This window comes from Bacillus testis (genome assembly GCF_001243895.1).
Taxonomy (GTDB): Bacteria; Bacillota; Bacilli; order Bacillales; family DSM-1321; genus Bacillus_AD; species Bacillus_AD testis.
This window is the reverse complement of record NZ_LN851186.1, coordinates 663,719-721,389: the sequence shown is the minus strand read 5'-3', so window position 1 is coordinate 721,389 and position 57,671 is coordinate 663,719. Positions and strand designations below refer to the sequence as shown.

Annotated in this window: 49 protein-coding genes, 2 pseudogenes and 2 riboswitches (1 of these 53 cut by a window edge); of the genes and pseudogenes, 24 read left to right on the top strand and 27 right to left on the bottom strand. The window is 42.6% G+C overall.

Going from position 1 to position 57,671, the window contains the following annotated elements; genetic code table 11:
- Positions 1 to 38: 38 nt before the first annotated feature.
- From BN1765_RS04065 to BN1765_RS04050, 4 genes and pseudogenes are all read right to left on the bottom strand, one after another.
- A pseudogene (locus BN1765_RS04065) lies at positions 39 to 1,089 on the bottom strand (S66 family peptidase).
- A 148-nt stretch (positions 1,090 to 1,237) separates the two neighbouring features.
- Positions 1,238 to 1,657, bottom strand: coding sequence for a GNAT family N-acetyltransferase (locus tag BN1765_RS04060; RefSeq protein ID WP_050613960.1), 420 nt, complete (start codon positions 1,655 to 1,657; stop codon positions 1,238 to 1,240).
- A 263-nt stretch (positions 1,658 to 1,920) separates the two neighbouring features.
- The gene (locus BN1765_RS04055) at positions 1,921 to 2,283 is read right to left on the bottom strand and encodes a YccF domain-containing protein (RefSeq protein ID WP_050613959.1); all 363 of its coding nucleotides are present in this window, start codon (positions 2,281 to 2,283) and stop codon (positions 1,921 to 1,923) included.
- A gap of 151 nt (positions 2,284 to 2,434) precedes the next feature.
- A complete protein-coding gene (locus BN1765_RS04050; protein ID WP_050613958.1) occupies positions 2,435 to 3,418 on the bottom strand; it encodes a DUF2804 domain-containing protein in 984 nt (327 codons plus the stop codon).
- Between the two features lie 277 nt (positions 3,419 to 3,695).
- Between BN1765_RS04050 and gdhA the strand changes: the two genes are divergently transcribed.
- A complete protein-coding gene (gene gdhA / locus BN1765_RS04045) occupies positions 3,696 to 5,081 on the top strand; it encodes an NADP-specific glutamate dehydrogenase (protein ID WP_050613957.1) in 1,386 nt (461 codons plus the stop codon).
- 64 nt (positions 5,082 to 5,145) lie between these two features.
- Here gdhA and BN1765_RS04040 read toward each other — a convergent pair whose 3' ends face one another.
- The gene (locus BN1765_RS04040) at positions 5,146 to 5,538 is read right to left on the bottom strand and encodes a YbaN family protein (protein ID WP_050613956.1); all 393 of its coding nucleotides are present in this window, start codon (positions 5,536 to 5,538) and stop codon (positions 5,146 to 5,148) included.
- A 280-nt stretch (positions 5,539 to 5,818) separates the two neighbouring features.
- Here BN1765_RS04040 and BN1765_RS04035 point away from each other — a divergent pair, with 280 nt between their 5' ends.
- Complete coding sequence (locus tag BN1765_RS04035) at positions 5,819 to 6,820, top strand: LLM class flavin-dependent oxidoreductase (protein WP_050613955.1); 1,002 nt, start codon at positions 5,819 to 5,821, stop codon at positions 6,818 to 6,820.
- Between the two features lie 210 nt (positions 6,821 to 7,030).
- Positions 7,031 to 7,771: a TraR/DksA C4-type zinc finger protein gene (locus BN1765_RS04030; RefSeq protein ID WP_050613954.1), complete on the top strand. Its 741-nt coding sequence runs from the start codon at positions 7,031 to 7,033 to the stop codon at positions 7,769 to 7,771.
- Positions 7,772 to 8,021: 250 nt separating this feature from the next.
- On the opposite strand, the gene BN1765_RS04025 is transcribed toward BN1765_RS04030, so the two are convergent.
- Positions 8,022 to 9,104, bottom strand: a complete 1,083-nt coding sequence (locus BN1765_RS04025) for a YecA family protein (RefSeq protein WP_050613953.1) — start codon at positions 9,102 to 9,104, stop codon at positions 8,022 to 8,024.
- Between the two features lie 785 nt (positions 9,105 to 9,889).
- Between BN1765_RS04025 and codB the strand changes: the two genes are divergently transcribed.
- The 6 genes from codB to BN1765_RS19750 all read left to right on the top strand — a co-directional run bounded on the left by codB (position 9,890) and on the right by BN1765_RS19750 (position 15,982).
- Positions 9,890 to 11,167: a cytosine permease gene (gene codB, locus BN1765_RS04020; protein ID WP_050613952.1), complete on the top strand. Its 1,278-nt coding sequence runs from the start codon at positions 9,890 to 9,892 to the stop codon at positions 11,165 to 11,167.
- Positions 11,145 to 12,416, top strand: a complete 1,272-nt coding sequence (gene codA, locus BN1765_RS04015; protein WP_187119419.1) for a cytosine deaminase — start codon at positions 11,145 to 11,147, stop codon at positions 12,414 to 12,416. Before codB ends, codA begins: the two co-directional genes overlap by 23 nt.
- A 31-nt stretch (positions 12,417 to 12,447) precedes the next feature.
- Positions 12,448 to 12,717, top strand: a complete 270-nt coding sequence (locus BN1765_RS04010; protein ID WP_050613951.1) for a substrate-binding domain-containing protein — start codon at positions 12,448 to 12,450, stop codon at positions 12,715 to 12,717.
- 112 nt (positions 12,718 to 12,829) lie between these two features.
- Positions 12,830 to 13,294: a CBS domain-containing protein gene (locus BN1765_RS04005; protein WP_050613405.1), complete on the top strand. Its 465-nt coding sequence runs from the start codon at positions 12,830 to 12,832 to the stop codon at positions 13,292 to 13,294.
- 203 nt (positions 13,295 to 13,497) lie between these two features.
- Entirely contained in the window at positions 13,498 to 13,884 is a 387-nt protein-coding gene (locus BN1765_RS04000; protein ID WP_050616637.1) for a MarR family winged helix-turn-helix transcriptional regulator, read from the top strand.
- 527 nt (positions 13,885 to 14,411) lie between these two features.
- A protein-coding gene (locus tag BN1765_RS19750; protein WP_147554145.1) for an IS3 family transposase occupies positions 14,412 to 15,982 on the top strand; the annotation gives its coding sequence in 2 pieces (ribosomal slippage) (positions 14,412 to 15,054 and positions 15,054 to 15,982; 1,572 coding nt in all).
- A gap of 225 nt (positions 15,983 to 16,207) precedes the next feature.
- Here BN1765_RS19750 and BN1765_RS20705 read toward each other — a convergent pair.
- A pseudogene (locus tag BN1765_RS20705) lies at positions 16,208 to 16,330 on the bottom strand (hypothetical protein); the annotation flags it as partial.
- Between the two features lie 73 nt (positions 16,331 to 16,403).
- Between BN1765_RS20705 and BN1765_RS19945 the strand changes: the two are divergent.
- Positions 16,404 to 17,390 (top strand): IS3 family transposase, encoded by a 987-nt coding sequence (locus BN1765_RS19945; RefSeq protein WP_147554144.1) that lies wholly within the window; start codon positions 16,404 to 16,406, stop codon positions 17,388 to 17,390.
- 328 nt (positions 17,391 to 17,718) lie between these two features.
- Here the strand turns inward: BN1765_RS19945 and BN1765_RS03980 are convergent, their stop codons facing one another.
- Entirely contained in the window at positions 17,719 to 17,970 is a 252-nt protein-coding gene (locus tag BN1765_RS03980) for a hypothetical protein (RefSeq protein WP_050613949.1), read from the bottom strand.
- Positions 17,971 to 18,172: 202 nt separating this feature from the next.
- Here BN1765_RS03980 and BN1765_RS03975 point away from each other — a divergent pair, with 202 nt between their 5' ends.
- From BN1765_RS03975 to BN1765_RS03955, 5 genes are all read left to right on the top strand, one after another.
- Complete coding sequence (locus BN1765_RS03975; RefSeq protein ID WP_050613948.1) at positions 18,173 to 18,862, top strand: ABC transporter ATP-binding protein; 690 nt, start codon at positions 18,173 to 18,175, stop codon at positions 18,860 to 18,862.
- Positions 18,863 to 18,874: 12 nt separating this feature from the next.
- Positions 18,875 to 19,687 (top strand): hypothetical protein, encoded by an 813-nt coding sequence (locus BN1765_RS03970; RefSeq protein ID WP_050613947.1) that lies wholly within the window; start codon positions 18,875 to 18,877, stop codon positions 19,685 to 19,687.
- An 11-nt stretch (positions 19,688 to 19,698) separates the two neighbouring features.
- A complete protein-coding gene (locus BN1765_RS03965; RefSeq protein WP_050613946.1) occupies positions 19,699 to 20,826 on the top strand; it encodes a hypothetical protein in 1,128 nt (375 codons plus the stop codon).
- A 128-nt stretch (positions 20,827 to 20,954) separates the two neighbouring features.
- On the top strand, positions 20,955 to 21,599 hold the full coding sequence (locus BN1765_RS03960; RefSeq protein WP_050613945.1) for a LytTR family DNA-binding domain-containing protein: 645 nt from the start codon (positions 20,955 to 20,957) through the stop codon (positions 21,597 to 21,599).
- Between the two features lie 127 nt (positions 21,600 to 21,726).
- Positions 21,727 to 23,247 carry an acetyl-CoA hydrolase/transferase family protein gene (locus BN1765_RS03955; RefSeq protein ID WP_050613944.1) on the top strand — a complete coding sequence of 507 codons (1,521 nt, stop codon included), beginning with the start codon at positions 21,727 to 21,729 and terminating at the stop codon, positions 23,245 to 23,247.
- 709 nt (positions 23,248 to 23,956) lie between these two features.
- On the opposite strand, the gene BN1765_RS03950 is transcribed toward BN1765_RS03955, so the two are convergent.
- Positions 23,957 to 24,439 carry a hypothetical protein gene (locus tag BN1765_RS03950; RefSeq protein WP_050613943.1) on the bottom strand — a complete coding sequence of 161 codons (483 nt, stop codon included), beginning with the start codon at positions 24,437 to 24,439 and terminating at the stop codon, positions 23,957 to 23,959.
- 287 nt (positions 24,440 to 24,726) lie between these two features.
- Here BN1765_RS03950 and BN1765_RS03945 point away from each other — a divergent pair, with 287 nt between their 5' ends.
- Complete coding sequence (locus BN1765_RS03945) at positions 24,727 to 25,704, top strand: HD domain-containing protein (protein WP_050613942.1); 978 nt, start codon at positions 24,727 to 24,729, stop codon at positions 25,702 to 25,704.
- 39 nt (positions 25,705 to 25,743) lie between these two features.
- Here BN1765_RS03945 and proC read toward each other — a convergent pair whose 3' ends face one another.
- The 5 genes from proC to BN1765_RS03920 all read right to left on the bottom strand — a co-directional run bounded on the left by proC (position 25,744) and on the right by BN1765_RS03920 (position 31,675).
- Complete coding sequence (gene proC / locus BN1765_RS03940; RefSeq protein WP_050613941.1) at positions 25,744 to 26,547, bottom strand: pyrroline-5-carboxylate reductase; 804 nt, start codon at positions 26,545 to 26,547, stop codon at positions 25,744 to 25,746.
- Between the two features lie 118 nt (positions 26,548 to 26,665).
- A complete protein-coding gene (locus BN1765_RS03935; RefSeq protein WP_050613940.1) occupies positions 26,666 to 27,265 on the bottom strand; it encodes a response regulator transcription factor in 600 nt (199 codons plus the stop codon).
- A complete protein-coding gene (locus BN1765_RS03930) occupies positions 27,262 to 28,398 on the bottom strand; it encodes a sensor histidine kinase (RefSeq protein ID WP_050613939.1) in 1,137 nt (378 codons plus the stop codon). Before BN1765_RS03930 ends, BN1765_RS03935 begins: the two co-directional genes overlap by 4 nt.
- Positions 28,399 to 28,569: 171 nt before the next feature.
- Positions 28,570 to 29,586, bottom strand: a complete 1,017-nt coding sequence (locus BN1765_RS03925) for a Delta(5) desaturase DesA (RefSeq protein ID WP_050613938.1) — start codon at positions 29,584 to 29,586, stop codon at positions 28,570 to 28,572.
- An 886-nt stretch (positions 29,587 to 30,472) separates the two neighbouring features.
- Complete coding sequence (locus BN1765_RS03920; RefSeq protein ID WP_050613937.1) at positions 30,473 to 31,675, bottom strand: MFS transporter; 1,203 nt, start codon at positions 31,673 to 31,675, stop codon at positions 30,473 to 30,475.
- A gap of 241 nt (positions 31,676 to 31,916) precedes the next feature.
- Between BN1765_RS03920 and BN1765_RS03915 the strand changes: the two genes are divergently transcribed.
- Both BN1765_RS03915 and BN1765_RS03910 read left to right on the top strand, forming a co-directional pair.
- The gene (locus BN1765_RS03915) at positions 31,917 to 32,951 is read left to right on the top strand and encodes a zinc-binding dehydrogenase (protein ID WP_050613936.1); all 1,035 of its coding nucleotides are present in this window, start codon (positions 31,917 to 31,919) and stop codon (positions 32,949 to 32,951) included.
- A gap of 76 nt (positions 32,952 to 33,027) precedes the next feature.
- Positions 33,028 to 33,480, top strand: a complete 453-nt coding sequence (locus BN1765_RS03910) for an OsmC family protein (RefSeq protein ID WP_050613935.1) — start codon at positions 33,028 to 33,030, stop codon at positions 33,478 to 33,480.
- Positions 33,481 to 33,535: 55 nt separating this feature from the next.
- Here BN1765_RS03910 and thiT read toward each other — a convergent pair whose 3' ends face one another.
- Complete coding sequence (gene thiT / locus BN1765_RS03905) at positions 33,536 to 34,135, bottom strand: energy-coupled thiamine transporter ThiT (RefSeq protein ID WP_050613934.1); 600 nt, start codon at positions 34,133 to 34,135, stop codon at positions 33,536 to 33,538.
- A 73-nt stretch (positions 34,136 to 34,208) separates the two neighbouring features.
- A riboswitch (TPP riboswitch) is annotated at positions 34,209 to 34,313 on the bottom strand.
- Positions 34,314 to 34,324: 11 nt separating this feature from the next.
- Positions 34,325 to 34,489 carry a hypothetical protein gene (locus BN1765_RS19940; RefSeq protein WP_154666074.1) on the bottom strand — a complete coding sequence of 55 codons (165 nt, stop codon included), beginning with the start codon at positions 34,487 to 34,489 and terminating at the stop codon, positions 34,325 to 34,327.
- 194 nt (positions 34,490 to 34,683) lie between these two features.
- Here BN1765_RS19940 and BN1765_RS03900 point away from each other — a divergent pair, with 194 nt between their 5' ends.
- Entirely contained in the window at positions 34,684 to 36,099 is a 1,416-nt protein-coding gene (locus BN1765_RS03900; protein ID WP_147554241.1) for a methyl-accepting chemotaxis protein, read from the top strand.
- Positions 36,100 to 36,218: 119 nt separating this feature from the next.
- On the opposite strand, the gene rbsK is transcribed toward BN1765_RS03900, so the two are convergent.
- From rbsK to fucP, 3 genes are read right to left on the bottom strand one after another with little or no spacing between them, the layout of a single operon-like run.
- Positions 36,219 to 37,139 (bottom strand): ribokinase, encoded by a 921-nt coding sequence (gene rbsK / locus BN1765_RS03895; RefSeq protein WP_050613932.1) that lies wholly within the window; start codon positions 37,137 to 37,139, stop codon positions 36,219 to 36,221.
- 15 nt (positions 37,140 to 37,154) lie between these two features.
- Positions 37,155 to 38,168 carry an aldose 1-epimerase family protein gene (locus BN1765_RS03890; protein ID WP_050613931.1) on the bottom strand — a complete coding sequence of 338 codons (1,014 nt, stop codon included), beginning with the start codon at positions 38,166 to 38,168 and terminating at the stop codon, positions 37,155 to 37,157.
- A gap of 42 nt (positions 38,169 to 38,210) precedes the next feature.
- Positions 38,211 to 39,566 (bottom strand): L-fucose:H+ symporter permease, encoded by a 1,356-nt coding sequence (gene fucP / locus BN1765_RS03885; protein ID WP_050613930.1) that lies wholly within the window; start codon positions 39,564 to 39,566, stop codon positions 38,211 to 38,213.
- Between the two features lie 562 nt (positions 39,567 to 40,128).
- Between fucP and BN1765_RS03880 the strand changes: the two genes are divergently transcribed.
- Positions 40,129 to 40,839 carry a hypothetical protein gene (locus tag BN1765_RS03880; RefSeq protein ID WP_050613929.1) on the top strand — a complete coding sequence of 237 codons (711 nt, stop codon included), beginning with the start codon at positions 40,129 to 40,131 and terminating at the stop codon, positions 40,837 to 40,839.
- Between the two features lie 300 nt (positions 40,840 to 41,139).
- A riboswitch (glycine riboswitch) is annotated at positions 41,140 to 41,218 on the top strand.
- A 237-nt stretch (positions 41,219 to 41,455) separates the two neighbouring features.
- Complete coding sequence (locus BN1765_RS03870; protein ID WP_050613927.1) at positions 41,456 to 42,796, top strand: amino acid permease; 1,341 nt, start codon at positions 41,456 to 41,458, stop codon at positions 42,794 to 42,796.
- A gap of 55 nt (positions 42,797 to 42,851) precedes the next feature.
- Here BN1765_RS03870 and pdxR read toward each other — a convergent pair whose 3' ends face one another.
- Positions 42,852 to 44,243: a MocR-like pyridoxine biosynthesis transcription factor PdxR gene (pdxR, locus tag BN1765_RS03865; RefSeq protein WP_050613926.1), complete on the bottom strand. Its 1,392-nt coding sequence runs from the start codon at positions 44,241 to 44,243 to the stop codon at positions 42,852 to 42,854.
- A gap of 352 nt (positions 44,244 to 44,595) precedes the next feature.
- On the opposite strand from pdxR, the gene BN1765_RS03860 reads away from it, so the two are divergent.
- On the top strand, positions 44,596 to 45,504 hold the full coding sequence (locus BN1765_RS03860; protein WP_050613925.1) for an EamA family transporter: 909 nt from the start codon (positions 44,596 to 44,598) through the stop codon (positions 45,502 to 45,504).
- Between the two features lie 174 nt (positions 45,505 to 45,678).
- A complete protein-coding gene (locus BN1765_RS20545; protein ID WP_261797549.1) occupies positions 45,679 to 45,807 on the top strand; it encodes a hypothetical protein in 129 nt (42 codons plus the stop codon).
- Positions 45,808 to 45,987: 180 nt separating this feature from the next.
- Here BN1765_RS20545 and adhP read toward each other — a convergent pair whose 3' ends face one another.
- From adhP to BN1765_RS03840, 4 genes are all read right to left on the bottom strand, one after another.
- On the bottom strand, positions 45,988 to 47,013 hold the full coding sequence (adhP, locus tag BN1765_RS03855) for an alcohol dehydrogenase AdhP (protein ID WP_050613924.1): 1,026 nt from the start codon (positions 47,011 to 47,013) through the stop codon (positions 45,988 to 45,990).
- A 187-nt stretch (positions 47,014 to 47,200) separates the two neighbouring features.
- A complete protein-coding gene (locus BN1765_RS03850) occupies positions 47,201 to 48,589 on the bottom strand; it encodes an amino acid permease (protein ID WP_050613923.1) in 1,389 nt (462 codons plus the stop codon).
- 454 nt (positions 48,590 to 49,043) lie between these two features.
- Positions 49,044 to 49,829: an SDR family oxidoreductase gene (locus BN1765_RS03845; protein WP_050613922.1), complete on the bottom strand. Its 786-nt coding sequence runs from the start codon at positions 49,827 to 49,829 to the stop codon at positions 49,044 to 49,046.
- Positions 49,830 to 50,024: 195 nt separating this feature from the next.
- On the bottom strand, positions 50,025 to 50,798 hold the full coding sequence (locus BN1765_RS03840; protein WP_050613921.1) for a Cof-type HAD-IIB family hydrolase: 774 nt from the start codon (positions 50,796 to 50,798) through the stop codon (positions 50,025 to 50,027).
- A 608-nt stretch (positions 50,799 to 51,406) separates the two neighbouring features.
- Between BN1765_RS03840 and BN1765_RS03835 the strand changes: the two genes are divergently transcribed.
- Positions 51,407 to 52,639 carry a cytochrome P450 gene (locus BN1765_RS03835; protein ID WP_050613920.1) on the top strand — a complete coding sequence of 411 codons (1,233 nt, stop codon included), beginning with the start codon at positions 51,407 to 51,409 and terminating at the stop codon, positions 52,637 to 52,639.
- Positions 52,640 to 52,827: 188 nt separating this feature from the next.
- Here BN1765_RS03835 and BN1765_RS03830 read toward each other — a convergent pair whose 3' ends face one another.
- From BN1765_RS03830 to BN1765_RS03820, 3 genes are all read right to left on the bottom strand, one after another.
- On the bottom strand, positions 52,828 to 55,182 hold the full coding sequence (locus BN1765_RS03830; RefSeq protein WP_050613919.1) for an S-layer homology domain-containing protein: 2,355 nt from the start codon (positions 55,180 to 55,182) through the stop codon (positions 52,828 to 52,830).
- 419 nt (positions 55,183 to 55,601) lie between these two features.
- On the bottom strand, positions 55,602 to 56,807 hold the full coding sequence (locus BN1765_RS03825) for a M20 family metallopeptidase (protein WP_050613918.1): 1,206 nt from the start codon (positions 56,805 to 56,807) through the stop codon (positions 55,602 to 55,604).
- A gap of 206 nt (positions 56,808 to 57,013) precedes the next feature.
- Positions 57,014 to 57,671, bottom strand: partial view of a MetQ/NlpA family ABC transporter substrate-binding protein gene (locus tag BN1765_RS03820; RefSeq protein WP_050613917.1) — the 3' portion only. It continues 176 nt past the right edge of the window; the window shows 658 of its 834 coding nt (coding positions 177-834); the start codon falls outside the window, past its right edge; it ends in the stop codon at positions 57,014 to 57,016.

Genomic DNA, 57,671 nt, shown 5'->3' with positions numbered 1-57,671 from the left:
ACATATAATCGTCAACAGCATCAATTACTGCAAAGGAGTCACAGGACGCCTGCCTCATCGATCCGGAAGGCTTTGGAGTCACAGTCGATTGTGGCCAGAGCACCGTATGGCAAAACGCACATAGGTGATGTATGCCCAAAATTCATATTAAAAAAGACAGGCAAATTGACCAATTTCAGCTCATCCCGAACTATACGCATAATCGCTTCCTTATACTCAGCGCAATACTGGTTATCATACGGTTTGCCGAAAAGCAATCCGTTGATATTGTCCGTTGATATTCTGCAGAATCCCTTGGGAACCATAATTGCGGAGCCATCGTTCCACCAAATCGGGCTCCGGTTTCTCCTCGCTCGTTTCCAAAAATAGCAGCGTATTTTTCCATTCTTGTGGTTCTGGCCAAACATCCGTCCCTTTCAGGCATTCGAGGACCTCTATACAGCCGCCGATCAGACGTCCGCTATGGATTCCAGTGCCCTGCAGTACTTCATAGCCTCCATGCTTTTCTAGCTTGCGGGCCTTCATCGCATTGCCATCTTCCCATGGAATGCATTCACTTGTCCAATAAGGGGACGCTGGGATATCGCCGATGATCCTATTGCTGAATAACGTCTTTTGCACCCATTCTGCTGTATAATCGAACAGCTTCACATTTTCGGCGAACTCAGCCAAAATGGAAGGACCGTAAAAGCTTGATATGCCTGCTTTTCGGCAAATCATATGGGTGACAGTCGTATCCGAATACCCGATAAATACCTTAGGATTTTCAGCGATGACCTGATAGTCGATATATGGAAGCAATCGCACACTCTCATCACCGCCAATACAGGAGAAGATGCCCTTGACCGTTGGATCGGCAAAAGCTGCCATCAAATCTTTAGCTCTTTCCTCAGGATGTTGGTATACATATTTCTCTCCCTTCAATGTATGGGGCATCTCGATCACCTGCAGTCCAAATTGCTCTTCAAGCACCTTTTTTCCCCGTTCATACCGCCATAACAGATCTGGCTCTCCGGCTCCGCCCCATGAGAGACTGACAGCCGCCACCTTGTCGCCCTTGTTCAACTTGTTTGGTTTCAGTAGCTTCATCATCGATCCACCCCTAAAAAAGAATCTCATAAACTACATTACCTCTTTTTACCATATTTTCAAGCGGTAAACGGACGTACTTCTTGTCTCTATATAAAAAAGAATAGGAAACACTCCTGCTTCCCCGCAGGGTTGTTTCCTATTCTTTTTAGAAAGCGGGATAATGCATGCCTGATTGGCCGTCCTGATCTAATAGCGTCGCGCCTTGCGATGGGGATAAACCTAATTCTTCACAATAAAGCTGGCTAGGGGATCCGCATAAAACATCGATCCGATAGATCCCTTTCAATTCATCCAGCATCATAGTTAGCAGCTCCTTGCCTATGCCTTGGTCCCGATATTCAGGCAACACCTCAAGAAAAGGAATAGAGGCTGACAGAACACCATCAGAAACAGCTGTAACAAAACCGGCTACATGCTTCCAATCGTCATCAATCGCCAGGATGATCTTATTGCTGTTTTGCAACAGCTTCAAATGAGTATAGGGACTTGGCGGATTAGGCCAATCCCCAAAAAAGCCTTCGAGCATATTCGAGGAAATCCCCTTTAACGTCTTCTGATAAATCATTGGTTCCAACTCCTCAGTCGTCCAAAGAAAAATTGCTTACTCTTTTATTATAAACCTAGCAGGCACCCATAACGCCAACATAAAGCCACGTTGGCCGATTGGGGTTCTCTTCCACCTTCCAACGATCACCGTTTCACTACAGGCAGTACTCATCGGCCTAACATTTCCTCTTCAAAGGATACATGAAAATTGTGGCAAAATGAAAAGGAAAACGGAATATCCGTTTCCCTTTCCATCATACAGACAACTTGAATACTAAGCGATTAACGCACTTCCTTGCCGAATGGCATTAAAGAAAGCTGCGCCATTTTCAATGACTGCAACGCGAACGGAATGCCGATAATCGTAATCGCTAATATCAAGGTGCTCATAAGATTGGCTATCGCCAGTGGGATTCCGCCGAAAATAAGCCATAAAATATTCAACAACAGACTTCCCAAGCCGTTATCGACTGTCACAATTTCCTTTCCGAACGGCGCCAACTGAAGCTTGGCCATCTTAAAGCATTGAAGGCCTACTGGAATGCCGATGATGGTTATGCACCAAAGCAAACCGATTAAAAACCATCCGATGGCATTTACAAATCCACCAAAAATAAACCAAAGAATATTGCCGAGACAACCCATTTTCTTCTCCACCTTCATGTTTCTCTGATGATATACTACGTATTTGCTGCTGGAAGGTTTCGTCCTTTCACCATTAGGCACCATTTTCCTCTAGTTGATTGAATCACCATCTATTTTGGACTCGCTCAGCAAACCCCAGCAAGTTCTCTACTTAAATTTTCCTGCCATCATCCAAGACTGCCTCACCATTGAACCGGCCGAATACTTGATGCTGGTCGCTTGATATAATACCTGCAGTTGTATAGTCACAGCGGTCAATGATTGGCTGGAATGCCATCTCAAAACGCTGGTCATTGGAAGTGAATGTCCAAGGAGCCATATAGTCAAAACGTTTGCCTTTCATCGGTATATGAAAGGCTACCTCATCCAGCTTATGTGCTTTCCCCTCGTAAAATAACATATTTTCAGTGGCAGCTGATGTATCCCCAAAACCATAGCCAATATTGAATCCAAACGGTTTTCCCCCTGCCATTCCGGAGGCCGAACCCCAATACCAGGTGTTCTTGTAAGGCCAAACGCCTCTTCCCCAATCCAATACCGCAAAGCTATCATCCCTGTCAAAGCTATATTTTTGATGGCCATAAACCACATGGCCGTTCGCCCTCATGCAATTGATTTTTTGATTATAGTAGAAAGCTTTGCGGTTCTCTTTGAAAGGAGTGGCAATCACCATGGAGTCCTCCGGTTCATCCTCAAGGGTAAAAGAACAATAGAAGTTCTTTCGCTTCACAAAGTTTTTCATCGAACACGTTAGTTCTCTTCCTCCGTCGCGATGGAGGAACGACAGCTTTATGCGCTTATCATCGTAGACCACATTTCCATGTTCCGATGTGTTCGGCAAACCGAGCTTGCCTAGCGGAAAAGCCTTAAGGATAGAAGCTGTCCGGAACCATGGCTGTGTAAAATCAATGAACGATACCGATATGAGCCCCATATAAGAGTTGTCAGCAACCGTAAGGGCCACAGCGTGCTGTTGGTTATGGATCAAATAATAATCCCACTCCTTGATCCTCAGCTTGGAAGCTTTGATATCCGAACGATCATAATGGAGCAAAAGCGTTTTGGCGTAACCGGCCTCCCTTAACTCTCCCTTCCCATCAAGCAGGCTTCCTTGATTTTCAATCTCCTTTTGCATGGCCTTCCTCCATCCTATCTATAATGTTCATAAAAATTTTTTTATTCTCCTCATTCCGTTGATATAAAAGCAATGTAAGCACTTCCTATTATAATATACAACATTCGTAAGAACAGGCAGTTTAATTTTTATATTGTTTTGATTGTTCTAAAAATATAAAATAGATAGCAATTCATCTTCTAAGTATTTTAATGATTTATTCTATTTTGTAATATTATATTACACACTATAAAATCTACTGGTTGATAAACTAGGAAAAAGGGAGAATAAAAGAATTATGACCATTACTCAACAGGAAGTTCAACATGTTTCATTGCAAAAGGCACAAAATTATGTAAATGAAGTCTTTGAAGCAGTTAAAAAGAGAAACCCTAATGAGAAAGAATTTCACCAAGCCGTCAAAGAAATCTTTGATTCCCTAGTACCTGTATTTGCGAAGCACCCCCATTATATGGACAATAATGTGCTGGAGCGCATTTCTGAACCGGAACGTTTCCTTACCTTCCGTGTGCCATGGGTTGATGACGAAGGCAAAGTCCGTGTCAACCGTGGATTCCGTGTACAATTCAATAGCAATATTGGCCCGTATAAAGGCGGCCTCCGTTTCCATCCCTCTGTGAACGCGAGCATCATTAAATTCCTAGGGTTTGAACAAATATTCAAGAATTCGCTCACAGGACAGCCGATCGGCGGCGGCAAAGGCGGTTCTGACTTTGATCCGAAAGGCAAATCAGATGGCGAAATCATGCGTTTTTGCCAAAGTTTCATGACTGAACTGTGTAAATATATCGGACCTGATATAGATGTCCCTGCCGGTGATATTGGGGTTGGGGCACGTGAAATCGGCTATCTGTTCGGGCAATACAAACGCATCCGTGGCGGGTTTGAAGCCGGAGTTCTTACTGGTAAAGGGCTTGGTTATGGCGGCAGCTTAACAAGAACAGAGGCAACAGGTTACGGCACTGTCTATTTTGTAGAAGAAATGTTGAAAGACAAGGGCCTCAGCTTCAACGGCAGCACGGTTATTGTATCCGGATCGGGCAACGTCTCCATCTACGCGATCGAGAAAGCCGCACAATTAGGGGCAAAAGTCGTGGCCTGCAGCGATTCAGACGGCTATATCTACGATGCCAAGGGGATTAATATCGATACATTGAAACGAATAAAAGAAGTGGAGAGGGATCGGATCCAGGCATATGTCAAGGAACATCCCGATGCCATCTATCATGATAATTGTTCACATATCTGGTCCATTCCGTGCGACATTGCTCTTCCATGCGCTACCCAGAATGAGATTGATGAAAAATCAGCTAAAATGTTGGTGGCGAACGGCGTTAAAGCAATCGGTGAAGGAGCAAATATGCCTTCTACCCTGGAGGCAATCGATGTCTTTTTAAGCCATTCCATTCTTTTCGGACCAGCAAAAGCTGCCAACGCAGGCGGCGTAGCGGTCTCTGCTCTCGAAATGGCCCAAAATAGCATGAGAATGCCTTGGTCATTCGAAGAAGTGGATGAGAAACTCTACCACATTATGAAGAATATCTACCAAACAAGCATCACCGCGGCAAAAGAATACGGCCATCCAGGTAATCTGGTGGTCGGAGCGAATATTGCCGGTTTCATCAAAGTAGCGGATGCGATGATTGCCCAAGGCGTGATTTAACGGAAAATATGCGAAAAACCGGTCTCCTGCAGGGGACCGGTTTTCAATATAAGATGAAGACTTATTAAGCTTTCTCTCTTTTGGTTATAGCTTTATCCTTAGAAACACTGGGAAGTTTGATAACTACAAGCAGTTCCATAACAGCTATGCCTATCAACATCAACCGAATATAAGGGTTTGAAACAAACAGCCAGGAAATGAGCATCAATGCATACGTAATCAGGAGCATTTCCGCCTTCGCCCTCACTGTTACTCCTCCCTGTTCCTGAAAAGCTACTACATATCGTTTATAAACCTTGGTTGATTTCAGCCAGACATTCCACTTATCAGAACTCTGGGAAAAAAGCCAAGCAGCAAGCAATAAGAAAGGCGTAGTCGGCAAAATCGGCATTGGTATACCGATTAATCCAAGACCAAAACTGATCCAGCCACAAACAAAAAGAATTTTTTTCTTCAATTCACTTCCCCTTTCATGATCGATGGGGATGAATAGACCCTTTCTATCGATCAAATTTTCACTTTATTTACACGGCAACCGCCGATTTTATTATTCTTTTACCTTTCTGAATATACGAACAAACATTTTTATTGTATGGATAACAGGAGCGAGGGTCAATGGAAAGAGCTAACAGGCCTCATAAGCGGATTGTTATATTCCTTGGACATTCGTTGGTAAAATAGAACTATCTCTCCTAACATAGGAATGATTATTCTTTTACAGAAAGAAGTTGAAATAAATGAGTAGGAAATATTCCATATTGGATTTATCGCCGATTGTCAAAGGCGGCGATGCAACCCAATCGCTTAAACATACACTCGACCTTGCCCGTCATGCAGAAAAATGGGGATACAACCGATTTTGGTTGGCAGAACACCATAACATGCCCGGCATTGCTTCTTCAGCGACATCTGTCCTGATTGGCCATGTAGCTGCCGGTACCCATTCAATCCGCGTCGGATCAGGCGGCATCATGCTGCCCAATCATGCTCCGTTAGTTATTGCTGAGCAATTTGGAACACTCGAAGCGCTTCATCCCGGCCGGATTGATTTAGGCTTGGGCCGTGCGCCAGGCACAGATCAATTGACCGCCTTTGCCTTGCGGAGAGGCAGCCGGAGCGATGGCCACGATTTCCCTGAACAAGTGGCTGAGCTTCGCGGTTATTTCGATCCTTCTCTGCAAACAGAGCCAAAACGTGTTCATGCCTATCCGGGGGAAGGATTGAAGATCCCTGTATGGCTTCTTGGCTCCAGTGGCTTTAGTGCCCAGCTTGCCGGCCAGCTAGGGTTGCCGTTCTCATTCGCAAGCCACTTTGCCCCTGAGAACACACTGCCTGCCCTCGACTTGTACCGTCGAAGCTTTAAGCCTTCGAATGTTTTGGATAAACCTTACGCCATGGTTGGAATGAATGTTGTGGCTGCGGATACGGACCAACAGGCTGCATATCTCGCCACGTCCATGCAACAGCAATTCCTGAAGCTGTTGCGCAATCAACCAGGGCCTTTGGATCCTCCTGTCGAAAATATGGACGCCATCTGGAATCCCTATGAGAAAGAAGCCCTTCAACAGCGGATCGGGTCATCGATTGTTGGCAGTCCGTCTACAATCAAAGAGAAAATACACCGCTTCATGGAAGAAACCGAAGCGGACGAAATGATTATCACTACTTCTGTCTATGACCATGACGCACGACTACATTCATATGAAATTGTTGCAAGGGAAATGGGCATGATTGAATAAAGATGAAACGAATACTCGGTGGGGAGGTTTTCATCCATCCCCCACTGATTATTCGTTAACACTCGGATTCTTACTGGCGCTTGATCTTCCCTTCCTGCTTCTTTGTGAGTCCTACGTTAGAATGGGATAAAAACGCTTTTTTGTACATATTTTTTCTTGTATTGGCTGACACTATTCCTAGCTAGAACCTAGGAAAGGATTTGTTTTGATATGCTCTCATCACAGCAACTGCAGTCCCTGGCACTTCAATTGGCAGAACAAAAAAAATCGCTCGAGCAGACCTTGCACATAAATGACCATTTTGGCCTAAGTGAAAGTCTTCGCGACTCCGTTGGGGAAATATCCACTTACGACAATCATCCAGCCGATACAGCCACCGAATTGTACGAACGCGGAAAGGATATCGCTTTAAATGAAAACACGGAAAACCTGCTGCAGGAAACAAATGAAGCACTAAAAGCCCTTCAGGATGGGGCCTATGGCAGATGCAAAGTATGCGGTGCAGATATACCGTTTGAAAGATTAGAGGCCATCCCGCATACCTTAACTTGTACCGAGCATAGCCTGCATCAGCAAGTGAGCGAGGACCGTCCGATTGAAGAAGAAGTTCTGCCGCCCTTCGGCAAGCGCCATACGGAAGAAACAGTCGGGTTTGATGCCGAGGATTCTTGGCAGTCAGTGGCTAAATGGGGCAACTCTGACACTCCTTCCGATTTCTTCGATCCGAAGGAACATTATGATCAAATGTATATCAACTCCGATGAACATATCGGCTATGTGGAAGATATCGAAAACTGTATAGGCAACGATATCAACGGGAAAAACATTGCCGTCTATCCAACAAGTGAACTAGAACAGCTAGAAGACCTGCTTGATGAAGAAGGAATCATGACTTCATTCGGTGATCTGAAAGGGTATGAACAAGAACCTTATGTAGAAGACGATGAATAAGGATGCATAAAAAAACAGCGATTCGCTAGAAATAGGCTTCGCTGTTTTTTCTTTGAAATGAGTTGTTTTATCGTCTCTTTCAGTGTTATGTCCTTTTTTTCATCATAGATGGCATAGGGGAATTCGCAATACGCTAATCTCCTTTGCTTTTATTTTCTGCAAACCAAAACATAGATATTCCGGTAAAAAAAATAGACCAAGCCGCTTGGACTTGGTCTATCCTAAAAAACAATTTAGATAACAGGCTTTTTTATTTGCCACAGCATTTCTTATATTTTTTGCCGCTGCCACAAGGGCATGGTTCGTTTCTTCCAATTTTTTTGCCGCTGCTTTTCACATGCGGTTTATTGGCTGGTTTAGCTGGGGACAATTCGATTGGAGCATGTCCTTTTAATACCCATAGACGGGTATGATTCATGACATTAATCAAATAGGCAGCAAATGTCTGAACATCATCGCTTGAAGGGAATTCCATATATTGGCCAAAAATGCCAACAACCTCACTAAGAGGTTCGTCGTTCTGGATTCTCACCAACGCATCTTGCATTAGTTCTTCCACTAAACCAGGCTCTAGCTCATAATGGCTGCGGATATAAGATTGTAGCTCCTGAACCTGGGCTGTATGCTCAATCATTTCATGGCGATTCATCTTGAACATATCATCCTGTGTCATTGCATAGTAAGGCAGTTCTGCCCTTTGCTCAAGCTGGCTCCATAATTTATCTTTATCCTGCACCTGGTCGCTGATGAAGAAACCATCTTCCAGCTTGAATGCATTATAATACTCAGATAGATGTTCGATATACAATGTCAGCCAGGCAACATCGATTTCTTCCCCTGTGCAGCGCTCGATCATTGCTTTCAGGGTATCCATTTCGACCATACCGTAGCTTCTTGCCATAGCGAACAGCAAATTAGTCACTTTTTGGTTTGCATTCACTTTCTCTTTCAACTTGGCAGGATCTAGTTTATAAAACTGCTCTGTCACTTCTTTTGGCATAACAAGCATTTGTTTGCCATCCTTCGTGATTGGGTGAACATACCCTAAGCTGCTTAAGTAAAAGACATCTTCCAAAGCTAATTGGCTGATTTCAATCAGTCCGCTTTTGGTCATAATTTGAAGGATTGCTGAATATTGATCGACATCCATTAACTGCGATCTTCCTTCGACGGTTAACGGGATATTTTCCGCCAAAGCGACGACCAATTCCTTCTTTCTCAAAGAACTCATATTTTTCAGCGCAAGATTGCGACGGATTGTCTTCAGTTGCTCCATGTTAAGGGAACTTAGCATTGATTCTAATGTGTATTCATCCATTGCATCCAAATTCATTATCCTTTTTTCCTCCTGTACCTTTGTTTCCTTTATCTATTAAATATAGTGGACCCCAACATTCTCATTTCCTTTCGAAAGGAAATCTTCCGGCCTTTAAGCGGGGCATACCTGCTTTGACGTTTCGATCATTTTAACAGACGCACTTCTCGTATTATATTTCTTATGGAACATAAATGAAACAGTTACGCTTAAAGACTGACTATTCCCACGTATTCGAAGCCAGCGCAAGTTTCAATCCAATCTGCCGCACTTCTCTTAAAGCAAGTGAAGCTCTTCCTATTTTCCTTAGAAATGAAGCCTCTCTTTTGGTTCGATTCAGGCGTGAGAGAGCTTTTTAACGAACATCTTAATAGATTACCTACATTATAACATGGAAAACAGGTAAATAAGCATGTCGGTACGGGAAAGCCCGGCAAACAGGTTTTCTTAGCTTCAACATTGCCAATAACAATTCAACTTTCCATCTGCAAAAAGCGGAGTTCCACTATTCATACTCGGCCACTAAACCATTTTACATCAATTACCATTAGATTCTTCAAAAGTAGTTTGCTAATATAACTTTAGTTTTAAAAATAACCTTTAAGTACAGTCCCGTGAGGCTGACAAGGTGGGCGATATTCTGTTTGGAATAAGCAAACGTTCATTAAGGGCGGCTGCATTCCGGCATATACACCACTTGTCACTGCGATAAGTGTTTTTTTATGTCTGAAAGCCAAAATGCAGATGCAGCAATGAACGTTAGGCAGGCTCACCAAGCTTAAAAAACTTGGGAGGAATTATTCATGCAACTACAAGATAAAGATTACTCATTTTCACCCGTTCCACCAGGAAAGCGCAATAGTTTCCTGAAAATGATGGCCGTTATGCTGGGCTTTACGTTCTTCTCAGCAAGCATGTGGGCAGGCGGATCTCTAGGAGAGGGAATGACTTTTGCCCAACTGATTGGGATTATTCTCATCGGTAATGTCATCTTGGGCGCATTCACCGGATCTTTAAGTTATATTGCAGCAAAAACAGGATTATCCACTCATCTACTGGCACAATATTCTTTTGGTAAAAAAGGTTCATATATCAGTTCCTTTATGGTTTGTGCAACACAGGTAGGCTGGTTCGGCGTAGGCGTCGGCATGTTTGCTTACCCTGTAAATAAAATGACCGGCATCCCTACATTCGCATTGATTATCGTCTTCGGTATCATCATGACAATGACAGCGTATTTAGGAATGAAAGCTTTGACCATACTAAGTATGGTTGCTGTGCCAGCTATTGCCGTATTGGGCAGCACGAGCGCGACAATGGCGGTACAAGACATGGGCGGTTTGGATGCATTGCTTGCTTACACACCTGACTCTACCTTGACAATCGCTGCCGCTTTAACCATTACGGTAGGATCATTCATCAGCGGCGGTACGGTAACACCAGACTTCGCTCGCTTTGCTAAATCCGGCAAACATGCCGTGATTACCACAGTCATTGCCTTTTTCCTTGGCAACACGCTGATGTTCCTTTTTGGTGCCATTGGTACAATTGCCACAGGGCATAACGATATTTCCGATGTCATGTTCTCGCAAGGCTTGATGATCCCTGCGATCCTGGTTTTAGGTTTAAACATCTGGACAACAAACGACAATGCTTTATACGCCTCTGGATTAGGCTTCGCAACCATTTTCAAGAAGCCAAAAGTAGTGATGGTTATGATCAATGGGGCACTCGGAACATTGCTAGCTTCTTGGCTATACAACAACTTCGTCAGCTGGCTTACATTCCTTGGTTCTACATTGCCGGCAGTCGGTGCCATCATTATCGTCGATTTCTTCTTTGTCAAAAAGAGAAAGTACATCAAGTATGAACAAGCAGATATTAAAAACATGCATATGCCCGCCATCATCGCATGGGGTGCAGGTATTATCGCCGGCTTGAGCCTTCCTGGCATTGCACCGGTCAATACACTGCTTGTAACGGGAATCAGTTACTTCATTGCCGTGAAAGCCATGAAAACAAACGCAGTAACAACGAAAATCGAGGAGGAAGAATGCTATGAACTTGAAAATGTTGGCTAATGCCTCCATTTTTGGTCGCGAAGGCCTTTGGGATCTGTTGATCGAAAATGGCACTTTCTCGCAAATCAAAAAAGCGGGCACTATGACAGCTGAGCATGCTGAAAAAATAGACCTGCAAGGAAAGCTGGTATGCGCCCCTTTCGTAGAACCGCATATCCACCTGGACACAACCTTGACTGCTGGACAGCCGCGCTGGAATGAAAGCGGCACTTTATTCGAAGGCATCCAGCGCTGGTCAGAAAGAAAAGAATCACTGACGAAGCAGGATGTGAAAGACCGTGCAAAAAAAGCTCTTTCCTGGCAGATTGCCAATGGAATCGGGCATGTACGGACTCATGTTGATACAACAGATCCGACATTGATTGCACTAGAAGCGATGCTTGAAGTGAAAGAAGAAATGAAAGACTTTATCGACCTGCAAATTGTGGCATTTCCTCAAGAAGGCATCCTTTCCTACCCGAACGGATTGGAATTGCTTGATGAAGCCATGAAAATGGGGGCTGATATCGTGGGCGGCATTCCTCATTTCGAGTTCACGCGTGATGACGGTGCTGAATCCATTCGCCAGCTCTTCAAGATTGCCATGAAATATGACAAATCAATCGATATCCACTGCGATGAAATTGATGATGAGCAATCACGCCACCTTGAAGTGGTTGCCCGTGAAACCATTCATAACGACTATCAGGGCCGTGTAACAGCAAGCCATACGACAGCAATGGGATCTTATAACGATGCCTATACGTACAAATTGATGCGGGTCCTGGGCTTGGCCAAAATGAATTTCGTAGCTAATCCATTGGTGAATATTCACCTTCAAGGCCGCTTCGATACCTATCCGAAACGCCGCGGATTAACACGCGTTAAAGAGTTGGACCAAAATGGCCTGAATGTCTGCTTCGGCCATGACGACATTATGGACCCATGGTACCCAATCGGAAATGGAAATATGCTTCAAGTCCTGCATATGGGACTGCACGCTTCTCAATTGATGGGTTACAGCGACATCAAAAACTCCCTTCGCTTCGTAACCGAAAACAGTGCCAAAGCACTTGAGCTGAAGCAATACGGAATCCAAGAAAACAATCCAGCCAACTTCATCGTCCTAAACGCGACAGACGGCTACCACGCCCTGCGCCTACAGGCAGAAGTACTCTACTCCGTCAAAAACGGCCGCATCATCAGCCAAACAAAACCAAAGCAAACAGAAGTAAGACTAGAACAAACAAAAAACATTGACTTTATGTAGAAAAGCGGAAGTGACCGTTTAGGGACGTANTTTGACAGCCTATGAAATGATTTCCCTTCTTGAAGCAAGTGGCATCCAAGTGCCAGACGATGTATCCATCATATCATTCAATAACCATAGCTTATCCGAGCATTCCCGGCCAGCTTTGACTTCCGTCGATATCCATATCTTCCAGCTTGGTTATGAGGCAACCGGTTGCTTAATCGATCAGATTAAAAACCCGGCTACTCCAGTCAAGCGTATTATTATTCCGGCTGATTTGATCATTAGAGATTCATGTACTCCTTTTTGCCGGGAATAATCAGGGAAGTTTAGGTGGAGGAGCCCGAGGGAATAAGAAATTGAATGTTTTGTTACTAGGGCGCCTCTGCATCATAATTAAGGGTATACTATAGGTAAGGAGGGTGATTAGGATGTTTGTCAAAGATTTTATGATCAAGGATGTTGTTTGCGCTCATCTCGATATGACGCTAAAGGACCTGCTGAAAAAAATGATTGATTGCAAAATAGGCGGCATGCCGGTCGTAGATGCCAACGGGACATTGGTCGGAATGGTCAGTGATGGCGATATCCTTCGCCACTTAGCGCCTCAGAAGCAATCTGTTTATGATTTCTTTACAATGATTACATATATTCCGGAAAAGAAATTAGATACAACGGTATCCGAACGCATGAATGAAACAGTAGAGACAATCCTCGCGAACCGAAAAATCATAACACTTTCTCCGGACGATGATTTAAATGAGGTGGTAGCAACCATTTCTAAGCATCACTTTAAGAAAATTCCGGTAATCGATGAGAACGAAAAGGTGATTGGAGTGATCTCCCGCGGGGATGTGTTGCGCATGATTTACCAAGGCATTATCGAAAATCTTTAATAGTATAGCGATACATATGTGAAGAGAGCGGAATATCACCGCTCTCTTTTAGATTATAGGCGATTTGCGGCCAAAACGATTGACATGCAAAATTATTTAGAATAATATCATCTCATATTCGAGATAATTAAAGTGGATGCATATGAAAAAAGGAGTGTACCATCGTGAAACGTACAGAATTATCGTTGAAAGCATTAATTGTCATGATGCGTTCATCTCAGACAGTCCAGGATAAAATAAAAAATGATATGAACCAGTATGGATTAAACCCCACAGAATTTTCCGTATTGGAGCTTTTATACCATAAGGGTGACCAGCCTATACAGCATATAGGAAAGAAAATTCTGCTTGCGAGCAGCTCCATTACCTACGTGGTCGACAAGCTGGAGAAAAAGGAATATGTTGTCCGTAAAGCATGCCCTACAGACCGTCGAGTGATCTTCGCCAGCATCACAGAAAAAGGGCGGGCATTCATGGAAGATGTATTCCCGAAACACACGGAAGTGATCGAGGACATATTTGGCGATCTGAGCGAAGAACAAGTGGAAGAACTCATCATTTTGCTTAAAAAAATAGGCTTAAAGAAGTAAAAATTTTTTGTGTATATCTCAGTATGGAGATTTATTGATTAAACATAAATGCAGGTTTTAATCACAAGAACCCCCTTCCGGTTTCCCGGAAGGGGGTTCTATATGTGCTATGAAGAAAAGTGTGGAGGGGGTATGGTATTTATTTTTGTACGTACCTCACCGTGTTTCCTTTATCCCGTTTTAAGGGACAGTAAGGAAAGATAGGTCAAGAAGATTAACTGTCCCTTAAAACCCGAATGGTTCAACTAATGCTCAGAAGAACCACTGAGCAAAGTTTCACTTTTTCTCAAAGAGAAACGCTCCAGTTTGTACGGAGCTAAACGACCGTTTCCGCTTTTCTTGATCTAGCTGCAGTGACCAGGGACTAGCAAACTTCGCACCTTTCTTCTACGATAAGTCAACATCGGCTCGTAACCTCGCCGTGTTTCCTTTATCTCAAAGAAATGTACTCCAGTTTGTACTGATATGCTCCCCATTAGGTAGACAGATAAAAAAACTAAATCTGTTTAGCTAAGGGGAGTATTTTTATGGCACGAAGTAAGCACCCATATGAATTGAAATTAACGGTTCTTGATCTATTAAGCCAAGGCCATACTTCTTTACGTGAACTGAGTAGGCAATTCCAAGTATCACACAAAACCATTAAACGGTGGAAGATTAGATATGAAACGTTTGGAGAGGAAGCTCTTAGAGAAGCGACTACATGGACCCAGTATCCAAAAGAATTAAAAATGGCAGCCGTACAGACCTATTTAGATGGTGGCTATTCGTTGACCCAGGTGATCGCTAAATATGGAATTACCAGTGAGTCTGTTTTAAGGAGATGGATTAACCAGTATACTAGTCATAGTGAATTAAAAGATTCGGGTAAAGGAATGAGCCAATCTATGACTAAGGGAAGAAAAACAACCTTACAGGAACGACTTGATATCGTTTCTTATTGTCTAAGCCACCAGAAAGACTATCAGTTAACAGCTGAAATCCATCAGGTGTCTTATTACCAAGTGTATAGCTGGACAAAGAAGTTTGAAGAAGAGGGCGAAGAAGGATTAAGAGATAAACGCGGTCGGACAAAGAGCGAAGCTGAATTAACACCTGATGAAAAAATGAGATTACAGATGAGACGATTAGAAAAGGAAAACGAACGCTTGCGGGCAGAAAATCTATTCTTAAAAAAGTTAGAGGAAATCGAAAGGAGGCGTCGTTAGCGAAGGTTCGCCACCAAAGCCACTATCAAGCGATTCAAGAATTACACGAGAAAGACCATCTCCCTATTCTTTTATTATGTGAGATTGCGGGCGTTTCGCGCGCAGCTTATTACAAATGGCTTCAGCGTTCCCCTTCCAAACGAGAGACAGAAAACCGTTCAATCCTGGAAGAAATCCAAGCGATCTATACACAGGTAAATGGCATTTATGGATACCGTCGAGTAGCCTTAAACATCAATCGGAAACGCCAAGCTGAAAACAAACCAAAGGTGAATGTGAAACGCATATACCGCCTTATGAATATAAGGGGGTTAAAGTCGGTCATCCGCCGAAAACGAAAACGGTATGTGTCTTCGCCTGCCCAGCACTTAGCTGAAAATAGGCTGAATCGGGAATTTACAGCTGACAAACCGAATGAAAAATGGGTAACGGACGTGACAGAACTCAAGTATGGCCAGTCACAAAAGGCTTATTTAAGTGCCATTTTGGACCTTTATGACGGCTCCATTGTCAGCTATGTATTAAGCCATTCGAATAATAACCCATTAGTATTTGATACACTTAATCAAGCAATCTCATCGTTAAAAGAAGAAAAGCCTTTGATTCATAGTGATCGTGGCTATCAATACACATCGCATGGGTTCAAGGAAATCATCACTAAAGCCAAATTAACACATAGTATGTCACGGGTAGGGAAATGCATCGACAACGGACCCATGGAATCGTTCTGGGGCACATTAAAATGTGAAAAATATTATCTACATACATATAAGACGTATGAAGCGTTACAAAAAGCGATTGATGAATACATAGATTTTTATAATAATGACCGTTTTCAAAAACGATTAAACGGCTTAAGCCCATTAGAATTTAGGGCTCAAGCCGCTTAAAGCATTTTTGTTATTTCGGCTGTCTACTTGACAGGGAGCAGTTCATACGTCCCTAAACGGTCACTTCCGCTTTTCTCGATCCAGCTGCAGACCTCCAGCTCCTAGCAAACTTCGCGTTTCTCTCTTCAATAAGTCAACATCGGTTCGTTCCTCACCGTGTTTCCTTTATTTCGAAGAGAAACACTCCAGTTTGTACGGAGCTAAACGGAGGTCTTCCGCTTTTCTTTATTCATTCGCCCATTGTTCTACGTTCCAGGTTTTTGTTACCCAGTCTTGGTAGAAGTCTGGTTCGTGGGAGACGAGTAGGACGGTGCCTTTGTAGGCGGCTAGTGCGCGTTTTAGTTCTTCTTNAAGAAGGATTAAGAGATAAACGCGGTCGGACAAAGAGCGAAGCTGAATTAACACCTGATGAAAAAATGAGATTACAGATGAGACGATTAGAAAAGGAAAACGAACGCTTGCGGGCAGAAAATCTATTCTTAAAAAAGTTAGAGGAAATCGAAAGGAGGCGTCGTTAGCGAAGGTTCGCCACCAAAGCCACTATCAAGCGATTCAAGAATTACACGAGAAAGACCATCTCCCTATTCTTTTATTATGTGATATTGCGGGCGTTTCGCGCGCAGCTTATTACAAATGGCTTCAGCGTTCCCCTTCCAAACGAGAGACAGAAAACCGTTCAATCCTGGAAGAAATCCAAGCGATCTATACACAGGTAAATGGCATTTATGGATACCGTCGAGTAGCCTTAAACATCAATCGGAAACGCCAAGCTGAAAACAAACCAAAGGTGAATGTGAAACGCATATACCGCCTTATGAATATAAGGGGGTTAAAGTCGGTCATCCGCCGAAAACGAAAACGGTATGTGTCTTCGCCTGCCCAGCACTTAGCTGAAAATAGGCTGAATCGGGAATTTACAGCTGACAAACCGAATGAAAAATGGGTAACGGACGTGACAGAACTCAAGTATGGCCAGTCACAAAAGGCTTATTTAAGTGCCATTTTGGACCTTTATGACGGCTCCATTGTCAGCTATGTATTAAGCCATTCGAATAATAACCCATTAGTATTTGATACACTTAATCAAGCAATCTCATCGTTAAAAGAAGAAAAGCCTTTGATTCATAGTGATCGTGGCTATCAATACACATCGCATGGGTTCAAGGAAATCATCACTAAAGCCAAATTAACACATAGTATGTCACGGGTAGGGAAATGCATCGACAACGGACCCATGGAATCGTTCTGGGGCACATTAAAATGTGAAAAATATTATCTACATACATATAAGACGTATGAAGCGTTACAAAAAGCGATTGATGAATACATAGATTTTTATAATAATGACCGTTTTCAAAAACGATTAAACGGCTTAAGCCCATTAGAATTTAGGGCTCAAGCCGCTTAAAGCATTTTTGTTATTTCGGCTGTCTACTTGACAGGGAGCAGTTCAGTACAAACTGGAGCCCTTTTCCTGAGATAAAGGAAACACGGTGAGGAACGAACCGATGTTGACTTATCGTAGGGAAAAGAGCGAAGTTTGCTAGTCCCTGGTCACTGCAGCTGGATCAAAGAAAAGCGGAAGACCTCCGTTGAGCTCCGTACAAACTGGAGCACCCTTTCTTAAAAGAATAAACTTAGCCGTCCAACATCTGAACTGGACGGCTTTTTGGATTAATGCCAAGAAAAAGAAGCAAAGCACCACACCTACTCCTTGTCCTGCTTTGGAAAATTCCTCACTGTTTCCATTTAAAATTGCTTTTGATATCCGTTATATGGACCTCTATCGGACTGCCCCGATACCAACCCTTCCTCGGACCGCTTTTCCAGAATTTATTTTCACTATAGCTCTTATAAATCGTATCGAGCTGCCAATCACCATACATGACCACATAATCGCAATAAGGATCTTCGCAATAAACCCAAACCGGACTTGTTTCCGTCATCTTCAATCGGTTTCCACATTTACACATTCTCTTTTTATCCATCGCCGCTCCTTGCTCTACCCTATTCACTCGGTTGTTACAGCCAGTTTATCATGAATATCTCTGCGTCCCCTTTTCCAAAAGTAAAACATAAACATCTTAAGAAAAAATTAAGACTTCTCGACTGCAGATATTAAGATTTACCAATCATACTGAACCATATTAACCAATTGCTTACAAAACACGAATTGGAGGTTCTATAAAGATGATTGAGCTGCGAAATGTCACTAAAAAATATGGAAAGAAAACAATCCTGGATGATGTCAACATTACATTTGAAAAAGGAAAAATCAGCTGTCTGCTTGGTTTAAATGGTGTTGGTAAAAGCACCACCATGAAATCAATCATGAAGCTTATCCCCATTACGAAAGGGCAGATTTTACTGGAGGGACAGCCGGTGAATGAGAGAAACATCGATAAAATTGCTTTTCTCGCTGATGTACCGACCCATGACTTGAATTGGACAGTCGAAGAAAACTTACAAATGGCCAACATTTACTATGATTCATTCAATATGGACAAAGCGCGGGAAATGGTGGCGTTTTTCAACCTTCCGCAAGATCGCCGGTTGAAAGAATTGTCCAAAGGAAATCTAGCCCGCTTCACGATTATTGTCGGACTTAGCCAAAATGCGCCCTATGTCCTGATGGATGAGCCGTTCAGCGGCATCGACATTTTTTCCCGTGAAGAGTTCATCGCATCCTTGAAGAGCAGATTCATGATTGAAGGCCAGACAATCATCATCACTACGCATGAAATCGATGAGATTGAAACGATTGCCGATCATGTCTTTCTTTTAGAAGAAGGAAAAGTGCTGTGCAGTTTCTCCAAAGAAGAAGCTGAAAAAGAAGGATATAGCATCGTTGAAAAGATGCGCAAAATTTACAGAGGGTAAGGAGAATGAATCATGAAATTCTTAACATTTGTCGAAACAGATTTACGTAAAGTCATTCCTTTTTTAATCGGAATATTCATTATTGCCACTGCCGGCTTCCAGGCCCTTTTCTTTAAAGTGGTATCGCGTGTCAATCAAGAGCTTGTCCGCCAAGCCTCTGAAAGCGGAACAACGCTTCGTGATTTTGTGAATGGTATCGAGCCCTACTCTTTGACGGCCATCTTGGATAATGACCCGCTTCCTATTCTATTTTTACTCATAATCGCCCTGATTCTTATCCTGTCCGGTTTTTATCTGTGGTATAAGGAATGGTTCGGTGCTACAAAGCGAATTTATCTCTTACTCAGCATTAAAGGCAGCCGTCTTCGCATTTTCTTTTCAAAACTACTTGTCTTCCTGCTTATCTTTTTCACTTTTTATGGAGTAGTGCTGGTTAATCTATATATTGGCACGTTTATGATGAAAGCCATTCTGCCATCAGGTACTGTGGCGGATCACTTGATTAAATCGTTTCTTGTCTACTCTGAAACTATACCATTCCTATTGCCGGTGAGTGTCAGCACACTCCTATTCAAGACGGCGTTTCTTATGATGATGTTCTGTATGCTGTCCGTCCTTGTCCTATGGGATCGTAGCAAACGGATTGTCGGTTTCATCGGCGGACTGGTTTTCATCGGAGGCAGTATTGCCGCTTTCATTTATATGAATACACGTTACCTGTATACGACCGAAAGCCTGCAGCTTAACTGGGCATTTGTCATTGTCTTCATGGCAGCAAGCTTTTTAGCCAGTTTCTACCTATTAAAAAAGAAAGTATCAATTTAAGGAGGCCCATTATGAAATTCAAACGAATCATTGCTGTTTCCCTCATCAGCGCCCTGTCGCTCGGTATACTAGTTGCGGTCGCTTCCGGCAAACAGCAGCCGACAAACCGTACATTTCATATAAAAACAGTATCCGGCAACCCGGATCAGCTTTCAGATGCCAAGCTCACTACCATCATGAAAACAGATTCCAACCAGTTCGAAAAAGTAACTATTTCTCACGGAAAAACCATGTTCTCCAAAATAGAATTCGATGAAAAATACAGAGTGGGACCCGATGTCTTAAACCATAAGGCTCTCTACAGAAAAAATGCTCACGCCAACTCCTTTGAGTCAGAAAAAGAATGGATTACTGCTTATTTCGACCCACTATTTTCGTACAGGTCACAAGATCCGATCCTTTATTTGGCCAGAGAAGACAAAAAGACCGGTAAAGTGACCAAAAATGAAATGACGCTGCCTGATATAGCATCCAACGATCAAATCATGAATGAAGCACTGCAGGAATTGAACGGACAGCTGTATTATATAGTAACGAGCACTATCAACGAGAAATCCTTTGTGAAGCTGTATTCTATCGATGCCCATTCACTTGCGCTTAAACATGTCATGAGTGAGGAAGCCGCACTTAGTGAGGGCACCTATGTGAACCTATCCAATATCGTTCATGATCAAAATGCATTCTACATGACAGCTTCCAATGATAAAGAAGCAACATTGGCTTTGCTAGATCCGGCCAAAAAGACTCTGGCTTATAAGCCTCTTCCTAAAAACATAGAAGCAGGCCAATTGCAAAACAGTATCTTCCTTAAAGACGGCAGGCTTTATCTACAGTCGGAAGATGGTAAGCTACATGTGGCAGACCTGGCAGCAACCCAAAAAGATGCGCAGGAACTGAAAGTCGCCTTGCCGAGTGAAGTAACTTATTTTTACGCAATAGATCTATTCACAAAAAACAATCAACTATTCGTGCTTTATTCGGCGTCTGGGGATAACCCTACTGCCGAGAGCAGCGCGTATATCGCTGTGTATGACCAAGTAAACGGAAAAAATCTGTTTACAGGTAAAATGCCCGGCATAAAAGATCATGGTCTGCAAGTAGGCTATTCATTTGTACAATCATACAGACAGAAGCTGTGACAGCAGCTTCTTTTTTTATCATGTAACTAATCCGATCAATCTATGGTCAATTCATTAGAATTTTCGCTCAAAAACCCCTACACTTAAAAGGGAAAGCACCATCATGACAATCTGGAGGAAGTAAAACAATGGAATCTTTAGACTTTGAATCTTTTTTAGAAGTATTGAGCGAATTATTCTCCCACGAAGTTTCCTTGGCCATCTCCGATACAGAACACTACCTGTATTTCCGGCCAAGCCGACGAATTGACCTTAAACTGAAAGCGGGCGATCCTGTGAAAGCCGGCACTATTACCCATCAGGCACTCAACAGCGGAAAAAAAGTCTCTGATGTGATAAACCGCGATGTATTGGGCGTTCCATACAAAGGACAAGCGATCCCTTTTTATAAAAATGAGATGCTCCAAGGATGCGTCACAGCCATCTATCCAGCTGCCATTCTTGGGAAATCGGTTATTACGATCAAAAAAAATGATGGCTGGATACCGGTTCCCTTTCCGCAAGTAATCTATATGGAAGCCAAAAATCGGAGAACCTATGTCTTTTCGGAGAGAGGAAATGGCACACATAAAGATTCACTGCAGGAATTTGAATTCTCTTTGCCGATTGATACATTCATCCGTTGCCACCGTTCTTTTATAGTGAATGTCCATCAGATCCAGGAAATTTATCCCGATTCGCATTCAACCTTTATCCTTTCAATGAGCAACGGCGACAAAATTCCAGTCAGCCAATCCTATTCCAGCTACTTCAGAAAACTGTTATCTTTTTAAAAAAATGCTGCTTTATGCTTGAAGCAAACTGTTTGATCGCTTTTTTCTGTATAATAGCCGATTTCAGCCAGCGTTGTAATATAACAGGGTAAAATAACAATATATTTATACTAAAGAGGGATGTCTGATGAAAAACAAAGAAGATCGAATACAATATAAACAATTAATTGATCGCATTGTTACATCTGAAGAAGCGGCCTCATGGATTACAGATGGGATGACATTGGGGTTAAGCGGCTTTACCCGGGCCGGGGATGCAAAAGCAATTCCTCATGCGCTTGTAAAGCGAGCGGAACATGAACCATTTAAAGTGAATATATTTACAGGTGCTTCGCTGGGCGCCGATGTGGATAAGCTGTTCGCACAAGCGGGCATCGTGCAAAAACGAGTGCCGTTCCAAGCAGATCCAGTTATGCGAAAAAGCATCAATAAAGGCGAAATGCAATTCGTCGATATCCACTTATCACAATTAAGCGAAATGATTCGCCAACACACATTGAGCCATTCTATGGATTATGCAATTTTGGAAGCGGTTTCAATCACAAAAGAGGGATTGATTATCCCTACCACTTCCGTCGGCAATAATGCTATTTTTGCTCAATATGCTGATCATATCATTCTGGAAATCAATCTATCTCATTCTGAACAATTAGAAGGTCTCCACGATGTCTATGTACCTGAGAAATATGGAGAACGCTCCCCTATTCCTCTGCAGCATGTATCCGACCGTATCGGCGAAATTGGAATTTCTGTCGATCCAAAGAAAATCAAAGGGATTGTATTCACCGACTGGCCTGATTCAGCTTCCACTGTTATTCCTCCCGATGAGGAAACACAGCAAATGGCTGATCATCTAATCGACTTTCTGAGAAAAGAAGTAAAAGAAGGCCGAATGACCGAGTCACTGGCTCCGCTGCAATCGGGAATAGGCACAGTAGCTAACGCCGTCCTACATGGTTTACTTACATCGGAGTTCAAGGATTTAGAAATATATTCTGAAGTCCTGCAAGACGCCGTGTTCGATTTGATGGATGCCGGCAAGGTCTCTTTCGCATCAGGCTGTTCCATCACACTGTCCGAAGAAAAGATGAAGAAAGTGTATTCTTCCTTTGATACATACAGGGATAAACTAGTGCTCCGCCCGCAAGAGATATCCAATTCGCCAGAGCTGATCAAACGATTGGGACTAATTTCCATCAACACAGCACTTGAAGCGGATATATATGGAAACGTCAACTCGACACATGTATGCGGGGTCAATATGATGAATGGCATCGGCGGATCAGGCGACTTTGCACGCAATGCCAGACTGGGGATTTTTGTTACAAAATCGACTGCCAAAAACGGTGACATTTCTTCAATTGTACCGTTCGCATCCCACATCGACCATACAGAGCACGACGTGGATGTCCTCGTTACAGAACAAGGATATGCTGACTTGCGTGGGCTCGCACCTCGGGAACGCGTTCCGCTCATCATCGAAAACTGCGCCCATCCGATGTACCGGGAACAATTATGGGACTATTACAACGATGCCCTTGCATCCGGCGGACAAACGCCACATAACCTAGCAAAAGCATTCAACATGCACATCCAATACACAAAAACCGGCAGCATGCTCAAAGAAAAGCGGAAGACCTCCGTTTAGCTCCGTACAAACTGGAGCACCTTTCTTTGAGATATAGGAAACACGGTGAGGGACGAACCGATGTTGACTTATCGTAGAAGAAATGGGCGAAGTTTGCTAGGAGCTGGAGGTCTGCAGCTGGATCAAGAAAAGCGGAAGGGCACGTTTAGCGACGTACAAACTGGAGTGTTTCTCTCAAAATAAAGGAAACACGGTGAGGAACGAACCGATGTTGACTTATTGAAGAGAGAAACGCGAAGTTTGCTAGTCGCTGTGCCCTGCAGCTGGATCAGGAAAAGCGGAAGTGACCGTTTAGGAACGTACAAACTGGAGGCCTTTTCTCGAGATAAAGGATACACAGCGAACGTAGAGAGCTGATGTTGACTTATCGTAGAGAAAAGGGCGAAGTTTGCTAGTCCCTGGTCACTGCAGCTAGACAAAGAAAAGCGGAAGACCTCCGTTTAGCTCCGTACAAACTGGAGTGTTTCTCTCAAAATAAAGGATACACGGCGAGGAACGAACCGATGTTGACTTATTGAAGAGAGAAACGCGAAGTTTGCTAGTCGCTGTGCGCTGCAGCTGGATCAAGAAAAGCGGAAGTGACCGTTTAGGGACGTACAAACTGGAGTGTTTCTCTCAAGATATAGGAAACACGGCGAAGAACGAACTAAGCCCCCTCTATTTCGGAACAATGTTTTCGAAATAGAGGGGGCTTATGCTTTTTCTTTCTTCAATAAGGAGAATTAAAATTTTCAACGTACAGGCCAGTACCGTGAACCTTTTTACGAGAGTTAGGACAATCTTCCATTGCTCCAATGTACATGTAATAATCATATCCGAAATGAACAAAAAACTCTTTTTTGTAACTTAATTTACACCAAATAACATTGCGTAATGTTAACTTTGCCAGCTCTCTCATTTCTTGTACAGTAACTGCTTTACCCACCCACATCTTTTGCAAAAAACTAGAAGCATTTTGGCTGATAGCCTCCTCAGACCATATCTCTAATTTGTTTAAATAAAGTCTATTTAAACTCGTCTCAGCCATAAAAGCAGCGATTGCATTTATGTATTTAGATTCTGTTCTGAAATAATCTTCTTCACTTACATTAGTCCCCACCTCAGAAAAACAAGTCCATTCTTTGTCATCAAGATAGCAACCTCTTTCATCTCTGTTTTTAGGGTTATATTTGGTTATCCTCCAAGAAAACAATTGATTACACACCTACTTTTTTATTTATATTGTACGAATCTTAGATATCTAATGGTACAATCTCTCTGACCTGCCTGTTTGTAGCATTACAAAAGGAGCTGGGATTAAAGCCCAGATCGTTTAAGTACAATTCATCGTAATATAAAAGTAGCAATAGTATACAAAATATCTTTTCCATTTAAAATTATTTCATTTTCTAATCACATACCAGAACATTTGCTATAAAGTGTTTATTTTGAATGGAATGATTAAAATGCTTACAGCAATCAAGAAAAGGTGGAAAATCTATGAATATATACGATGAGCTTTACGGGGAATATACAATCGAGCCGGTGCTGCAGCGCTTGATAGAAAGCAAGGCAGTCCAACGCTTAAAGGGCATCCATCAAGGCGGAGCCAGCTATTTGGTGAATCCTGAATGGAATGTCACCCGCTATGAGCATTCCATTGGCGTTATGCTTCTGATCCGGAAGCTCGGGGGATCATTGGAGGAACAAATCGCTGGATTGCTCCATGACGTCTCGCATACCGCTTTTTCCCACGTGGTGGACCTGGCACTGGATCATCCGCTGGAAGACTACCATGAACGCATTTTTTCTTCATTTATTAACCAATGGGGGATTGTTGACCTGTTGAAGGACTTTGGCTACGACGCAGAGGCTATTTTGCTGGATGACAGCCAATGGCCCCTTCTTGAGCAGCCTTTGCCATTGCTTTGCGCAGACCGCATCGACTATACACTGCGGGATATGTACCGATATGGAGTCATTACACGTGAAGAAGCTATAGCTTTTCTGGAGAATGTGATGGTCAACGATGGGCAAATCTGTCTGAAATCCATTGCGGCAGCTGAGTGGTTCGTCGAAACCTATTATAAAGAAGTCATCGATTTCTTTATGGCTCCCCTGAATGTCTACGGATACGAAATCTTAGCAGGGACATTAAGAGCTGCCCTTAGAAAAGGCATTCTAGCCATAACAGATTTTGAAAAAGAGGATGAAGATATTCTCGCCATATTGAAAGAAAGCAGGGATCTTGATATTCAGAACAAACTACAGCTATTGGAAAGAACGGATATCATAGAGGATGACCAAGACTATCAGTTTCACCAAAAGAAAAAAATACGCTTGATTGATCCGCCCGTCCGGTGCGGCCAGCACTTATATCCAGCTTCTCGATTATCAGCGAAGGTCGCTCAAATGAATAAAGAAGCATATGAAAAGTCACAAAAAGGCGTTTATATTCGGACCGGCCCGGCTAACTAAGAGATCCAAAAAAGCGGAACTGTTTCGTTCCGTTTTTTTTCAATCCATATTGATCGATTTTTTGGCACATACGTCCATGGCACTCATCACCGCATGGCGGAAGCCCAATCGTTCCAATTCCACCACAGCGTCAATGGTCGCGCCTCCTGGCGAACATACAGCATCCTTCAGGGAACCCGGATGCTCTTCTGTCTCCATAGCCAGTTTAGCAGAACCAAGCATGCTTTGTTCTGCAACCCGATAGGCCAGTTTACGCGGCATTCCCAATTTGACGGCTGCATCTGCCATCGCTTCAATCATCATGAAGAAATAGGCTGGAGATGAACCTGCTACTGCAATGAAAGCAGGAAACAATTCTTCCCCGATCACTTCAAATTGGCCGAACATGCGGAACAAGGAGCAAACCTCCGACAATTCTGCATCCGTAACCTGATCATTGGGACAGATGGCGCTCATGCCTTCATTGGCCATGACAGGTGTATTGGGCATGCTTTGCATAATTTTCACTTTTTTACTGAACCATTTTTCCATCTGTTCAATGCTGATGCCCGCTGCAATGCTGACAATTACATGATCTTCCGTCACAAAGGGAGCAATCTCGCTGATCACCGTTTCATAGAGATTTGGAGTAACCGCAAGAAAAAGGATGCTCGCAGACTTTACCACTTCTTCATTATCAAGCGTAACAAGGATCTTGAATTTCTCTTCCAGCTCTTTTTTCGATTTCTCGCTTTTTACAGAAACAATCAATTCCGGCCGATCTGCTGGATCACCATTTAACAATGCGCCCACCATGGCTCTTCCCATATTGCCGCATCCTATAAATCCAATTTTGCTATTCATATCTATCTTCCCTCATTTAGCTGCAGTATATTATGCTGTATCTCTTTCCATTATAAATCCTGCCTCTGCCATAACCCCATCTTCTTGCTTAAGTAAAAAAAGGAAAAGGAGACACTTCTTATTTAAACCAACCTTTTTCCTTTGACCGCGTGATTGCTTCTATCCGATTCTTTACTTCGAGTTTATCAAAAATAGCCGATATATAATTACGTACAGTCCCAGTCTTAATGCTTAGTTGATTGGCGATTTCTTTTGTATTTTTACCGCGGGAAACTAATTCCAATACCGCTTTTTCCCGATCGGTGAGCGGATTTTCCTCCCCATAGAAATCATCCATAAGTTCAGGGGCATACATTTTCCTTCCGGCCATGATGCTTCTGATACTGCTTGCCAATTCTTCACTGGGGCTATCCTTCAGCAAATAACCACTGACTCCTGCTTTTAATGCCCGCTGAAAATAGCCTCGACGGGCAAACGTTGTCAATATGATGATCTTGCAAGCCGAACCTTTTAATTCTTCGGCTGCATCAAGCCCGCTTTTGCCGGGCATCTCAATATCCATTATGCACACATCCGGCTTCAGCTGTTCGACTAGCTTTAATGCCTCTTCCCCGTTTGATGCTTTTCCTACCACTTCCATATCGGCTTCCAAATTTAGCAGGGACCCGAATGCGCCCAGAAGCATCTGCTGATCTTCAGCTATGACTATAGATATCATTGTGCATCCTCCTTCTCGGCCATTTTGGCATCTGTCGGAATCGTTATAATCAATGTCGTTCCATTGTCTGTTAATAATTGCAGCGAACCATTTACGAACTCCAGCCTTTCTTTCATGCCAAGCATTCCATGTCCCCGTAGTTTCGATTCCGCTGCTCGTTTATAGATGCCGTTATCTGATACAGTAAGCACCGTGTCCTTCCAATCTTGCTCCAGCTTCACTATGCAGGTGCTTGCTCCACTATGCTTGACGACATTATTAATGGCTTCCTTCAAGCACATGCTGAGGATATTTTCTTTAAGCGGCGATAGTTTCACATGCTTAAAACCACTTATATCCTCACAAGAGATCTCAGCTGCATCCAAAAGCTGCTTAATGCGTACAAGTTCATCCTTCAAACGGATTCCCCTCATCGAGGCTACTATTTTTCTTACTTCATTCAGCGCTGTCCGCGCCGTCTGCTGCACATCCTTGAGTTCATTCGATGCCTGCACTGGATTCGTAGCAATCAAACGTCTGGCCAAGTCGCTTTTTAAGCCAATCAAAGATAATTTTTGCCCAAGCGTGTCATGAAGATCACGGGCAATTCTCTCCCTTTCTTCAATTTTAATCAGTTCAGCGATTCGTTTATTGGCATCTTCAAGCTTCTCTTCCAGCTGTCCTCTCTCCTTACGATTATGAATGTTAAAGGGAAGCAGGATAACGGAGATCGCAACGATAATGACAAAGGGAAGCTGATGAAGAAAGACCTCATCATGCTGAAAAATGCTGATATTAATGGAAGCGGCGGTAGAAAGGAGCAACATGAAATAAAGGATGATAAATGCCACCCGTTCTTTAATATTACCCACATAATATGCTAAAAAGAATGCGAAATACATATAGCTGAATAAACTTGTCGCTGTGACCGAGATCCCGATAAGAAAAAATGCCCAGACATATACGATCCATCCTTTCGCGGCCAAAGCAATCCGAAAAGATACCAAAAAGACAACGGTAAGAATGATGCCGACAATAATGTGGATTGTAGAGGAAGACTGGAAGATAAAATAAAATGGCAATATACAAAGAATTGTCCATATATAAGGGGTAATGCCGTTATTCTTCTGGAAAGCCAAGTGCCTTTTAATCATAGTTTACCCCCACTGTTTTGTTGGATGTCTATCTATTTCCATGGTGCAGTATTTTTTGATGTTTACTCCCTCCATCATACCATGGAAGCCGATTCCATTAACCGTTAAACGTTTCAACATAATAGAAAGCCCTCCTTAAACAGAAAGGCTTCCCGTACATGAACATATTCTTTAAGCAATTGATTTGTTGGATTTCGATGGTTTCTTCATTTCTTTAAAGGTAACGAATTGTTTATTCTCCTCATCCCATAATCGGAATTTAAGAGATTGCAAGGATGTTGCCAATGTAATGGTAGGTACATGCTGAAGAGGAACAGTATGATTATGGACATCCTCCAATTTGTAGTTAGGGACCCTTGGGCTCAAATGGTGCACATGGTGATAGCCGATATTGCCGGTCAGCCATTGAAGCACTTTTGGCAGCTTATAGTAGGAGCTTCCCTCAACAGCCGCTTTTACGTATTCCCAGTCACCTGTTTCCTCGAAATAGGAATCTTCAAATGTATGCTGTACATAAAAAAGCCATATTCCGGCTACTCCTGACACATAAAAAATAGTGCCCTGAACCAGCAAAAAAGACTGCCATCCAAGTGCATAACATAGAAAGGCCACTATCAAAACGATGCATATGTTTATCAGATACGTATTCCATCTTTCCTTCATCTTGGCTCCTTTGCGGTTGAACCGATTTTGGATTAAGAATGCGTAAATCGGCCCTAAACCAAACATAATCAATGGATTACGATATAGGCGGTATTGCAGTTTCGTCCAAATATTCGCCTCTTGATATTCCTTGATTGTCATCATCCAGATATCACCGATCCCCCGCTTATCAAGGTTGCCGCTGCCTGCATGATGCACATTATGGCTATGTTGCCATTTCTTAAATGGGAACAAAGTCATAATCCCCGTGATTGTTCCGAGTATACGGTTTGCTTTACGGTTTTTAAAGAACGAATTGTGGCAGCAATCATGAAAGATAATAAATATCCTTGTCAAAAAACCTGCCGCAAGGACCGCAAAAATAAAGGTTAAAGCGTATGATACCTGCAGGCTCATATACGCGAATGCCCATAGGCACAGAAATGGCAGGAATGTATTGAATAGTTGCTTTATGCTTTTCGACGTTTCTGAATATTCATAAGGAAGCACCTGCTTGCGCAGTAAAGTCTGTTTTTGTTTGTTCATTTAGGATGTCCGATCCTTTCCTCTTGGAATACCAAAAGTATAAGGAATAACAGCGCCATTGTGTAGACACAGATGTCATAGAGCATCCATGACAGTTGTCATGTATATTCGATCTTCTTCTCTCAAACTGACAGATACAATGTGGAACCTTCATTTACTTTCCGCTTTTTTATTCTTCGTTTCTCCGATGCCAAAAACCTTCTCTTTCCTCCAAAGACTCATTCCTTTGCCCCTTTTACTTAACCGAATAACCGCAACGCCTTTTTACAACATATCAAAATTGTTTTTTAATCGATTTTTTATAGTATCGTCCATTTATTTTCATATTTTCCCCCTATAATACAAGATAAGAAAAAAAGATGATTATGAAAGGAAGAGATTTTAATGCACAATACGCTTTTATATGCTCTCGTTCTGATTATTTTATCAGGATCGATTATGCTCCTATCTTTTCCAGCCGGTCTGCTATTGTTTGGCCTATCCACTTTGAGTATTACTTCAAAAAAAATAATAGACCGAAAGTATGGCCATTTGTTGAATACAAAAAAATGCATCCATTAATAAAGGCGCCTTTTTTCAGCCCACAAGATTGGTTGCTGTATCTGTATAGAATCCTGTCCAATCCGAAAATGAACAAATCATCATCCCAAGTCGAAGACCCTAAGCATATAGACTTTCAATCACCAGGCAGTTCTTGGTTTTCCATCAGACTTACGATTAACAACTTTATATTTTCATTTCTATATTTGTGGATAGCTATTACGCAAAATTAGACGGAATCTTCTTGGCTTTTCTAAGGCAGAGGCCAAACTAAAGAAGCGCATCACTTTAAATTGAGTGATGCGCTTCTCCAAAATTCCTGGATTCGAAGGCAAAGCCATATATTTTATTCTTCTGCCGTTTGCATCTTCTGCGCACCTTTATTCAATAAAGTACACAGGACTCCTACAAGCAATAACACCGCAGCCATCGCCACTTCTCCGCTCCAGCCGCTATGGTGGAAAAAGACGCCGCCAAGCGCACCTACTATACTGGACCCTGCATAGTAAAACAGCAGATAAAGAGAAGAAGCCTGCGCTTTTTCACTTTTCTCGGCCAGCATTCCTACCCACCCTGAAGCAATGGAATGGGAACCAAAGAAACCGAATGTAAAAATGACCAAACCGATGATTTTTAAGGCAAGTGGAGAGGCCAGAGTCAATAATATGCCAGAAAGCATCAATAGCACACCAGCCAACATAACAGACTTGCGCTGATGCCGGTCGGCCATTTTGCCCATCCATGCCGAACTGAACGTACCGACCAAATAAACGACAAAGATAAACGAAACAAGTACCTGCGACAAATTGTACGGCGCTCTCATTAACGGGATTCCGATATAATTATAGACAGAAACGAACGACCCCATAAGAAGAAAGCCCATACAGTATAACAATAATAATTGTGGCTTCACGCTATTATTCTTTAATGATTGCATTGTTCTTCTGAAAGATAGATTGCTTTCTTTCGGCCGCGTTGAAAGCGGAAGCATCTTCCAAAACAGCAATGAAATCACCAGCGACAATACCCCCAAGATAGCAATAGCTGATGTCCAGGGGATGAAATCGGAAAGCGTCCCGATGATCAAACGTCCCGACAAACCGCCGATGCTGCTGCCGCTTATATAGATCCCCATCACATAACCGAGGCTCATCGGCTTAAACTCTTCCGTTATATATGCCATTGCAATAGAAGGAAAACCGGCCAACGCCGCTCCTTGCAGCGCACGCAGCGCCAGCAATTCCGGCATCGAATGGACAAACATCACCGCTACCGACAATAAAGCCGACAAAGTCAGTGAAATTCCCATCACTTTTTTCCGGTTAAACCCTTGTGTTAATAACGAAACAATCACCAGTGCAATCGCCATAGTCCCTGTTGAAAAAGAGAGTGAGAGGCTTGCCCCAGCCGGTGTTGTATCAAAATCTTTAGCGATTAAAGGAATGACTGCCTGCGTACTGTACAGGTCGGCAAACGTCACAAAGCTGCCGAGGAACAGCGCCAATAGTGTCTTTCTAAAAGCTGGATCACCCTGTTCGATATGTCCCAACTGAATTTCCCCTTTGTTTTATTCTCTCTCTATCGTAAACCTGCAAGCGTTTTATTTCAAAACGAACAGCTCTCTACCTCTCATTATGCAGCCTGAAAATCTCCTCTACATATTTAATCCCCTACCTGAGTTCTAATCGTTTCGAACGCCTCGTACACTTGAAAAAGAGAGAATCTATCCTGTTGTGAGATTCAGATTCAAACTCTCTTTCTATAAAATCTATCATAAAGGAGAGGCATGAATGAAAGCACTTGTTCTGGAGGGCATCAAAAATTGTACCGTAAAAGAAGTACAAGACCCCAAGCTGGAAGATCACGGAGTTCTCATACGCGTGATGGCCAATGGTATATGCCGCAGCGATTGGCATATGTGGATTGGAGACATACCTGCATACCAACCCATAATTGGGCATGAATTCAGCGGAGTTATTGAAGAAGTAGGCAAGAACGTCAATAATTTCAAAAAAGGGGACAGAGTCATTGTCCCCTTCACAGGAAGCGATGGGAATTGCTCTCATTGCTTAAAAGGCAATACCCATTTATGTGATGGATATATCATGCCAGGAGGCTCATATACAGGCGGTTATGCAGAATATGTGGCTGTTCCGCTTGCTGACCGGAATGTCATTGCCATTCCTGAGCAAATCTCGTTTCGTGACGCTGCTGCCCTGGGATGTAGGTTCATGACTGCCTTTCACGGCATTGTGGACCAGGCAAGGGTATTGCCTGGCGAATTAGTGGCTGTATATGGATGCGGTGGAATCGGACTTTCGGCCATCAATATATCCCGCGCAATGGGTGCAAATGTGATTGCAATTGATATCAATGATGCCAACTTACAGCTAGCTAAACAAATGGGCGCCACTCATGTAATCAATAGCCGGGAATATTCACCAGCCGAAGCCGTTAAAGAGCTGACAAACGGTGGAGCTGATCTATCGGTTGACGCGCTGGGCATTGCACAAACCTGCCTGAACTCTATCAATAGTATCAGAAAAGGAGGAAGGCATCTTCAGATAGGATTGACTACAAAAGAAGAGGCAGGATTCATTTCTCTACCTGTCGATCATATGGTTCTCAATGAAATCCAATTCATCACTACAATCGGTATGCCTGTCCACCGCTACAAATCGATGATCCCTCTTGTCGCTGACGGCCGTTTGACTCCAGGAAAAATGGTGAACCGTGAAGTTTCCTTATCTGAAGTGAATGATATCTTCGAAGGGATGACCACCTTCTCACAGCCTGGTACGTTTGTCGTAACAAAATTTTCTTGATAGTCCGCTCTTCTCAATCCTTTGCAACTCGTTCTTCTTCTGATTTACACTTGAATAGGTAGAGGAGGAGAAAAAAATGGCAGAGCATATTTTTCATTTAAGCGCTAATTGGCCAGGCCTGCGCAATGGTGTTGGGGAAATTAAAGCGGGAAACCTAGAGACACGTGTATCTATTCCTCCTGAAATGGACGGACCCGGTATCGGCACCAATCCGGATGAAATGCTGCTGGGTGCGGCAGCGACCTGCTATATCATTACACTCGCAGCTATGATGGAACGAAGCCAATTGGATAAAGTTGGCTTAACGATGGAATCAGAAGGGATTGTAGATGTGACCGATGGCGTCATAACATATAAGAAAATCATCCACAGACCCCGCATAATCCTTAGAGCAGATGCCTCTGAACGTGATGAACAACTCGCCCTTAAATTGGCGGCTAAAGCGGAAGCATCCTGCATGATTTCTCGGGCCATCCAAGGCAATGTGGATATCGAATTAGATCCGACGATCGCCAAAGCAGACAGCTGATTTTAAAAAAGGAACCGAAGGGCAGGCATACCTGCCCCCTTATACGCTTTCCTTTCTATTTAGAAATCGGCAACTCCGATCGTTTGCTAACCGGCTTCCGGATAAACAACCGGGAAGACGCACCGGCCAATACACTTAGAATCACAGCACAGAGAAGAGCGCTTCCCAGCATTGTTCCTCCGTTAACAATCAGCGAATAAATAACTGGCGACATACTTTTAGGCGCATATTGGCCCCAGAAGATCATCCCAGCAAGAAAATGCCAGAAATAGCGGGCTAGGCTGCCGGCCAAAACAGCAAGGGCGATGAAAAACCATGCTTTAGGCCGATGACCTCTCTCTAAAGCTGAGGAAACGGAAGGACGGAATACTCCTGCAAAACCGATGCAAGCAAATGCCAAGAAATACTCAATAATAAACTGGATGGGCGATAAAATAGAGACATCGCCGACTGCCACCTGAAGCAATCCCCACAAGAATCCGGACAGCACTCCCGCCTTGACTCCCCAGCGCAATGAAATGATCAAAACAGGAACCATCGCAAACGAAATGGACACAAAATTAGTGACTTTAATAGATGGCAATAAATCAAGGACCAACGCAAACGCAGCCATAAATGCCGCTTCGATCATGACAACCAAATTCATTTTCTTCATATAAAAAAGCCTTCCTTTCACGAACGATCCCCAAGGGAAAACCCAGTGAACAGAAAGACAGAATGTATACACTAAAATCCATCATCCACATCCCTACGCTAGTGCTAACTAACAGGTTCGAAGGGTCAGAATGGCAAGCGCCATCCACTCTCAGCATACAGCTCCCCTTGTGGTTCGTCGCGTATTTAATTATCTTCTATTGTAAACGAGCAATCGATTAAAAGAAAGAATTTTCACTTTTTTGTTTTTTGTGGTAACAGCAAGTTCCCTGCCATCTTTCATGATTCTACCCGGATTCTTCCTCCATTTCTCTTCGGAAAGGTCATAAATACTCTCGGTTGATTTGCATTTCATTATTTTTCCTCTAAAACCAATAATATATATTATTACTATATAATTGTCGATTTTTCTGTATATGTATATTAAAATAGGAATATATTCACAGGACTTATTTAGGGGGAAATACTGTGTCAACTAATCGCAAAACAAAGAATGAGCAACAAGTAAACAAGATTGTCTATCGCGTCTTTATAGTGGCAGGAGTGTTCATGATCCTGAATAATATGATCCAAATTATGCTATATGGCATGCCCAAGCTCACCATACTGGCCGGATTGTATAATATCCAGTTTGTGCTGTTTATCGTTCCTGTCCTTTATTACAAGTTGTCCAAGGACCAAAAACGTTTCAAAACGATTTCTATTGTCTCCATGTTGCTCTTTGCCTTTCTTCTTCACACCAATTCATGGGTCAATGTACCGTTTGTCTGGCTTATTCCGCTTGGCCTTGCCGGCATGTACGCCGATTTTAATTTGATGAAAAAAGCTTTTGTAGCCGCTTTGCCTCTGCTGATTCTTTCTCAATTTACCCATTTATGGCTGGCCAAAAAAATGGTAATTGAAAGCAGTATGTATCGTTCCATCTTGACTTCTTTCTACTACGGCTTTCAATTCATTTTCATAAGTATCCTCTTGCTGGATAGCTCAAAGCGCTCAAGCAAGATGTTGGAAGAGAGCGAGCAGCTGACAGACCAGATACAGGGCGTCCTTGCAACGGTAGGTGAAGCCTCTTCGCATTTGAACGAGAATGTGAACGATTTCCATAAGAACCTAAGTGACTCGACTTCATCCCTTCAGCAGGTAGATGCTTCCATTCAGCAAATACATAATGACAGCAGGCGCTTTTATCACATCATCCAGGGAACCGAACAATCGGTAAGCGGTATTCTGGAGAAATTGGATGATACATCAACAAATGCAGCTAGCGTTAAAAACTATACCGACGATGTGGTCTCATTGGCCCAGGAAAACAAAAAAATACTTTCCCAGTCCGTAAGCAATATTGGTGAAGTGAAGCATGCGTCCACACAGTCGCAGGCCGTCGTGCAAACATTGAATGAAAAGATCAACGATATCTCAACCGTTCTCCTTTCTATTATCGATATCGCCAATCAAACGAATCTGCTTGCACTGAACGCAGCCATAGAAGCGGCCCGCGCCGGCGAACAAGGAAAAGGCTTTGCCGTAGTGGCGGATGAAGTCCGCAAATTGGCCGAACAATCATCCAAATCATCCGGCTATATACAAGAACTACTGAAGGAAATTGGCCATGCCAAAGACCAGGTCATCGCTTCGCTTGAAAAGACAGACCGAATTGTCGATGCCAATATTGAAACAATCGAAACATCCATGAACAGCTTTGATGGTTTGATCGATATGCAGCAGAAAATGAACCAGCGCCTTCAACAAATGGTAATGACCATCGATACATTATCCAATGAAGGAACAACCATTACCGCCTCTATGAATGAATTGGAACAGCGCTACCTCACGAATGACCAAAACATTTCCGAAATTGCCGCGGCCATTGAGCATGTCGCGAATTCCTTTCAGGAAATTGCCGCCCGCGTCGATGACGTCAGCGACAAATCGCAGCATCTCTATGAATTGCAGCAAAGCTCATAAACCAAAAAAACGAGCAGGTTATTCTGCTCGCTTTTTTGGTTATACGGGGAAAAGAAATGAAAATCAAAAACGGTCTTAAAAAGCAATTTTCCGCCTTCTAAGGCCATTTTTGATTTTCTTTATTTTTGTTGCTCTATAAATTTCTCCAATTCAGTTGCATCCGGATATGAAGATTGGGTACCTCGCTTCATTACGCTTAATGCCGAGAAAGCGGTCGCCATTTTCAATGCGTTCAAAATATCGCCGTCCTTCACGTAGTAATGGGCAAAACAACCGATGAAAGAATCACCTGCACCTGTAGTATCAATGGCATTCACATGGTACGCCTCCACACGTTGCATGCTATTTGCGGTCACCCACATGACGCCGCGGCTTCCCAGCGTCACAATAACATTCTTAACCCCTTTTTCGATCAATTTCAATGCTGCTGTATGTACTTGTTCTTCTGTCTCGACCGGCATATCGGTCAGGATTTCCAACTCTGATTCATTCGGGATAAAAAAGTCGCATTTGCAGACATATTCAAAATCTAGCTCTCGTGATGCCGGAGCTGGATTTAATACGACCGGAATGCCATGCTCCTTGCCGAAGTCAATCGCCCGATAGATGGCAGGCAACGGAACCTCCAATTGCAGGATGATCAAAGAACACTGTTTCAATTTATCCGCTGCCCGGTCAATATCGCCCGGCAGTAATTGTTCATTCGCACCTTTAATGATCAGGATGCGGTTCTTCGACTCCGCATCTACAAAGATCGGTGCCACACCACTGGAAGTGCCGGCCACTTTCTCAGTGAATTCTGTGTCAATTCCATATAGTTCTAAATTTTGGATGGTGTTGTCGGCAAATAAATCATCCCCTACTTTTGTCACCATCATTACTTTAGAGCCCATTTTTGCGGCAGCTACCGCCTGGTTGGCACCCTTACCGCCACAACCGATCTCGAAGCTTGGCGCTTCCAATGTTTCGCCCTCTTTCGGCATTTTGTCGATATACGAAATTAAATCGACCATATTTGACCCAATGACTGCAATATCCATTTAAACAGATCCCCCTTATTTTAGCCCCGTCATTACTTTAAAGACTCTGCTTTCCCCTGCTGCAAGCTTCACTAGACTGCCAGCCTTTTCTGCCGCCAAAAAACCTTCCGGCCTGCTTGTGCCCGGCAATACAAATGAAGCAACCTGTTGATCCTCATTAAATAATAACCATCTTGTTGCATACGGGAATTCCTCTGTTGAAAAAGTGGTAAAAAAAGCAGTGCCCTCCAGACCTTCCATTTCAAATGTAACGTTTTTACCGTAATGTTCCAAATGATCTGCAAAGAAAACAATCTCCGGATCGTACATATCCGGTTGATCCAAGGTTGTTAATGTTCCTTCACTCTTCAGCAGCTCTTCATTGAACGCCAGCCATTTCTTTGTCGGCTTAACATGATCCGGCACTGATTTTCGCAATTGAAAAGCTTTATCAGGAATCGATTGTGTCATCCGGGCATTCGCCAAATAAGCATAATTCGTATGGCACATGTATTGCAGCGGCATCTCAGCACCGGCCAAATTCTTCACATCCATGCCTATTTCGATGTGCGTGTCGCCACTTGCCAGAGATACGGTCGGCTTAGCAAGATAATGGTGGCCGAATCCTTTAACATATTCATATTCTCCGCCGATTGTCAGCCGGTTGTCTTCAATCGCAAGCCAAGCACGATCCATGGTTGCACAGGCCATTTCTCCGTGCAGCACATGGTCGTCTTCAGGGCTTGGACAGCCATTTGCAAGCAATCCAGAATGGAAAGCAAAGCAACCATATGTATCAACAATTTCAGTAGCCTTCTTAGGTTGGGAGAACATATTTTTCATTTTTAGGTCAATCCCATCAAATTCTAAATCCCAGATAATTTGCCCCTGAAACGGAAGTACCGTCATTTTGCCGCGCGAATTGGCAACCTCAATGGCTTCTACTCCAGAAGGGTAGCGAAATAAAGTTACCTTGTATTCATCGTTAGTGAAAAATAAAGTTTGATTGTCCTTAAAATAATCCCTATGCAGCTCAATGATTCCTGTCATCCTACTCACCCTTTCAATGATTCTGCCATTCGAGCAATCTAATTAATTGGAAGCCGCGGCTTTATTGGCAACTGATTCATGGTCCACCATTTCAAGCGCCGCTTTTCGTTTCATTTCTCCGTAAAAATAAAAACCGATATAAACGAAGCATGCCATTGATACAAGGAAAGCGATCTGCATGGAGCCCACTAAATCAGAAACCAATCCTTGAACGGCCGGAACAACCGCACCGCCTACAATAGACATAACCAAAATGGCCCCTGCAAGTTCTGTATGCTGTTGGTCCACGACTTCCAGTGTCTCCGCATAAATCGTTGCCCAGCATGGACCGAACAGTATGCTAACCCCGATTGCCGCATATACAGCCGACATATTCGGTACAAAAGCCACATATGCCAACAAAAGCGAGCCAAGGACAGAATAAATGACCAATATCTTTGATGATGAAAAACGTGTGATCAAGAAATTAGCGATGAACTTCCCGAAGAAGAAAGCAGCAAAACTGAATATCATGAAGTTTGAAGCTGTGCGTTCATTGATGTCCGGGCTCAAATGCAGCGCCAAACGGATGGTAAATGCCCATACGGTTGTTTGGATGCCGGCATATAAAAATTCAGCCAGGATTCCTTTCCGGAACCGCTTATTGCCTGCCAAGTATTTTAGAGTATGGAGGGCTCCCGGTTTCTTTTCGGAAGAAGCACTTGTTTCCTCTGGTTTACAGGTCGGAAATTTAGTCACAATAAAGAGAATCAACATCCCGATAAGAAAAAAAATCATATATTTATATGGTTCCAATGTATGCTGTAGCATTTGGAGACCGAATGCTTGAGCGTCTTCTGGAGACATGTTGGCCATCTGTTTATTCAGGCTTTCTCCTTCCTGGAACACTAGGTATTTACCTAATAGAATCCCTCCAATAGAACCTACCGGATAAAATGTTTGACTGATGTTGAGCCGTAATGTCGCAAACTGGCGTGGCCCGATCATCGAACTATAGGTATTGGCTGCCGTCTCCAAAAATCCAAGACCGATGGCAATTGCAAATAAAGCAAATAAAAACATCGTATAGGTGGCCATATGTGAAGCCGGATAGAATAATGAACAGCCCACTATGTAGAACAATAAACCGGTGATAATAGCCAGTTTATAATTTGTCTTTTTTATAATCATCGAAGCTGGTATCGCTACGATAAAGTATCCTCCATAAAACGCACTCTGTACTAAAGCGCTTGCAAAATCGCTTAATTCAAAAACACTCTTGAATTGCGTGATCAACACATCATTCAAGCTGGCCGCCACTGCCCACATAGAAAACAGGCAGGACAATAAAATAAATTGAAAAATTGGTGTTCTGCTTAAATAACCATCTGATAACTGCATAATCTTTGTTTTTCCCATGTGCCAAATCCCCTCTCACGTATGTCCTAAACTGATGATGAAGCCTCAAAACACTCCTGGATTTCTAACTATTCAAATATTTAAGCGCTTTCAATATCATTAGATTAGCATAAGGTGGAAAATATGTAAATGTAGATTTGAACATTATTTCAAAAGTGGCTAATACTACCTCATTGCGACTTATCTTTTCCTCTGCACTCCTTGAAAATTACAGTTGTTTTCCATAGTTAATTCATTTATTTTCATTTAGGAGGATGACAAGTCTCTATAAAAATGAACGAATATTCATAAATAATTTCATTTTGTTCAATCATTTTTTCTTTATGCCGCTTGAAAACAGCACAAAAAAATCGGCCATCATGACCGATTTCCCCTCTCTCTTTTCTTTTACATATCAAATGTAATTGATATACCCGCTAGTTGTACAAGGTCATCGTTAGGAATAACACTCGTTTATTCAATAGAAAAAACATATATACTCTTTTACTTTCTACTAATCCACCTATGCTTCTTTGGTGTTTTTTGTTATAATTTTAAATAATTTTTTTAATAGGTGGAACACATGTTGAAGAAAAGATTCGTTAGAAGCATTATTTTCTCCGTTACATTAACTTTATTTATTTACACAGGTATCGAGCAAATAAAAGTGCAAAGCCTAAAAAATATAACATCTGAAGTTGTGCAGTCTAAATCCTTTAATTACATCATTCAAAGTGCTAATGCTATCCGGGAGAAATCCACCGTTAAAATTAACCTTTCTTTAGTTGATCAATATGATAATTTGAGTGCATTTAAACAATTTGCTGTCTTTGAATTTTTAAACAGACAAGTACGCGACCATCTGCTTAGAGATACATTCCAAAATTCTTTATATAATTACGACTTTGAAATTATCGGTAATACTAAAAAAAATAACTATCGCTTTGACAATCCAGTTTCAAACAAACAACTTGCCCATAATACTGAAGGAACCTTTCAAATAAATGGAGAAAATATTTATAGTAAAAGCACATTTAAACGTAAAATACGAGAGGCTAACAAAAAAATCATCACTTCCCACGAACAGAAGATCCTTGATGATGCAGAGAAAGTATTTTTATTAATAAGCTCATTAGGAAAGTATCACCATCATAGCTCTGATTCTAAAATTGTATATGATGCCTTAGAAAAGAGATTTGGAATTACACAGCAAGAATACCTAAAACTCTTTGAAAAATCGTATTTGGGGAAAGGCTTCGAAAAATATCCACTTTTTAAAGATACTTCCGAATAAGGAAGCATCTTTTTTTATCTTTAATTTCCTAAAATTATAATTATACTAACCTGCACGATTGTACAATCAGGACTTCAACAAAAAAGCGTTAATCCTTTTTGGATCAACAGCTCAGTTAGTTGCCCACGATAGACAGTTTTACCTTATAGCGAAAACAGATATAACAAGCACCCCCTTTTTCCTTTTCTCTTCCATTGACCGTTCAGGACAGCAGTGATATACTATTACTATTCTAAAAAAACATGTATGAAAATAATTGTATACAAGCAAGCGATGAATGCTATGGGTAAAACTATAGCAGGAGCAGCTTCTGGAGAGACTGCATTTTATGCGGCGCCGAAGGATTCACAATCTCAGGCCAAAGGACAGAAGAGTAACGAACATTTGTTATTCCCTAAACCTGAGAGATTGGAGACTTCCGATCTCTTTTTTTTATTGTTCATATTCTTGTTGTATAAGGAGGCAATCACGTAAAATACATATTTATTTTTAAGACATTTAACTGCCGTCATCTCTTCAAGATTCCACATCCTATTTCCGTAAACAGAAGACCGAATATTTAAACATTTTCAGGTCGCCATTTTCATCACACTTACACATAGAGGGGGCGTAAACCTTGCCTGAAAAAGAATTAAAAAGAGATTTAAAGGACCGCCACGTGCAACTGATTGCAATCGGCGGGACCATTGGGACTGGGTTATTCCTAGGTTCAGGAAAATCCATTCAAATGGCGGGGCCATCCATTATATTTTCCTACTTGATCATTGGGATTGCTCTGTTTTTTGTCATGAGAGCCATGGGGGAATTGCTGCTGTCAAATGCCGGTTATACGTCATTCACGGAATTTGCCACCGAGTATATCGGGCCCTGGGCAGGTTTTGTAACCGGCTGGACGTATTGGTTCTGCTGGATTATGACAGCTATGGCTGACATTATTGCCGTCGGCGTCTATATGCAATATTGGTTTGACATCCCACAGTGGATTCCGGCTATTGCTTGCCTAGTGATTCTATTGGGATTTAACTTATTGACGGTTAAGCTATTCGGGGAATTGGAATTCTGGTTTGCCATCATTAAAGTAGTGACCATCGTTGCCTTGATAGCCGTCGGTGTTCTTCTGTTGGTCATTGGATTCAAGACCGATAGCGGAACGGTTTCAGTCACAAATCTTTGGAAGCACGGCGGTATGTTTCCAAACGGCATATCCGGTTTTCTGATGTCGCTGCAAATGGTGGTATTCGCTTTTGTCGGGGTTGAATTAGTCGGCGTATCAGCTGCAGAAACAGCCAATCCCAAAAAGAATATCCCGTCAGCCATCAACAAAATACCTGTCCGGATCTTACTTTTCTATGTAGGTGCCTTGCTGGTTATTCTGTGCATCAACCCATGGGATCAGCTTCATGCATCCAGCAGCCCATTCGTCGATGTATTTACCTTGATCGGTATCCCGGTTGCCGCCGGAATCATCAATTTTGTCGTCCTGACATCCGCAGCATCTGCCTGCAATAGTGGGTTGTTCTCGACAAGCCGCATTCTATACACATTGAGTAAAAATCAGGAAGCGCCGGCGAAGCTTTCCCGGCTGAATAAACATTATGTACCGAGCAATGCCTTGCTGACTTCAGCGATTGTCCTTTCCTTGGGCGCATTATTGAGCAAGCTGATACCCGATGAAGCATTCACCATCGTTACAACCATTTCTGCCATCTGTTTTATCTGGGTATGGAGCATCATCCTTATCTCCCATATCATCTATAGAAAAAAACGGCCGGATTTACGAATGGCTTCCTCTTTCAAAGCTCCATTCACCCCGGCGATCAACTACGTTATATTAGCATTGTTTCTTTTCATTCTGATTGTCATGCTTTTTGCGGATGCGACACGTCTGCCACTTCTGCTGACGCCAATATGGTTCCTGCTCCTGGCAGTTCTATATAACTATCAAAAAAGGAAATAATGAGATGAAGGTCTTTTCCGCCATACCATTTAGGAAGTGCGGCAAGGACCTTTTTTCATTTCCAACAGTCCAACAAGGCAACCAGTGCTTCTTCCAGCTTTTCCTCTTCAATGCCGGCAAAGCCAAGCACGAAGGTCGGCAGCATGTCTTCTTTGCGTACCAGCATATACGATGATAGCGGGTATACCTTAATCCCCGCCTGTGATGCTTTCTTTAGCAGCGCCTCCTCGCTCAGGCCATTGTCTACCACAAGTACGACATGAAGACCGGACTGGCCGCCGATCAGCGAAATGGAATCCGAATGGCCCTTCAGTACCCGCAATACGATATCCAGTTTCCCACGGTATACTTTGCGCATCCGATTCAAATGTTTTTCGAACATCCCTTGCCGTATGAATGCTGCAAGTATATGCTGATCGATCCGGGACACCGTGGAATGATAAAGAGATACTTCATTGCCAAATCGGGATGACAGCTTCGTAGGCAAAACCATATAGCTGACTCTGATTGACGGCATCAATGATTTGGAAAAAGATCCGGCATAAATAACTTTGCCGTTCTGATCCATGCTTTGTAGTGAAGGGATCGACTTGCCGCTGTAACGGAACTCACTATCATAATCGTCTTCGATGATATAGCGGCCTTCTTTTTCTGCCGCCCAGTTCAACAGCTTCATCCGCCTGTTCACCGGCAGGATCGTTCCATAAGGAAAATGGTGGGATGGCGTTACATATGCTACGTCTATATGTGCTTGTTCAAGCTCCTCAATCATCAATCCATCTTCATCGACAGCCAGCGGGTACACTTCCTTCGCATGCGTCTTTAGCAGCCGATGGATCAAGTGGTAACCAGGGTCCTCCACACCATACACCAGCTCATCATCGAGCAGGATGAGCAGCTGCTGAAGAAGAATTTCCATTCCCGCTCCCACCAGTATTTGGTCAGGCGTACAGATGACTCCCCGGGAATGATAGAGATAATAGGCGATTTCCTTTCTCAACTCCCACTCGCCCTGAGGATCGCCAAGCAGCAAAAGCTCCCTGTTTTCTTCTGATATAATCTGCTTCGCCAACTTTCTCCATGAATGGATCGGGAAATAGGCGGAATCAATCTGCCCCGGATGAAAATGATAGATAAAATCTTCCTTCCGCTCACTCTCTTGGACAGGCATATCTGCTTTCGGCACATATTCCAGGTCTTCATGCGCCTGGACAAAATACCCTCGGCGCGGAATGACTTCCACATATCCTTCATCGCTCAATTGATTATAGGCCGTTTCGATCGTATTTTGGCTGATCTCCAGGAATTCAGCCAGCTTCCTCTTAGAAGGCAACTTAGCCTTATAGGGCAGCCTCCCATTCAAGATTTCTTTTTTAATATATTCATACAATTGTTCATACAAAGGTATAGCACTTTTTCGATCCAACTCACAAGATATCATTTCCATTCTGATACCTGTCCTCCTTCTCTGATTCCATCAAGATATCAAAAACTGGCCCTTTCAATACAGTCTGCCACTTTTTATACCGTGACACAATCATAAAATAAATGGATTAAGGGAGGAAGATCAGCAAAACAATAGCAGTGGATCAGTAAAAATAATAGCGTATCCTATAAGATTTATTCTTGGATTGATTGCTTCCTACAGGTTATAATTGAAGCGTTTTGAAAAATAGGGGGAACTTTAATCGGCGGGCGTTTTCCCATCCCTCGCCGATCATGTGTTAAACCAACCTGAGTTCTAACTGTTTTCTGTTTAGCAGAGACATATCATTTACCTAACGCAAGGAGCAATCATCATGTGGTTTATTTTTTCTCTTCTTACGGCCTTTTCATGGGGCGCTGCCGATCTGTTCTATAAAAAAGGGACAGATAGCAATGACCCATACAGCCATATCAAAATCGTCATCATGGTCGGTCTGGTCATGGGCATTCACGCGACAGCTTATATGCTCTTCAAAGATTTGTCGTTTTCTCCGATGGATATGGTCAAATATTTGCCTGTTTCAGCGCTTTATATCCTGTCGATGGCCATCGGCTATATAGGGTTGAGATATATGGAATTATCCATTGCCTCTCCTGTCCAAAACTCATCCGGTGCCGTTACAGCCATCCTGCTGTTTATTTTTTTCACCCATGAAATCGGGACCTTGGAAATCATCGGGCTTATTATGATCACCTTGGGAATCATCGGCCTCGCGATACTCGAGAAAAAAGCAGAAAACGAGGCATTAAAAGCAAGTACAGAAATAATCGACAAGAAGTACCAAATCGGATTCCTGGCAATCACCTTCCCGCTTCTCTATTGCCTGTTCGATGGTTTAGGTACCTTTGCCGATGGCATTTACCTCGATGAATTGAAGCTGATCAGCGAAAATTCCGCCCTTCTAGCCTATGAATATACTTTTTTCATCTGTGCGGTTATCGGTTTCATTTTCCTGAAATTCATCAAGAAGCAATCATTTAATGTCTTTAAAGAAAGAGATAAAGGCTTCGCCGCCATATTAGAAACGGCAGGCCAATTCTTTTATGTATTCGCCATGTCGGCCAATGCGATTATTGCCGCCCCTTTGATCGCTTCTTACAGCATTTTTTCAGTATTGCTATCGCGCATCTTCCTGAAAGAGAAGCTAAACGGCAAACAATACGCGATCATCATTGTCGTCATTGCCGGTATCGCCTTGCTGGGCCTTGCGGATGAACTATAGAGAAAGGCCATCCTCAAAACAGGCTGGAGATTGCTGCTCATGCACTATGTACGTCCCATTGTATATAAACAGATTTTCTTTCCGCTATTCTGACAACATGTTCTTTCGAAGAACATCATAAGTTTATCGAAAAAGGACAGACTGAATATGAATAGATGAAAGGAGATGGACAATATGACCAAAAAGCATAATAAAGGCAGCGGCAATCAAAACTCCCCGCATTTACACGGAAGAACTCCTATCAGTGGGGATAACAGCAAAGGAAATAAACGAAATAAAGACCAGAATGCCAAAACAGATTAAGATAACCCGGCCAGATTCGGCCGGGTTATTTTTTGCCAACTTGTCATGGACGATTGGCCCCAAACGACTTTTATTCAAGAAAATGACAATTATAAGTAAGAACGAAGGGACTTATCCATAAAAAAGGCTTGCGATTTAGATTGAACTTGTTCGCAAACCTTTTTATTTTATCGGATTGTATTATTCATGTTTGTGCATATCAATGACCATGCGGCCTTGGATTCTGCCTGCTTCCATTTCGTCGAAAATATCGTTCGCTTCATGTAAGCATCTTGTTTCAACAATCGGCACCACTTTTCCTTCTGCACCGAATTGGAAGGCTTCTTCAAGGTCTTTACGTGTGCCGACCAATGATCCGACGATTTGGATGCCATCAAGCACGGTCTTCACAATTTCAAGATCCATTGTTTCCGGCGGCAAACCGACAGCCACCACTTTAGAAGCGGCACGTACAGAATTTACAGCTTGATTAAAGGCCACTTTAGAAACAGCGGTAACTACTGCAGCGTGGGCACCGCCTACTTTTTGCTGGATCCACTCTCCGGCATCGCCGTCCTTCACCGGATTGCATGTAAGATCTGCGCCCACTTCTTTAGCGAGCTCCAACTTGTCATCATTGATGTCCACTGCGATCACTTTTGCATTGAACACATTTTTCGCATATTGAATGGCCAGATTGCCCAATCCGCCGCAGCCATAGATAGCGATCCATTGCCCTGGTTTGATATCAGATACTTTAATGGCTTTATAGCAAGTTACACCAGCACAGGTAATGCTGCTTGCTTGAGCTGGGTCAAGTCCTTCAGGAACCTTGACAGCGTAATCGGCTACTACGATGCATTGTTCAGCCATCGCTCCATCCACGCTAAAACCGGCATTCTTCACATTCCGGCAAAACGTCTCGCGGCCTGTCAGACAGTACTCACATGTACCGCAGCCTTCATAAAACCAAGCGATGCTCACACGATCGCCGACCTTCAGGCTAGTCACATCAGGAGCGATTTCTTTTACGATTCCAATGCCCTCATGGCCAGGAATACGGCCCGGAACTTCGCCAAAGTCACCTTTTGCCACATGAAGATCCGTATGGCATACACCACAATACTCCACATCAACCAAAGCTTGGCCGGCTTGCAGAGTCGGAAGCTCCTTTTCCACTATATCTACTCTTCCAGGATTTTTAACGCTAACTACTGCAGCTTTCATATTAGATCAATCCTCCAAATCGCAAGATATATTGTTAATTATTTCACAAACTTATTTTATAATGTAAATATACTAAAAACAATATATTTTGGTTATATTTTGTTTATTTGTAACAATTATGATTTTTTTCCTAAACTAAAAAGCTGTCTCGGAAATGAAAGAGTCCGAAACAGCTTTTTTCTTACTGTTATACCGTTGCTTCATCAACCGGTTTAATCTCCACCGGCACACGCTTTTCCATCTTTAATGCATAATAGCTCACGGCTACAATCCCTAAAAATACAACCCCTACTATCAAGGATACTCGTGTCCCCGGATTCATGGCCATTCCGACAAGCACGAACAATAAAAAGGCAATCGCTGCGTAATTGCTGACTGGGGCAAACGGCATTTTGAACGGGTGGTTTTCCAGTTCTCTTGCTTTTTCTTTACGGAAACGGATATGGCTGATCAATAGGACAAACCAAGGAATCATACCCGGCAGAACACTCGCACTGTATACATACAAGAATAATTGCGGCGGCGCCAGATAGTTTAATACCACTCCGACCGACAGACCGACCAGTACAGCAATTGTACAAAATGTCGGAATGCCATTTTTAGAAATCTTCGCAAAAATCTTCGGAGCCTGGCCATTTTTAGCCAAGGTATAAAGCATCCGCCCAGCGCTGAATATTCCGCTGTTGCAGCCCGACATGGCCGCTGTAATGACGACAAAATTGATGATTCCGGCTGCCGCTGTTACACCGATTTTTGCAAAAGTCGAAACGAACGGGCTGCCGATCGTATTCAATTGGTCCCAAGGATAGACAGTCACAATAATGAAAATGGCGCCGATATAGAAGATCAAAATGCGCCAAATAATCGTCTTAATGGCTTTCGTCAACGTTTTAGTCGGGTCTTTTGCTTCACCTGCCGTTATGCCGATCAGCTCAACACCCTGATAGGATGCCACAACAAGTGAAAGTGCAAAGAAGAAACCCTTCCATCCTCCCGTGAAAAAACCGCCATGTGCCCAAAGATTTGAAAATCCGATAGCATGGCCGCCATTTCCCAGGCCAAAAAAGATGAGACCGAAGCCGGCAATAATCAATAATATAATGGTTACTATTTTTATAAGTGCAAACCAAAACTCAAATTCACCGAATGACTTCACTGAAACCAGATTGGCAGCCCCCAGAATGGCCATGGCTGCCACACCAGGAATCCATGCCGGCAGATCAGGGAACCAATACTTCATATACATGCCGACAGCTATGATTTCCGACATGCCGACAATGACCCACTGAAACCAATAACTCCACGCTGTCATATAACCCGCCAGTGGATGGATATACTTGTGGGCGAATGTCGCGAATGAACCTGTTGTAGGCTCTACGTACAGCATCTCTCCCATTGACCGCATTATAAAAAAAATAAAAAGGCCCGCAACTGCGTAAGCCAGCATAACGGATGGCCCTGTCCATTTTATCGTACTCGCCGACCCCATAAATAAGCCGACCCCGATGGTTCCTCCAAGCGCAATCATTTGAATATGGCGCGCTTCAAGGCCTCTCTTCAATTCTTTGTTTGACATGATCCATCCCCCTTGTGTGTAAAAAAAGCAAGCTCTAGAAAGCAGTCTATGGCCTGCGTCGTTTTCCCCATTCCAACTGGCGCTAAGACTCCCATTTCAACAAAGGAGTAAAAACAAAGAAGTATAAGCGTAAGATCAAGCGCCAGTAGGGATCCTATTGGTTCAACTAATAATCGGTGAATGATGAATGAAAACCATCAACGATTAACGTTTCACATTACCCATCTCTCTTATTGTTATATAATAATAAATATTCCGTAAAAATACAAATGTTTACTCCAGAAAAACAAAGATAAATTTTTTAATGGATCAAAGCAAGATAATAGATAAATATGTTAAAAATAATTGAATGAATAATAAGCAGTTCCACAATGAATACACATTTTTCCTTATAAAAAGCCCATAAATCTATAATGATTCATGGGCTCTAGCATGATTCAGTTTTGAAACGGCATCAAATTTCCATTTCCCAACGTTCTTGTTCGGTTTTCTTCAGCTGTTTTTCTGTTTCTTCCGGATAAACGGTACGGAATTTGTGATGGTCAGCCGGAATCGTTTCAATCATTTTTTCAATCATATCTTTTGGATCAAATTGATTCTTCAGCGCTTCTTCTTGTTTTTCCATGTCTTCCTTATGCGTAAAGTTTTTCTCTTCATCGAACCATTTCCATTTTTCTTCTGCGCTCCGGTCATTGAAGCCCGTCGCATAGGCACCTGGATTAATGGTCGCTACTTGCACGCCGAAGCTCTCTAGTTCCGTCTTCATCGTTTGGGCCATTCCTTCAATGGCATGCTTAGTAGCTGTATATGGCCCAACATAAGGAGTCGCCGAAATCCCTGCCATAGAACTCATGAACACAATTTTTCCGCTGCCTTTTTCTACGAACTTCCGGGCAGCAATCTGAACGGTTTCAAGCGTAGCAAATACATTCACTTCAAACAGTGCACGGAACCGATCCATCGCTACCTCAGCAAGCGGTCCTCCTTCATTGATGGCCGCATTTGCCACAAACACATCAAAATCGTACTTCTTCATTTGTTCGCGGTCACGTTCATTTGTAATATCTAGCTTGAAAATCTCCATCTCCAATCCCCATTGACGTGCTTCCCGCATTAAATCTGTTTTTTGGGAAGTCAATTCAGTGGTGGCAATGACCTTATGCCCTTTTTTCGCCAATCCGATTGCTGTCCCTCTTGCAAGCCCGCTGCCTGCACCGGTTAAGAAAATCGTTTTACCCATATTATATTCCTCCTAGTAAGTTTCCTACCATTTCTTCTTCCCGCTGTCTTTAAGCATAAACATTCAAAGGCTCCTGCCTGAAAAAGCGAATAACGAAAGGGCATCTACTCCTTTTGGAATAGATGCCCTTTATGTGTTAACTGCAGCCTCGTTCAATAGTATATATATGGGTCTATACCCGGAAGTTTCTTACATTCATAAGATGCCGAACGTTTTCAAGGCGAAGTCAATTCCGTCTTCATTCGATGTTTTAGTGACAAAATCCGCTGCCTTTTTTAGCTTTTCATTCGCATTCCCCATAGCTATTCCAAGCCCGGCCAATTCCAACATATCTAGATCATTCTCACCGTCGCCAAAAGCAATCGCTTCTTGTTGATTGATTCCAAAGTATTGAAGAACTTTCTTGATAGCCAGCGACTTGGATACTTCTTCTTGCAATACGTTCAACACGTATGGGTGCCACCGTTTAAAGGTCAAATGGGGGAATCTATGAATATACCGCTCAACCGCTTCATCATTTGCGAACAGGCACATTAAATACAACTCTTCCTGATCGATCTGCCTATTGATGGCAGGATATTCGCGCAAAGATAATGTTTCTTTCAGCGCCTTGGCTATTTCCTCGCTTTCTACACCATTCATGCTGAAACATTCTGTGTAAAATGACAGCGCATGGTTCTCATCGCGGGCAAATTGAACCACCTCCCGAACAATCGTCCTGTCCATCGGCATTTTGTGGATAACCTTTTGATTATGTTTTACATATCCGCCATTAGCTGTAATGAAGGTCTCTATTCCTAGCTCTCTTATTTCTTCGCACATTGACAAGGGCCTTCCAGTTGCCGCCACAATTCTGATCCCTTTTCTTCTTAACGCTTTGATGGCCTCTTTTGTCTTTAGGGAAATACTGCCGTCTTTATGGCTAGTAATCGTTCCATCCACATCAAAAAATGCTATTTTATAATCCATCTGTATTCCCCTTTGTTAACTTGATCGAACCTATTTATAAAAACGCCTCTTCTTGAGCAATATCAAAATGGCAGCCAACCATTCTTTTTTCTTTCTGCAAAAAATAATCAACTACAGGATTTTTGCTAAGGATTGGTCCACTTTCCTTCATTAAGACTTAGATTTCCGCCCCATCACTCACTCGCCTCGTTTTTTCCTAGGAAAACAAATCCATTTACCCATATTCCCTTTTACCAACAGATAAATGGATAAAATTAGCAATACCTTTGTACTAATATTTTACAAATTTAGGATGCTGTTCTCAATAGATTTGCGAAATATTTATTTAATCACTCAAACATTAAAGCGATGATTATGTCACATCTACTCAAATGAAAACCAGCCGTGGTGTCCTATTGCATCATTTGATGCCCATGCTGGACTAATATTCTTACTACTATCTGCTCTTTGAAAACTACTTTGATTAGAGTAAGGTGAAAGTGTATGAAACAGCTATGCTTCCTCATGAAAAGAATAAACTTTGCACTTTTAGTGATGATCCCTGTGTGGAATCCAATTTTGCCATGGATAAAAAGAGTTCTGCCCATTTGAAGGAGGAATAAGAAATTATGATAAAAGAAGTCATTCCAGTTAATGAGATTACAAATTTCAAAACACGCGCCGAAGAATTTTTCCCCATTGAATGGTATAGAAAAATGCTGACCGAACATCCTGTTTATTTTCATGAAAAAACGAATACCTGGAATGTGTTCAGGTACGATGATGTCAAGCAAGTGTTGAGCAACCATGAATTCTTTTCAAGTGAAGGGCCGCGGACAACCATCTTTGTCGGCGACAAAACGCAACAAAAAAGCTCTTCTCTTTCGAACCTAACAAATATAGACCCTCCCGAGCACAGGAAGAGCCGCTCTTTGCTGGCTGCAGCCTTCACTCCCCGCAGTTTGAAGAATTGGGAACCCCGTATCCAACAAATCGCTGCCGATCTTGTAGAAGAGATACAAGAAGACGATGTTGTTAATATAGTTGAAGCCCTGGCAGCCCCTGTGCCCAGCATGGTAATCGCTGACTTATTCGGGGTGCCTATACAAGACCGCTATCAGTTCAAAAAATGGGTTGATATCCTTTTCCAGCCGTACGACGAAGAAAAGCTGGAAGTCATTAACCGGCAAAAACAGCAGGCGGCCACAGAATATTTCCAGTACCTTTACCCGATCGTCATCCAAAAACGCTCGAACCTTTCCGATGATATTATCTCTGATCTAATCCGTGCCGAAGTGGACGGCGAAGCATTTACAGACGAGGAGATTATAGAGGCCACCATGCTGCTTTTAGGCGCCGGGGTTGAAACAACCAGCCATGCGCTCGCCAATACATTCTACTCATTGCTTTATGATGATGAATCTTTATATGAAGAATTAAGAAATCATCCAGAGTTAGTGCCGAATGCCGTCGAAGAAATGCTCCGCTACCGCTTCCACATGTCAAGAAGGGACCGCACAGTTAAACAAGATAATGATTTATTAGGGATAGAGTTAAAAAAAGGGGAATCCGTCATTGCCTGGATGAGCGCCTGCAATATGGACGAAAATATGTTTGAAGATGCCTTCACTTTGGACGTCCATCGTCCGAACAACAGAAAGCATTTGACATTCGGCAACGGTCCGCACTTCTGTTTGGGCGCCCCACTGGCACGATTGGAAATGAAGATTACACTAGAAGCATTCCTTAAAAAGTTTTCCCGTATTGAACCAGTGGAAGGATTTGAGCTAGAAAAACATTTAACAGCTTCGGCGACCGGACAATCTTTGACATATCTGCCGATGAAGGTTTATTGTAAGTAACTGTCATTTATATAAACAGAACAGAACGATTTTATGTAAAATGCTTCTATTCTGTTAGGTTATTATGGAACTGTCTTTTGTTAAGTGGCAATACAGTTGTTTGGACTAGCGTTGTAGAAAGCTTGAATAACAAATATGTTTAAAGCAAAGCCCAACCACTAAAGCGGTTGGGCTCATAGTACATTTTTTTATATTGGAAGATACTCATCTTGTTCTTTCATTAGTTCAAACAAACGATCGATCTCTTCCATTTCAGATTCTGAGACAATGTTTGGATACCCTTCTATTAAATGGCCAAAGCCTTCTTGTCGGAGAAGATTTATAACTAATTGCTTAATAGGTTGTTTTTCTTTCACTAAGTAATTTGTCTTTGTCGTAATCATTTGGTCGAAAACGTTACTTCTCGGCAGACCAACTTCTCTAAATATTTGCTGTGATTGTAATAGATCTGCAAGTGTGAGCCATGGGTAATCGTTACCAGAGAATTTTAGACTGCCATCTACTTGGTACCATAAATCACCGTTATCTCGTACCCAACGAGGATATAAATATTCAATCGCGCCTCGTAATTCACGAGCTGTCTTTAAATACACCTCTTGCTTCGTTGATTTATACGTTTCTAACAAGAACTTCATCTCACCTAAAGCATGATTTAAAGAAACATGTGTTATTTTACTGCCTGGTGCATAATAATCCGCTATTAAGTGTGTTGATGCCGTAATCTTAATGACATTTCCAATTTCCTTTTGCTTCACTAGAAAATCGGCATATACTCTATTTGAATCTGCTAATTGCTGGATTCCCAATAAATCTCCCGCATTTTTCAAGAATAATGCTGTATTTTCATTATGTCTAGTATCAATATAAGGTGCTGTTGTTCCATATGATTTCTTCAACCATGTACTCGTGTATTCGGTTTTGAAGACCGGAATCTCTCCCTTATACAAAGCTCCGTTAGAAAATACATCTAGATCAGCGATTGAATTCACAACAAGATCATAAAAATATCTCTCTTTAGACCCTTTATACGCTGTTAAATAAATGCCGCCTTGGACTTTGCCAAGATTTCTTCCGAAGCCCATTTTATACCCCGGTTCTATAGACCACGGCAACTTTGTATATGGACCGTCAGCTGTATACCAGCTATTTAATGATTCAAATTCTAACACACTCTTTTTAAACCAATAATCCACATAATTCTGTTGTTGGAACAGCTTCTCGTTGGATAGCAACACCCAACTTTCCGAAATCATTTTACTTGTGACCTTCATATTCAAGCTTACGGATAAAGTTTTATTATTACTATTCAAATCTGTTTTTAAGCTTTCATATTCCTCTTTAAATTCACGAATAACTGATTTCTGGTTGTTAGGATAGGCTTGTTGGCGTTGAACAGATGTATAGTTCTTACTTAACATTAGACTTTTCACCGTTTGGTCAGCCATGACAATATCGAGCATTCCAATAGGATGCGATGTAGGATTTACTCCGAACGTAGGGTTATGTTCCTGATTGACCTTTCCATATTGATCAATCCTTTGCATTCTTGTCCGTTCTACTCCTTGGAATGGAAGGATAATAGATGCAGTGTAATTATTATTGCCATTATGGATAAATTTAGTGAATATAAATGTATCACCATTATCAAGACGGCGAAGGGTTAATCGAAACGACCCTAACGGATTCTGTGCATTCCCAAGATGATAATCATAATGGTAGTCCGTTGAACGGATATGTACTACTTTGCTCTTCTTAATATACGTTAATGGCACGCCGGCATTATTCATCTTTATTCGAACATCATTGCCGTCCCCTAAAGGAACTTTAATCTCAGATGAGGTAATATTACTAGCATTGCCCGGTTCTTTCGATTGTATTGGCGGGACTTGCGTTGAACTATTATCATCTGGATTTAATAGATTCAGAACATCTAACATGCGATAAATGAAAACGGCTGATTGCGCCCGTGTTGCCGTTGCACTAGCTTCGATTTTATTATCGTTTGTCCCTAAAATAATCTTATAATATGCCATTCTACTTATTGATTCTTTTGCATATTTCGGAATTTGATTTTGATCCACAAAGTTAAGGGGAGCTGTCTCCACATAACTTCCTTTTATTTGCATAGCACGGTCTATCATGACAGCTGCATCTGCTCTAGTAATATTCTGATTTGGATGTGCATAGCCGTCAAGCGTGCCTTGAATAATCCCAGCTTGTTTAGCAGCTGATATTTCTTTATATAATTTACTGGTTTTACTTACATCTTTAAAATTGCTCGTTCCTTCCGGCAAATCTAATGCACGAACAAGAAATGCCACAAATTGGCCTCTTGTTACAACCGCATTAGGCCTAAATGTGCCATCTTCATAACCTGAAATAATTCCTTGCTGAACAAGGGCCGTTATTTCTTTTTTTGCCCAATGGTGATCAATATCCTTAATAGCACCTGCTTGAGCAGAAAGCGATGGAATCATAACTTGGAATAACATAACTAAAGCGATCATACAAGCGATTACTTTTTTACCCATTTTCCTTATCATTATACCTCCATAGTGTTATTTGATTGTTCAATTGTTCACAAATATACATATATTACATGTAGAAACGGCATGAAACACAGAACAGCCAATGGTTAGTATAACATACCAACATCCATATTCATTTGTGAATTTTGAAACATTAAGCTATTCTAAAACGAAAAAATTGCTGACTTAGACACAATTCAGAAACGGCAATCAACTGTATGTCCATAAAAAGGAGACCGGCCACAAGACCAATCCCCTCAGAAATGACTGTCCAAGTCAAAAGATAAAGTGAAACGTTACTCGGTGGGAGTTTTCATTCATCCCCCACCGATTATTAAATGAACCAATCGGATTCTTTCCGGCGCTCTGAAATGCCTAGCATTGTCTCGGGAAAAGACTTCGAAATACCCTGAAACAGAGCCGGCCATACAGCATCACCGATTTGCCTCTTCTTTCCGCACCACAAATTCTTCTTTGATGGCAGCCAATAACTGCGGTTCATCAGCCAACTTGTACGCCGTCAATGCCAAAGCTTGAGCTCCCTTGATAAGGGCTGCGTCGCCTTGTTCCGACTTGGCCGCTTCACGGAAAGGAACAGTATGCGCAATCAGGTCATCCGCTCCGATTTTGATGTATGGATGGATGGTCGGCACCACTTGGCTGATGTTCCCCGCATCCGTAGATCCGATGCCTCCATCTCTTTCTGCATCGACCTTTTCGCCTAAGCTTTCGATCGTTTCCTTGAACACCTGGTCGAAGGCTGTGTTCACCAGAAGATTATCGACTTGATTCTGGAAAGCAATGATGTTTAGTCTGGCTCCTGTCGACAGTGCTGCTCCTTCGGCGATTGCTTTGACCCGCTTTGTGATGCTGTCAAGGCGTTTTCTTGTGGATGCCCGGATATAAAATCGTGCCTTGGCATACTCCGGAATGATATTCGGAGCATCTCCGCCATGTGTGATAATGCCGTGGATGCGGACATCTTCAGGGACATGCTGCCGAAGGGCATTGATGCCGTTGAACAATTGAATGACCGCATCGAGGGCATTGATCCCTTCATGAGGAGCCGAGGATGCATGGGCTGGTTTGCCGATATATTCAAAATCGAGAGGATCGACTGCCAAGGAAGAAGACGTCAGCTTCGTTTGGCCGGAAGGATGAATCATCATCGCCGCATCAATCTCTCCCAATAAACCATGTTTGACGAAGCTTCCTTTCGCGCTTCCGTTCGGTCCCCCTTCCTCAGCAGGCGTCCCCAGCACAACAGCTTCCCCGCCCACTTCGTCGAGCACCTTGCTGAAGGCAATGGCCGCCGCCACACTCATGGTGCCGATAATATTATGGCCACACGCATGACCGAGTCCGGCCAATGCATCATATTCCGCCAAAAAGGCAATGGCCGGACCCGGCTTGGATGCTTTCTTTCGGGCAAGGAACGATGTTTCGTGGCCCGCCACCGCTTTCTCAACCGAAAATCCCTCTTCTTTCAGCAAAGCCGTCAATAGCTCCGAGGCGAATACCTCTTCATTCCCGATTTCAGGATGTTCGTGGATGGCATGGCTTGTTTTTATATATACTTCTCTCTTCGCTTCTATTTGCTGTATGATTTGTTCCCTTATTCCGGATTGCACTTCAATCATCCTGATTCCTCCTTATGCAAATCAATAATGCCCCGGAGTTATGGCAGTGAAAAGTTGTCGGGCTTGCCCGAACCCCCCATTCCATTTTTTATCCTCCGGAGATCTTGCCTTTATTTAAGCGGGAGTTTTGCCCTCACCACTGAATCGCATTTCAGCCTTGCGCTCATTTCGCTACTTATAAAAGTAAAAGAGTTAAGTTACATGATTCACCAGCCGATTTCATTCAATGGAACGAATGTCGGAATGAGATTGCCGTCGTATTCCTTTTCAATAAACTTCTTCGTTCCTTCCGTTTGATAGAGTTCCGCTATTCTCTTTAACGTTTTATTGTCTTTATCTTTCTGGTTTACGGCGATGATATTGATGTAATCGGTAGCCGTTTCATCTTCATGATAAATGGAACCCTTCGTAGGATTCAGCCCGGCATCATTGGCGATGCCATTATTGATGACTGAAGCCGCAACATCCGGCAATACACGCGGTGTCTGCGCAGCTACGACAGGAATGATTTTCAAGTTTTTCGGATTCTCTACAATACTTTCAACAGAGCCTAGTCCATCGAAGCCCTCTTCCAATTTAATCAAGCCTGCTTCCTCCAATAATAGGAGAGCCCTGCCGGTATTCGAAGTATCATTCGGGACAGCTATTTTCGCTCCATCCGGGATATCTTCTACCTTTTTATATTTTTCCGAAAAAATGGCCATTGGCGCAATCACCGTCGTGGCAATCGGCACTAGATCCAATTTATGTTCTTTGATGAATTGGTCGAAATAAGCGACGGTCTGGAAGGCGTTGGCATCCAGTTCCCCTTCTGCCAGAGCTGTATTCGGCTGCACATAATCACTGAATTTGACGATTTCAATC

What these genes read in the sequence shown, in the direction of transcription:
- gdhA (WP_050613957.1), top strand. Translation starts at nt 3,696, where the DNA reads ATGACCATTACTCAACAGGAAGTTCAACATGTTTCATTGCAAAAGGCA.
- proC (WP_050613941.1), bottom strand. Translation starts at nt 26,547, where the DNA reads ATGAATAGCAAAATTGGATTTATAGGATGCGGCAATATGGGAAGAGCC.
- BN1765_RS03930 (WP_050613939.1), bottom strand. Translation starts at nt 28,398, where the DNA reads ATGATTAAAAGGCACTTGGCTTTCCAGAAGAATAACGGCATTACCCCT.
- BN1765_RS03860 (WP_050613925.1), top strand. Translation starts at nt 44,596, where the DNA reads ATGTGGTTTATTTTTTCTCTTCTTACGGCCTTTTCATGGGGCGCTGCC.
- BN1765_RS03965 (WP_050613946.1), top strand. Translation starts at nt 19,699, where the DNA reads ATGAAATTCAAACGAATCATTGCTGTTTCCCTCATCAGCGCCCTGTCG.
- BN1765_RS20545 (WP_261797549.1), top strand. Translation starts at nt 45,679, where the DNA reads ATGACCAAAAAGCATAATAAAGGCAGCGGCAATCAAAACTCCCCGCAT.
- BN1765_RS03980 (WP_050613949.1), bottom strand. Translation starts at nt 17,970, where the DNA reads ATGGATAAAAAGAGAATGTGTAAATGTGGAAACCGATTGAAGATGACG.
- BN1765_RS03970 (WP_050613947.1), top strand. Translation starts at nt 18,875, where the DNA reads ATGAAATTCTTAACATTTGTCGAAACAGATTTACGTAAAGTCATTCCT.
- BN1765_RS03825 (WP_050613918.1), bottom strand. Translation starts at nt 56,807, where the DNA reads ATGATTGAAGTGCAATCCGGAATAAGGGAACAAATCATACAGCAAATA.
- BN1765_RS03975 (WP_050613948.1), top strand. Translation starts at nt 18,173, where the DNA reads ATGATTGAGCTGCGAAATGTCACTAAAAAATATGGAAAGAAAACAATC.
- BN1765_RS03960 (WP_050613945.1), top strand. Translation starts at nt 20,955, where the DNA reads ATGGAATCTTTAGACTTTGAATCTTTTTTAGAAGTATTGAGCGAATTA.
- BN1765_RS03835 (WP_050613920.1), top strand. Translation starts at nt 51,407, where the DNA reads ATGATAAAAGAAGTCATTCCAGTTAATGAGATTACAAATTTCAAAACA.
- fucP (WP_050613930.1), bottom strand. Translation starts at nt 39,566, where the DNA reads ATGGGAAAAACAAAGATTATGCAGTTATCAGATGGTTATTTAAGCAGA.
- codA (WP_187119419.1), top strand. Translation starts at nt 11,145, where the DNA reads ATGAACTTGAAAATGTTGGCTAATGCCTCCATTTTTGGTCGCGAAGGC.
- BN1765_RS03925 (WP_050613938.1), bottom strand. Translation starts at nt 29,586, where the DNA reads ATGAACAAACAAAAACAGACTTTACTGCGCAAGCAGGTGCTTCCTTAT.
- BN1765_RS04025 (WP_050613953.1), bottom strand. Translation starts at nt 9,104, where the DNA reads ATGAATTTGGATGCAATGGATGAATACACATTAGAATCAATGCTAAGT.
- pdxR (WP_050613926.1), bottom strand. Translation starts at nt 44,243, where the DNA reads ATGGAAATGATATCTTGTGAGTTGGATCGAAAAAGTGCTATACCTTTG.
- thiT (WP_050613934.1), bottom strand. Translation starts at nt 34,135, where the DNA reads ATGAAGAAAATGAATTTGGTTGTCATGATCGAAGCGGCATTTATGGCT.
- BN1765_RS03830 (WP_050613919.1), bottom strand. Translation starts at nt 55,182, where the DNA reads ATGATAAGGAAAATGGGTAAAAAAGTAATCGCTTGTATGATCGCTTTA.
- BN1765_RS19940 (WP_154666074.1), bottom strand. Translation starts at nt 34,489, where the DNA reads ATGAAATGCAAATCAACCGAGAGTATTTATGACCTTTCCGAAGAGAAA.
- BN1765_RS03915 (WP_050613936.1), top strand. Translation starts at nt 31,917, where the DNA reads ATGAAAGCACTTGTTCTGGAGGGCATCAAAAATTGTACCGTAAAAGAA.
- BN1765_RS04035 (WP_050613955.1), top strand. Translation starts at nt 5,819, where the DNA reads ATGAGTAGGAAATATTCCATATTGGATTTATCGCCGATTGTCAAAGGC.
- BN1765_RS03910 (WP_050613935.1), top strand. Translation starts at nt 33,028, where the DNA reads ATGGCAGAGCATATTTTTCATTTAAGCGCTAATTGGCCAGGCCTGCGC.
- BN1765_RS03890 (WP_050613931.1), bottom strand. Translation starts at nt 38,168, where the DNA reads ATGACAGGAATCATTGAGCTGCATAGGGATTATTTTAAGGACAATCAA.
- BN1765_RS03935 (WP_050613940.1), bottom strand. Translation starts at nt 27,265, where the DNA reads ATGATATCTATAGTCATAGCTGAAGATCAGCAGATGCTTCTGGGCGCA.
- BN1765_RS03840 (WP_050613921.1), bottom strand. Translation starts at nt 50,798, where the DNA reads ATGGATTATAAAATAGCATTTTTTGATGTGGATGGAACGATTACTAGC.
- BN1765_RS04000 (WP_050616637.1), top strand. Translation starts at nt 13,498, where the DNA reads ATGATGCGTTCATCTCAGACAGTCCAGGATAAAATAAAAAATGATATG.
- BN1765_RS04030 (WP_050613954.1), top strand. Translation starts at nt 7,031, where the DNA reads ATGCTCTCATCACAGCAACTGCAGTCCCTGGCACTTCAATTGGCAGAA.
- BN1765_RS04050 (WP_050613958.1), bottom strand. Translation starts at nt 3,418, where the DNA reads ATGCAAAAGGAGATTGAAAATCAAGGAAGCCTGCTTGATGGGAAGGGA.
- BN1765_RS03955 (WP_050613944.1), top strand. Translation starts at nt 21,727, where the DNA reads ATGAAAAACAAAGAAGATCGAATACAATATAAACAATTAATTGATCGC.
- BN1765_RS04060 (WP_050613960.1), bottom strand. Translation starts at nt 1,657, where the DNA reads ATGATTTATCAGAAGACGTTAAAGGGGATTTCCTCGAATATGCTCGAA.
- rbsK (WP_050613932.1), bottom strand. Translation starts at nt 37,139, where the DNA reads ATGGATATTGCAGTCATTGGGTCAAATATGGTCGATTTAATTTCGTAT.
- BN1765_RS04005 (WP_050613405.1), top strand. Translation starts at nt 12,830, where the DNA reads ATGTTTGTCAAAGATTTTATGATCAAGGATGTTGTTTGCGCTCATCTC.
- codB (WP_050613952.1), top strand. Translation starts at nt 9,890, where the DNA reads ATGCAACTACAAGATAAAGATTACTCATTTTCACCCGTTCCACCAGGA.
- BN1765_RS04055 (WP_050613959.1), bottom strand. Translation starts at nt 2,283, where the DNA reads ATGGGTTGTCTCGGCAATATTCTTTGGTTTATTTTTGGTGGATTTGTA.
- BN1765_RS03845 (WP_050613922.1), bottom strand. Translation starts at nt 49,829, where the DNA reads ATGGGTAAAACGATTTTCTTAACCGGTGCAGGCAGCGGGCTTGCAAGA.
- BN1765_RS03945 (WP_050613942.1), top strand. Translation starts at nt 24,727, where the DNA reads ATGAATATATACGATGAGCTTTACGGGGAATATACAATCGAGCCGGTG.
- BN1765_RS03880 (WP_050613929.1), top strand. Translation starts at nt 40,129, where the DNA reads ATGTTGAAGAAAAGATTCGTTAGAAGCATTATTTTCTCCGTTACATTA.
- adhP (WP_050613924.1), bottom strand. Translation starts at nt 47,013, where the DNA reads ATGAAAGCTGCAGTAGTTAGCGTTAAAAATCCTGGAAGAGTAGATATA.
- BN1765_RS03850 (WP_050613923.1), bottom strand. Translation starts at nt 48,589, where the DNA reads ATGTCAAACAAAGAATTGAAGAGAGGCCTTGAAGCGCGCCATATTCAA.
- BN1765_RS03900 (WP_147554241.1), top strand. Translation starts at nt 34,684, where the DNA reads ATGATCCTGAATAATATGATCCAAATTATGCTATATGGCATGCCCAAG.